This window comes from Stenotrophomonas sp. A3_2, from assembly GCF_036624925.1.
Classification (GTDB): Bacteria; Pseudomonadota; Gammaproteobacteria; order Xanthomonadales; family Xanthomonadaceae; genus Stenotrophomonas; species Stenotrophomonas hibiscicola.
This window is the reverse complement of the sequence record NZ_JAZKVY010000194.1, coordinates 115,343-169,497: the sequence shown is the minus strand read 5'-3', so window position 1 is coordinate 169,497 and position 54,155 is coordinate 115,343. Positions and strand designations below refer to the sequence as shown.

Here is a 54,155-nt window from a genome sequence, read left to right as displayed (position 1 = left end):
GACCAGCCCGGCGTGATGGCCTCGCTGGACCGCACCGTGCCGGTGCTGAAGGACCACACCCTGCCGGCCGGCACCAGCATCCAGCAGTGGGCCGCACAACGCGCCCTGGACCCTGCCAGGATCGCCCGCCTCAACCCGGCCCTGGCCGCCGGCAACCGTGCCTCGGGAACCACCCGGGTGCTGGCCCCGGTCTCGGCCGCCAATGCGACGGTGACGGAAACCGCGACCACGCTGGTGGCCAGCACCGCACCGGCTGCCACGACCACACCGGCGCCGCAGGCGGCCAAGACCGTCGCCGCGATTGCCGATCGCCCGCGCAGCCGCCGCCACACCGTGCGCGATGGCGAGTCGGCATGGACCATCGCCCGTCGCTATGGCATGCCGGTGAAGGCGCTGCTGTCACTGAACGGCCTGAGTGGCAGCAGCGTGCTGAAGCCGGGCGCGGTGCTGCGCGTCGAGGACTGACGCGCCAGCCAGGCCCTCCTGTAGAGCCGAGCCCATGCTCGGCTTTTTCATGCCTGCGCGCAGCAGATGCAGTCGAGCACGGCTCGACTCTACAAAAGGCGGTCGAGCAAGCTCGACCACTGCCAAAGCGCAAGCGCGACACAAACGACGCGAAGACAAAAAAAGGCCCGGCAATGCCGGGCCTTCTTCGATCTGCTCGCCGCGAGGCTTACAGGTTCGCTTCGGTGGTCTGGATCATGAACTTCTTGCGCATCGCATCCACGTAGGCCTTGGCTGCGGCCATGCCATCGATCTGGCTCAGCTGCTCCTTGAGCTGCTTCTGCTGCTCGGCGGTCACTTCCTTGATGTCGCCCGGGTTGACCTTGTTCACTGCAAACAGCAGCGCGTGACCGTTGACGTCGACCTTGCCGTAGCTCGGCTTGCCTTCGGCCGGCACAGGCGCGCTGAAGATGGCGCGGTTGATTTCCGGGGTCGGCACCGGCTGGCTGCGCGGCAGGCCCGGCATCGGGCTCAGCTGCAGCTTCTCGCTTGCGGCCAGCGACTGCAGGGTGGCGCCCGCCTTCAGCTTGGCCAGCACGGCGTCGGCGGCCTTGTCGCTGGCCTGGCGCTGGCGGTCAGCGCGGATCGCGGCGATCACCTGCTCGCGGGCCTTGTCCAGCGGCAGGGCCTGTTCCGGGGTATGGGCGGCCACACGGATGACCACACTGTGGTTGGTCGCGCCGCCCAGCGCAATCGGGTCGCTGGCAGTGCCGTCCTGCACCAGCACTTCAGAGAAGGCGGCACGCAGCACGGCCGGGTCAGCGGCGATGCCACTGGCGGTTGCGCGGGTGATCGGCCCCAGGGTCTGCAGCGGCAGGTTGACTTCCTTGGCCGCAGCGGCCAGATCGCTCGGGCTCTTGTTGATGGCATCCACCAGACGACCGGCCAGCTCGTTGAAGCCGCGTTCGCCGTCGGCCTTCAGCTGCTCGGCGGCCAGCGTGTCACGTACTTCCTCGAACGACTTGCCTTCGCCGCCACGCACCGCGGCGACCTTGATGATGTGGTAGCCGAAGTCGGTCTTGACCGGGCCGATCACGTCACCGGCCTTGGCAGCGAACAGTGCGTCTTCGAACGGCTTGACCATCGCACCGCGCTCGACCCAGCCCAGGTCACCGCCCTGGTCCTTGGAGCCCGGATCTTCCGAATTGGCCCTGGCCAGCGCAGCGAAGTCGGCACCGGCCGCCTTGGCTTCGGCAGCGATCTTGTTCGCCTTGGCTTCGGCGCCGTCACCGGTGATCAGGATGTGCGAGGCCTGGCGCTGCTCCGGCGAGGTGAACTTCGCCTTTTCTTCTTCATAGCGCTTGCGCAGGGTCGCTTCATCGGCCGGAGTCGGTGCCGGCAGGTTCGCACCGTTGATCTCGACGTATTCCAGCGAGACGCTCTCGGCCTGGCGGAAATCCTTGCCGTGGCTGTCGTACCACTGCTTGATCTGCGCGTCAGTCACCGGCGCGGTGTCAGCCGGTACTTCCGGCAACGCGGCCAGTTCGACGTCGCGGGTTTCACCCAGCAGCTTCAGCAGGCGCTCGGTTTCGGCCTGGGTGACAAAGCCCGAATTCTGCAGGCCCGACGGGATCACCGACTGCTGCAGGCTCTCGCGCACCAGTTCCTGGAACTGGGTCGGGGTACGCGGCGGATTGCCACCGGCCAGGGCCAGGCGATAGTTGTTTTCGTTGAACTTGCCGTTCGAATCGAGGAAGGCCGGGATGGTGGCGATGTACTCGCGCACCGCACCATCGCCAATGACAACGCCGGCTTGTTCACCGACCAGGCGCACGACCTGCTCATCGATCAGCTGGTCGAGCACGGCCAGCTTGTTTTCGGTGCTCTCGAAAGCGCGCGGGTCGAAGTTCTCGCCCTGCTGCTGGCGCTCACGCATGCGCTCCTGCTCGAAACGGGTGCGGAAATCCTGCGCGCTGATCTCATGGTGCTGCCACAGCATGCGCACCGGCCACCACGACGGTGCCGAACGCCACCAGGTCGGCGGGGCGGAAACCTTGGCCACGTTCTGAGCGCCAACGCCACCGAGGTAACTGTTGTCGATCACGAACAGGAACGGAATCATCAGCAGCCCCAGGATCACGGTGACGATCCAGCCTGAGGTCTTGTCGCGGAGTTTCTGCAGCATGGTGAGGAATCACAAGGCCTGATTGGCGAGCCCGGCAGTGTAACCCGCTTCGCCGCAGGGACCAAAAGCAGCGGCGGCGCGGCCTGCGCATCACTTTGCGACGGGCTAAAGAAAAAACCCCCGGCTTGCGCCGAGGGCTTTTAGAGTTGGCGGAGCGGACGGGACTCGAACCCGCGACCTCCGGCGTGACAGGCCAGCATTCTAACCAGCTGAACTACCGCTCCGCGCTGAAACTTTGCAGGCGCCCAGTATATCCGAAGACTCCCTGGAAACCCAGCCCGATGAACACTTTTTTCAAAGTTTTTTCACAGGGATTTAAGACTCTGCAATGGCGGAGCGGACGGGACTCGAACCCGCGACCTCCGGCGTGACAGGCCAGCATTCTAACCCGCTGAACTACCGCTCCGTTCTTGCAAGAACCTCTTCGCCTTCTTCCCGAACCTTCCAGGGAGAAGACAAGGCCCCCAGCTTTAGGCCGGGGGCCTTGATGTAGTGGCGGAGCGGACGGGACTCGAACCCGCGACCTCCGGCGTGACAGGCCAGCATTCTAACCAGCTGAACTACCGCTCCGCATTGTTGCTTTTTTTGTTTTCCCATCGGCCTGGACCTGGGAGAAAACAAAGCCTCCAGCTTTTGGCCGGAGGCCTCGTTGAATGGCGGAGCGGACGGGACTCGAACCCGCGACCTCCGGCGTGACAGGCCAGCATTCTAACCAGCTGAACTACCGCTCCACACTCAAACGTTACCGCGGTGCTGTGGTGGGTGCTGAGGGTTTCGAACCCCCGACCCTCTCCGTGTAAAGGAGACGCTCTACCGCTGAGCTAAGCACCCCAGCGAGCCGCTTAGTTTACAGCATCCTTCAGAGCCTTGCCAGCCTTGAACGACGGATTCTTCGAAGCAGCGATCTTGATGGTGTCGCCGGTCTTCGGGTTGCGGCCGGTGCGGGCAGCACGGTCGCGGACCTGGAAGGTACCGAAGCCAACCAGGGTGACCGCATCGCCGTCCTTCAGCGCCTTGGTGATGGCAGCAACGACGGCATCGACAGCGCGGCTGGACTCGGCCTTGGTCAGGTCCGCAGCTTCAGCAACGGCATCGATCAATTCGGTCTTGTTCATTCTCTACAACTCCTTTGGCGGTGGGTTCCGCTTATTCGACAGGGAAGCAACCGCACGCCTTCTGCATGCGGCCGCCATGTGGAAACGGTTCGCCGATTCAGTCATCGCTGACAGCGATCACTCATTCGCGAGTGCTGCTTTTATACCAGTGGCCCTACCCCCACGCAAGCTGGAAAGCCAGCAACGACGCGGGTTTCGGGCCATTGGACGGTGCGCGTCAATGCTTGACGCGCGCACTTCCACTCGGTTTGGCCTTGCTGCGCACCGTGACACGCTGCGCACTCTTGCGTGCCTTCTTCGGTGCCAACGGGCGCTCCAACGCCAGGTCCAGCACTTCCTCGATGTACTTCACCGGCACGATCTGCAGATCGCGGGTAACGTTTGCCGGAATGTCTGCAAGGTCCTTGCGGTTCTCTTCCGGAATGATGACCGTGCGGATGCCGCCCCGCAATGCGGCCAGCAGCTTTTCCTTCAAGCCGCCGATGGCGGTGACACGGCCACGCAGGGTGATCTCACCGGTCATCGCCACGTCGGCACGCACCGGCACCTTGGTCAGCATCGATACCAGCGAGGTGACCATCGCCGCGCCGGCACTCGGGCCGTCCTTCGGCGTAGCGCCATCGGGCACATGCAGGTGCACGTCGTGCTTCTGCAGGAAGTCGCTGTCGATGCCGAAGCCGACGGCGCGCGAACGCACCACCGACAGCGCCGCTGAAGCCGATTCCTTCATCACGTTGCCGAGCTGGCCGGTCAGGATCAGCTGGCCCTTGCCCGGCACCAGTGTCGATTCGATCTGCAGCAGATCGCCACCGACCTCGGTCCAGGCCAGGCCGGTGACCAGGCCGATCTCGTTCTCTTCCTCGGCACGGCCGAAGTCGAAGCGACGCACGCCCAGGTACTTGTCCAGGTTCTTGCTGGACACATTGACCAGCGCCCTGGGCTTCTTCGCGCCCTTCTTCGCCTTCACCGGCTGCGGGCCGGCCAGCGCGATCTCCTTCACCACCTTGCGGCAGATCTTGGCGATCTCGCGTTCCAGGTTGCGCACGCCCGATTCGCGCGTGTAGTAGCGCACGATGTCCTGGATGGCGTCACTGCCGATCTCCAGTTCTTCCGGCTGCAGGCCGTTGGCCTTGACCTGCTTGGGCACCAGGTAACGGGTGGCGATGTTGAGCTTCTCGTCCTCGGTGTAGCCGGGGATGCGGATCACTTCCATGCGGTCCAGCAGCGGGCCGGGAATGTTGAGCGAGTTCGAGGTGGCCACGAACATCACTTCGGACAGGTCCAGGTCCACTTCCAGGTAGTGGTCGTTGAACGCGTTGTTCTGCTCCGGGTCGAGCACCTCCAGCAGCGCCGACGACGGATCGCCACGGAAGTCCATCGACATCTTGTCGATCTCGTCCAGCACGAACAGCGGGTTCTTGCTGCCAACCTTGTTGAGGTTCTGCACGATGCGGCCCGGCATCGAACCGACGTAGGTACGGCGGTGGCCACGGATCTCGGCCTCGTCACGCACGCCGCCCAGCGACATGCGCACGAACTTGCGGTTGGTGGCCTTGGCGATGGACTGGCCCAGCGAGGTCTTGCCCACGCCCGGCGGCCCGACCAGGCACAGGATGGGGCCCTTCATCTGCTTCACGCGCGACTGCACCGCCAGGTATTCAAGGATGCGCTCCTTGACCTTCTCCAGGCCGTAGTGATCGGCATCGAGGGTGTCCTGCGCCACCTTCAGGTCCTTGCGCACCTTGCTGCGCTTCTTCCACGGCACGCCCAGCAGCCACTCCAGGTAGTTGCGCACGACGGCGGCTTCAGCCGACATCGGCGACATCTGCTTGAGCTTGTTCAGTTCATTGCGCGCCTTGGCTTCAACCGCCTTCGGCATGCCGGCCTCGGCAATCTTGCGGGCCAGTTCTTCCAGCTCGCCCGGCGCGTCGTCCAGGTCACCCAGTTCCTTCTGGATGGCCTTCATCTGTTCGTTGAGGTAGTACTCGCGCTGGCTCTTCTCCATCTGCGACTTCACGCGGCCGCGGATGCGCTTCTCCATCTGCTGCACGTCGATCTCGCCGTCGACCAGGCCGACCAGCATCTCCAGGCGGTCACCGACGGCCAGCGTTTCCAGCAGGCGCTGCTTGTCGGCCAGGCGCACGCTGATGTGCGCAGCGATGGTGTCGGCCAGGCGCGCCGGCTCATCGATGCCCGACAGCGTCTGCAGCAGCTCCGGCGGCAGCTTGCGGTTGGTCTTCACGTACTGCTCGAACAGCGACATCAGCGAGCGGGCGATCGCCTCGACCTCGCGCGCTTCGCGCTCGTCGGTGGCCTCGATCTCCACCGCCTGGCCGTGCAGCGAACCGTTGCGCTCGTCGACGTGGGTGACCTGCACGCGCGACAGGCCTTCGACCAGCACCTTGATGGTGCCGTCGGGCAGCTTCAGCAGTTGCAGCACCTGCGCCAGCGTGCCGACCTGGTAAAGGTCGGCCGCATGCGGGTCGTCGGTTTCGGCCGACTTCTGCGCCAGCAGCAGGATGCGCTTGTCCGCCTCCATTGCCTGTTCGAGCGCGTGCATGGACTTGTCACGGCCGACGAACAGCGGGATGACCATGTGCGGGAACACCACTACGTCGCGCAGCGGCAGGACCGGCAGGTCGAGGGTTTCACTTGGGGAACGGGCCATGGGGGCTCCAGGGAAGGGGGAAAACCGCCTCCGGGAGGGCATCTTCCGGAGACAAAAAAAGCCGATGGCCCCGTTATGGGGCCATCGGCTTTCAGATGCAAGGCATTCCTTTAAAATCCTTTCCAATCAACAACCTGGAAGGATCACTCGGCGCCTGCGGCCTTCTGTTCAGGGGCCGCCGGGGTCTGGTAGATCAGGTACGGCTCGGACTTGTGCTCGATCACCGATTCGTCCACCACCACCTTGCTGACGTTCTCCTGCGACGGCAGGTCATACATGGTGTCCAGCAGGACCGATTCGACGATGGTGCGCAGGCCACGGGCGCCGGTCTTGCGCTTGAGCGCCTTCCTGGCGATGGCCGACAACGCGTCCGGACGGAACTCCAGCTCGACATTCTCCATCTCGAACAGCTTCTTGAACTGCTTGGTGATGGCGTTCTTCGGCTCGGTCAGGATCTTGATCAGGGCCGGCTCGTCCAGCTCCTCCAGGGTCGCGACCACCGGCAGGCGGCCGACGAACTCGGGAATCAGGCCGAACTTGATCAGGTCTTCCGGCTCGACCTCAGCCAGCACCTTGCCCACTTCCTGCTTGCGCTCGCTGCTCTTCACCTTGGCACCGAAGCCGATGCTGCCGATGTCGGTGGAACGGGCCTGGATGACCTTGTCCAGCCCGGCGAACGCGCCACCGCAGATGAACAGGATGTTCTTGGTGTCCACCTGCAGGAATTCCTGCTGCGGATGCTTGCGGCCGCCCTGCGGCGGGACGCTGGCCACGGTGCCTTCGATCAGCTTCAGCAGGGCCTGCTGCACGCCTTCGCCGGATACATCGCGGGTAATCGACGGGTTCTCGCTCTTGCGCGAGATCTTGTCGATTTCATCGATGTAGACGATGCCCTGCTGCGCCTTCTCGACATCGTAGTCGCACTTCTGCAGCAGCTTCTGAATGATGTTCTCCACATCCTCGCCCACGTAACCGGCTTCGGTCAGCGTGGTGGCGTCGGCCATGGTGAACGGCACGTTGAGCAGGCGGGCCAGGGTTTCGGCCAGCAGCGTCTTGCCCGAACCGGTCGGGCCGACCAGCAGGATGTTCGACTTCGCCAGTTCGACGTCGTCGTTCTTCTGCCGGCTCTCGATGCGCTTGTAGTGGTTGTAGACGGCCACGGCCAGGGTGCGCTTGGCGCGGTTCTGGCCGATCACGTACTGGTCGAGGACCTCGAGGATCTCGCGCGGCTTGGGCAGCGAACTGCGTGCCGACTGCGCCTTCTCCTCAAGCTCCTCACGGATGATGTCGTTGCACAGCTCCACGCACTCATCGCAGATGAATACGCTCGGACCCGCAATCAGCTTGCGCACTTCATGCTGGCTCTTGCCGCAGAAAGAGCAGTAGAGGATCTTGCCGGTGTCCGTGGAACGACCTTGGCGGTCTTCGCTCATGCTTCGCTTACCCAGTTACCCCACCCGCTGAACGGGGGTTCGATTCGAGAATAGCACAGGGCCGAGGGGACACCAGTCCCGCCCGACCCTGCAGGAACGGGGCCTCCATGGCCCCGTGAAGGCCGGTCAACCGGCCTGGATCGACTCATCCGGACGACGCTCCAGGACCTGGTCGACCAGACCGTAGGCCTGCGCCTCGAAGGCGCTCTTGAAGTTGTCGCGCTCGGTGTCGCGGGCGATCGTCTCCAGCGACTGGCCGGTGTGCTTGGCCAGGATCTCGTTCAGGCGCGAACGCAGGGTCAGGATCTCTCGCGCATGGATGTCGATGTCGGTGGCCTGCCCCTGGTAGCCACCCAGCGGCTGGTGGATCATCACGCGCGAGTTCGGCAGCGCGTAGCGCTTGCCGGCTTCGCCCGCGGCCAGCAGCAGGGCGCCCATGGAGGCGGCCTGGCCGATGCAGGTGGTGCTCACATTCGGCTTGATGTACTGCATGGTGTCGTAGATCGCCATGCCGGCGGTGACCACGCCACCCGGCGAGTTGATGTAGATGTTGATGTCCTTTTCCGGGTTTTCCGATTCCAGGAACAGCAACTGCGCCACCACCACGTTGGCCATGTGATCGTCGATCGGGCCCACGAGGAAGATCAGACGCTCCTTCAACAGGCGCGAATAGATGTCGTAGGCACGCTCGCCGCGGCTGGTCTGCTCGACCACCATCGGAACCAGGTTCAGGGCTTTGGTTCGGTTGTCCATTACGTGAGGTACCTATCTTGGGGGGCAACAACCCCGCGCCGGCAAAGGCGCGGGGCATCCGGTGATCCGCCGGCTTACTGGCGGATCGCGTCCTGGAACGAGAGCTTCTCTTCGGTGTGCTGGGCACGCTCGGCGATCCAGTCGATCACCTGCTCTTCCATCACACGGTTCTGCAGGCCAGACATCAGCTGGGGGTCGTTGCGGTACATCTCAATGACCTGCTCCGGCTCTTCGTAGGTCGAAGCGATCAGACGCATCGTTTCGTTCAGGCGCTTGGCTTCCAGGCGCAGGTCGTTGATGCGGGCCACTTCGCCGACCAGCAGGCCGACCAGCACGCGCTTGGCGGCAGCGTCCTTGAAGCCTTCGTGGGCATCGGCCGGGATCTCGCCGACGTTCTGGCCGTTGCGGCGCAGCTGCTCGACCTGCTGGGCCAGCATGGCGCGGGCTTCGTTCTCGACCAGGCGCGGCGGCATTTCGACCGACGAGTAGGCCGCGATCAGCTGCTCGCCGACTTCACGGCGCAGGCGGTTCATCAGCGCGCCCTTCAGCTCACGCTCCAGGTTGGCGCGGATGTCGCTGCGGAACTGCGCGACGTCGCCACCCTTCACGCCGAAGCTCTTGATGAAGGCTTCGTCGACCGCCGGCACGACCGGCTCGGACACTTCGGCAACCTTGACGGTGACCTGCACGGTCTTGCCGGCCAGCACCGGCACGCGCCAATCAGCCGGGAACTCGACGTCCAGGGTCTTCTCTTCGCCCTTGGCCAGGCCGACCAGGCCCTTTTCGATGGTGTCGAACATCATGCCCTGGCCGAGAACGATCGAGCCCTTCTCGGTGCCCTCGGCCGGCAGGCGCTCTTCGCCGGCCTGCGACCAGGTTTCCACCGCGACCAGGTCGCCTTCCTGTGCACCACGGCTGACCGGGGCCCAGGTACGACGCTGGTTCTGCAGGTTCTCGATCATCTGGTCGACGTCGGCTTCGGTGATCTCGGCGGTGTGACGCACGACGGTCAGCTTGCTGACGTCGATGTCGCCGAAGTCCGGCACCACTTCCACGGTGGCCACGAAGGAGAATTCACCCTCGTCGCCCTTGTCGATGCGCGGGCTGCCGACGACGCGCAGGTCGTGCTCGCGCACGGCCGCGTCGAAGGTTTCGCGCAGCAGGCCGTCCAGCGCCTCGCCACGGACCTGCGCGCCGAAGCGCTGCTCGATCACCTTGGCCGGCACCTTGCCCGGACGGAACCCCTTGATGCGGGTGGTACGGGCGATTTCGCCCAAGCGGCCGGCGATGTGGCTCTGCAGACGCTCTTCCGGCAGCGAGAAGCTCAGGCGGCGTTCCAGGTTGCCGGTGGATTCGATCGAAGCTTGCATGTTGACTCCTGCCACCGGTGGCCCACGCCCCCGGCTCGATGATTGGGATGAAACGGTTGTAAGGACGCGACGTCTGGGACGCGCCTGCTTGCCGCAGCCCTTTAGTTTCGCCCAATTCGGCCTGCACTGCCAGCGCGTGCCGGTCAAGGGGCGCAGATGGCCCGATCAGGGCGGGGACAGGCCGGCACTGGTGCGAAAGGGGGGACTCGAACCCCCACGCCTTGCGGCACTGGAACCTAAATCCCGAAGCCCCTGCCGATTAGTGCTGACCACTCAACTACTTACAGCGTTCCAGTCTATCAGGTGACGCTTCGGGTGACATATAGGTGACGCCGGGTGCCGCGACAGGTGACACCAGGTGACGCCGAATAAAGTGGTCATCTTCGGCGGACCTCCTCCTAGGACAACCATTCAGAACTACTCATTGCTGTTCACCACCGAGGACTACTACAGTTCCACATAGGTCCACCCAGGACCAACAACCGAACCACTCAGGACCGTACCGGGCAGCCCCCGGTGCGGTCCTCCCGTTTTGACTTTTGCATCCCCCGAGGGCAAACGATGACGACTTGGCAAGAGAACGACCTGCACGCCGCCCAGCTCGAACTGGAGAAGGAAAGCACCAGCCTGGGCATTGCCCGCTACGAGAAGATCAGGGAGCAGCGCCAGGAGGCCGAGACCGGCCCCGGCCGCAAGCTGGTCATGGAGAGCATCGACGCCACCGCCGCCGCGATCATGGCGTTCGTGGCCGAAGCCGACACCGGCAAGCCGGGCAAGCGCCACGCCGCCCTCAAATTCATCCGCCACCTGAACCCCCACGCCCTCGCCTATCTGACCAGCTTCACCTGCGTCAACGCGCTGGTCGCCGATCACCGCAAGGCGGTGTCCGTGGCGATCACCCTGGGCCACGAGGTCGCCAACGAGATCAACTTCTCCCTGCTCCGCGAGAAGCACCCCGGCCTGTACCGGGTCGTCCAGGAGCAGCTCAAGAAGTCCACCTCGGCCCGGCACTCCACCGCCGTCATGCGGCACGTCATCGCCGACGCCGAGTTCGCCCCCGAGGACGACAAGCGCCTCTACCTGTCCGACAAGGACGCGCTGCTGGTGGGCATGAAGCTCATCGAGCTGTTCGTCGAGGCGACCGGGCTGGTCGAGCTGGTCACCGTCGCCGAGCGCGGCAAGCGCCACCTGCTCATCGCCGGGAATCAGAAGGTGCTCGACTGGCTGACCAAGGCCCACGACAGCGCCGCCCTGTACCAGCCGGTGCTGATGCCGATGGTCGTCCCGCCCCGTCCGTGGACCACGCCCCGCGACGGCGGCTACCTGACCGACATCGGCGGCCGGGCTGACCTCGTGCGTACCCGCAACCGCGCCTACAAGCGCGAGCTGGCGCTGGTCGATATGCCCAACGTCTACCAGGCCCTCAACGCCATCCAGGCAACCGCCTGGAAGGTGAACGTGCCCGTCCTAGAGGTCATGCGCGAGCTGTGGAACGCAGGCGGCGGTGTCGCCGGGCTGCCGGAGCGTGAACTGATGGACCTGCCGAGCCGCCCTGCCCTGCTGGAGACCGACCCGGACTACTTCAAGGAGCACCACGCCGACGAGTTCAAGGAATGGAAGCGCGACCGCGCCAAGGTCTACGAGGCCAACGCGCGCAGCGTGTCCACCCGCCTCGCCGCCGCGCAGAAGATCGCCTTGGCGGAGAAGTTCGCCGAGTACCCCGCGATCTACTTCCCTCACAACCTCGACTTCCGCGGCCGGTGCTACCCCCTGCCCCCGACGCTGACCCCGCAGGGTGATGATGCGGCCAAGGGCCTGCTGACGTTCGCCCAAGGCGTGCCGCTCGGCGAGGACGGTGCCTACTGGCTCGCCATCCACGTCGCCAACTGCTTCGGCGTGGACAAGGTGTCGTTCGAGGAGCGCGTGGCCTGGGTGCGCGAGCACGAGGAGCAGATTCTCGACAGCGCCCTCGATCCGCTGGACGGCCAACGCTTCTGGATGGACGCCGACAGCCCGTTCTGCGCGCTGGCAGCGTGCTTCGAGTGGCTCGGCTACAGCCTCAACGGCCGCGATCACGTCTCCCATCTGCCCATCGCGCTCGACGGCTCCTGTAACGGCCTCCAGAACTTCTCGGCCATGCTCCGCGACTCCGTGGGCGGTGCAGCCACCAACCTGATCCCGCAGCCGAAGCCCGCCGACATCTATTCGCGCGTGAAAGACGTGGCCCAGGAGAAGCTGCGCGCCCGTGCCGAGAGCGGCGACCCGCTGGCGATCAAGCTGGACGGCCAGCTCACCCGCGACATCGTGAAGCAGCCGGTGATGACGCTGCCCTACGGCGTCACGAAGTCGGGCATGCGCGCCCAGGTGCTCTCCAAGTTCAAGAAGCTGGGCATGGAGGACGATTGGGAGACCGCCGAGTACCTGGCGACCCTGCTGTGGGAGTGCATCGGCGAGGTCGTGATCGCAGCCCGCGCGGCGATGGACTGGCTGCGTGACGCCTCCAAGGTCGCCTCGTCGGCCGACCTGCCGGTGAGCTGGACGACCCCCGCTGGCTTCCCGGTCCTCCAGGAGTACCGCGAGGAGGAAGGCGTCCGCATCCGGCCGCACGTCGGAGGCCGCGAGGTGAATTTAGTGGTCAACATCGGCGGTACTAAGCTCGACCGTCGCAGGCAGACCCTCGGGATCAGTCCGAACTTCGTCCACTCCTGCGACGCCAGCCACATGATGCTGACCACCTGCCTCGCGGCAGAGAACGGCATCGAGTCGTTCGCCATGATCCACGACTCCTACGGTACGCACGCGGGCCAGGCAGCAATCCTCGCCGCCGCACTCCGGCAGGCGTTCGTCGATCAATACAGCGGCGACGTACTGGCCGACTTCCGACAGCAACTCGTCGAGCAGCTCCCGCCAGAAGCGGCAGAGAAACTCCCACCCCTCCCGCCGCATGGCGACCTGGACCTCAGCCTGGTGCTGGAGTCGCGCTATTTCTTTGCCTAGTCCATCCCCCTTTGGCAATTGATACCCCAAGCGAGAACATCAACATGAGCATCAACTACCAGCACGCACTGAACACCTACGTTGCCCAGGACCACTTCGGTGTGGTCCTCGGCATCTACAACCCGGCCGAACACGGCACGGTCGAGGAGTTCAAGCACCGCATGACGGAGCTGCACGCAGGTGCGTGATCGCGTCATCGACGGACTGCACTCACGTTCTGCCGAGAGCGCCGCACGCGGCGCTTTCGTAGTGATCGACAGCGTGCAGTCCCTCGGCCACCCGGCCGATCAGGTGATCGGCTTGGCGTGCGCCTTCAAGAACTTCTGCGAAGTGCTCGGCCTCGATCCGATGGAAGTGCTGCGGGTCGTCTCGCGCATGGAGCAGGACTGCCGCTACCGGCAGGTCAACACCCTCAACGCCGTGCGCCGCTACGCGGAGCGCGAGCTGAAACCGCACTACCCGTGATGCGTGACCCGATCACCGACGCCTTCATCGACGAGGCGCTCATCGGCTTCGACATCGACGAAGCCTTCGGCATTTCCGCCGACACCCCGTTGACCGCCGCCGCTGACCTGTGGCGCGCGGGCATCTATCTCCCGACCAACTACGAGACCGACAACTGATGGCAACCAAGAAGCGCGAACGATTCGTCTCCCCCAAGGGCACCGCCGTGTGGCCGCGCCTGAACGAACCGGACACCAAGTTCAAGCCGGAAGGCGAATACACCGTGAGCCTGGCGTTCGACCCGAACGACAAGGACTTCAAGGCGCTGGCGAAGAAGCTGGAAACCCGGCGCGACGAGCTGTTCCAGGAGTTCCTGAGCGAGAACCCGAAGAAGAAGAAGGGTGCCGAAGTGGCCCCGGTGTTCACCGAAGAAACCGACGAGAACGGCGATGACACCGGCCGCGTGCTGGTGAAGTTCAAGATGAAGGCCAGCGGCGTCAGCAAGCGCACCGGCAAGAAGTTCACCATGCGCCCGGACATCTTCGACGCCCGCGGCAAGAAGATCGACAACCCGCCGCAGATCGGCGGCGGCAGCGAACTCAAGGTCTCCTACGAGATCGGCGGCTCGTTCGTCGAATCGGCCAAGAAGTTCTACCTGACCTGCTACATGGTCGCCGTCCAGGTGATCGAGCTGGTCGAGTTCGGCCAGCGCAACGCCAAGGACTACGGCTTCGGCGAGGAGGACGGCTACGAGGCCGCCGACAGCGCGCCGTTCAGCGACAGCGATGACGACTCGGACGACGACAGCGACTCCGACGACGAGGGCGATGACGGCGACTACTGATCCGCTGTCGGTCATCGTGAACACCGCGAGGGGGGCCAAGCATTTGGCCTCCCTCACGTTCCCGTTTGACCCGGTGCCCGCCTCGCGCCCGAAGGTTTCGCGCTGGGGCGTCTACTACGGCAAGACCTACAAGACCTGGAAGGAAGCCGCAGAGAAGCATCTGCCAGCCGGTGATCTGGACCTGTCGCCGACCGATCCGGTTTTAGTGGTCATCATCGCGGTATGCAAACGCGCCAAGACCTCGAAGGCCGCGTTTCCCAAGGGCGACGTGGACAACCTCGCCAAGGGGCCGATGGACGTTGTGACCAAAGCCACCGGCTATTGGGCCGACGACAAGCAAGTCATGTGGCTGCTCTCCGGTAAGCGCTGGGCGCAGCCGGACGAAGAACCACGCACCGAAGTCCACCTCTACAAACTCTAAGTGCGCCTCAAACCTCTGGAATCGGTAGAGGCGCTGTTCGTCCTCGCCAGCATGACCCGCCCCGAGCAGGTCACGACCGGCGAAGAACTCGCACGCCTGCACCGCTCGCAGGGCTACTCGAAGATCGCCGTCCACTTCGTCATCGAACGTGACGGCTCGATCTACGACGGTCGCCCGCTGAATCAGCCCGGCGCTCTCGCCGGTAAGCACAACCAATCCGCATACCAAGTCTGCCTCCTGGGCGGCGTCAACGACGCCATGCAGCCCGAGGACAACTTCACCGAAGCCCAACACGCCGCGCTGCGACGCCTGCTCGCCGCCTACGGCAAGCCCGTCGTGTGGGCACCTGACTTCCCTCGATAGGAGAACCCAACGTGAAACCGCTGCCCCCGCAAACCCAGGTCGTCCTGGATCACCTGCGTCGCCACTCGCACCTGACCTCGTGGCAGGCCGAAGGCGTCTACCGCATCCGCCGCCTCGCCTCGCGCGTCGATGAGCTGCGCGCTGCTGGCTTCGAGATCGAAACGCAGACCTGCGAGGACGCCTCGGGGCAGCGGTACACGCGCTATCGCCTGTCGCGCCGTCAGCGCCGCAGCAAGGCTCCGCTCCTGGAAGCGCGCCGCGCTCCGAAGCAGTACCGCGTCGATGCGCTGCTCCAGCTGTATCGCAACTACTGCACCGACGAGCTGGGCCTCGACGCCAACGATGCGACCGAAGAAGTCGCCGCATTCACCAAGTTCCTGCTGGAGAAGAACGCATGACCAACACCGCTACCACCGTCATTCCGTCCGCGATGCGCCTGGCTTTCGAGCGCGCATGGGCGCGCGCCGACAAGCCGTTCCGCGGCCTGGGCCGCACCGTCAAGGGTGCGCTGAATCGTCGCCTCGGCATTTCCTACCGCAAGCGCATGTGGTCCGTGGAGCGTGCAAAGCGCTGACTCCGAATACCTCCACAAAGAGCCGTGCCCGAACTGCGGCAGCAAGGACAACCTTGCGCGCTACAGCGACGGGCACGGCTACTGCTTCGGCTGCGGTCACTACGAGCCAGCCGAAGGCGAGGAGGTCTCTCAACCCACCAGCAGGAAAACCATGAGCGACTTTGCGAAGGGTGAACCGCAAGCCCTGGCGAAGCGCGGTATCACTGAGGAAGCATGCCGTAAGTACGGCTACTGGATCGGCAAGGACAAGCACGGCAAGACCGTGCAGATCGCCAACTACAAGCGCGATGGCGGCATCGTCGCGCAGAAGCTCCGCTACCCCGACAAGAAGTTCTCATTCATCGGCGACTCGAAGGCGTGCGGGCTGTTCGGCCAGCACCTCTACGAACCGGGGCGACGCCTCGTCATCACCGAAGGCGAGATCGACGCGCTCTCCGTGGCGCAGGCACTCGGCCTCCGCTGGCCGGTGGTGTCCGTTCCGAACGGAGCGCAAGGCGCGGCCAAGTCCATCAAGCGCGAGCTGGAGTGGGTCAACGGCTTCGACGAGGTTGTGCTCATGTTCGACATGGACGAACCGGGCCAAGCCGCCGCGCAGGAAGTGGCGCTGCTGCTGACTCCCGGCAAGGCCAAGATCGCACAGCTCCCGGCGAAAGACCCGAACGAGCTGCTCCAGCGTGGCGATGCCGAGGCGATCACCCGCGCCATCTACGAAGCGCAGACCAAGCGCCCCGATGGAGTGGTGACGTTCGGCTCCCTCAAGGAGAAGGCACTCAAGCCGGTCTCGATGGGCATGCCTTGGCACGACCCGCGCCTCACCGCGCTGACCTACGGCAAGCGGTACGGCGAGGTCTACACCTTCGGCGCGGGCACCGGCATCGGCAAGACCGACTGGCTGATGGAGGAAGCAGCCTTCATCGCGCAGGAAACCGGCGACCGCGTTGGCCTGTTCTTCCTGGAGCAGCAGCCGGTCGAGACGGCGAAGCGCATGGCAGGCAAGGTTGCTGGCCGCCGCTTCCACGTCCCCGATGGGAGCTGGACGCAGGAGGAGCTGGAAGCCGCGTTCGAGATTCTCGACAAGGGCCAGGTGTTCATCTACGACCACTTCGGCTCGTCCGAGTGGGACGTGATCGAAGCCAAGATGGCCCACATGGTCGTCGCCGAGGGCGTCAAGCACATCGTCCTCGACAACCTCACGTCGTTTGCGGCCGGTGCCGAGGACGAGCGGAAGATGCTGGAGGACACGATGGCGAAGATCGCGCAGTTCGCGCAGCGCCACCTCATCTGCATCTACCTGGTCTCGCACCTCGCCACGCCGGAAGGCAAGCCACACGAGGAAGGCGGGCGCGTGATGCTCCGCCACTTCAAGGGCAGCCGCGCGATTGGCTTCTGGACGCACTTCGCGTTCGGCCTGGAGCGCAACACGCAGGCCGAGAACGAGGCCGAGCGCAACTGCACGACCTTCCGCGTCCTAAAGGATCGCTTCACCGGCCAGTCGAACGGCCAGGTTCTCTACTACAGCTACGACCACGCATCCGGCCGCCTGCTCAATGCAGATGCTCCGGGCGAATACGGCGACTTCGCCGACGAGTCATCCGATGTATCCACCTCCGACTACTGACGGCCGCTCGGTCGTCGGCTTCATCCCAGCTGATGCGCCGCTCTCCTTCGCTGAGAGCCTCGTTCTCCCCTACCAACTCCCGCGCTCCGACCAAGCCTGCCGTGTCATGTACGGCAAGCCTGGGCGGCGCGTGGTCATCCACATCAAAGCCGAGGAACTACCCCAATGAAAGAGATCGTCGCCATCGCAATCGACCTGCTGACCGCTCCGTTCCGCAAGGACACCGTGACCGACGTGGTGAAGGTGCTGGAGGGCCAGGTGGACAAGCTGTTCAAGATCAGCGCCGACCGCATCGCCACCGCATCGACGCTGCGCGACAAGGCCGATGTCCTGCACTCGCAGGCCGACGAGCACGAGGAAGAAGCCGAGCGCGCCCTGCGCGTCGCCGAGCGCTTCACCAACCTGATCCGCTAAGGGACCAACCATGACTGCCGAGCAACACGCTCGGTCCCTGTTCGACGTGTTGCCGGCCGAAGTCCGCCACCTGGTGATCCTGGGTGGCGGAAGCCTGCGCGCGTTCTACGACGGGACCGAAATCAAGGACATCGACTGCTTCTTCGTGTCACTGGCGAGCTACACCTACGTGGCCGCGTACCTGAGCGGCCGTAACGACTGGACCAGCGAGGCCGCTCCGAACGGCATCCGCAACTTCCGCTCGCCCGAGGGTCACCTCGTGAGCCTGATCGGCTTCGAGTTCGGTACGCCGCACGAGCACTGCGCCCGGTTCGATCTGCGGTGCTGCGCCCACGTCGCCATCTACGAACCCAGCACCGACGAGGTGGTGGTCGTATCCCTCGAAGGCGCGGTTGCCGACGCATCGGAGAAGCTGCTGTTCGTGCTGAACAACAACGGCACCGAGCGCACCATCCGCCGCATCACGCACTACGTCGAGGATTACGGCTACACGCTGCATCCCGACCAGCCCGAGCAGGACGAACTGTTCGAGGACGACGACTTCCCCGGCCACGCGCCGCAGGGCGTCCACACGCCGCCGAAGGCCCCCGAGCCGGAGTACATCCTCCGCGCCCGCCGCCGCGTCCGCGCAATCCCCGTAACCAACCACGGCTACCCGTAAGGAGGACCGCCGTTGATCCTCGTATTCGACTGCGAGACCAATGGCCTCCTCGACGAACTTGACACGATCCACTGCATTTCCCTCCAAGAGGTAGATGAGACCGGCGCACCGCGCGGTCCCATCCTGTCCGCCAACGATCACGGCACGGGCGAAATGACAGTCCGTCAGGCCGTCGAGAGGCTCAAGAAGGCCAAGCGCGTTGTCGGCCACAACATCGCCGGATTCGACATTCCGGCTATCGCCAAGGTGTTCCCGGACTTCAAGGTCCAGGCGTACTTCGACACGTTGCTGATGTCCACGCTGGTCTACCCGGACCTCAAGGACCGCGACTTCAAGGCCCGCAAGAAGCAGGGAGCGAACCCGGTGTTGCCGGGCAAGCTGATCGGCCGCCACGCCCTCGAAGCGTGGGGCTACCGCCTCGGTCGCTGGAAAGGCGACTACGCGGCGCAGATGGCCGCACGCGGCCTCGATCCCTGGGCACAGTGGTCTCAGGAAATGGACGACTACTGCGACCAGGACGTTGCGGTCACGCAAGCGCTGTTCGCGTTGCTGATGAGCAAGGGCCTCCCTACCGAGGCCATCGAGCTGGAGCAGGCCGTCGCGCCGATCCTCTCGCGTCAGCAGCGCTACGGCTACCTGTTCGATCAGGAGAAGGCGCGTGAGCTGGAGTGCATCCTCGTGTCCCGGCGCACTGCGCTGGAGGCCGAGCTGCGCAAGGTCATTCCGCCGTGGAAGGTGGTGAAGCGCAAGTTCGTACCGAAGCGCGACGACAAGCGCCGCGGTTACGTCAAGGGCGTGGAGGTCACGACCTACAAGGACGTGGTGTTCAACCCGGCAAGCCGCCAGCACATTGCTGACCGCTTGACTGCAATGTACGGCTGGCAGCCCCAGGAGTTCACCGAGAAGGGCCAGCCGAAGATCGACGAAGAAGTCCTGGGCGCGCTCAAGTTCCCGATCATCCCGCTCCTGCTGGAGCACTTCATCGTCAACAAGCGCCTCGGCCAGCTCGCCGAAGGCGACGAGGCGTGGCTCAAGGCCATCAAGAAGGACGGCCGCATCCACGGCAGCGTGAATCAGAACGCAGCGGTGACCGGCCGCATGACGCACTCGAAGCCGAACATCGCTCAGGTGCCGAAGGTCCAGCACTCGAAGGAGAAGGGAATCCTCAAGGGCCAGGAAGGCGGCTACGGATTCGAGTGCCGCTCGTTGTTCTGCGTCCCAACAGGGAAGCTCCAGGTCGGCGCGGACGCCTCGGGATTGGAGCTGCGCTGCCTGGCGCACTTCATGGCAAAGCACGACGGCGGCGAGTACGCCAAGGTCATCCTCGAAGGCGACATCCACTCCGTCAACCAATCGGCGGCAGGACTGCCAACCCGCGACAACGCCAAGACCTTCATCTACGCCTTCCTCTATGGGGCAGGCGACGCGAAGCTCGGCTCCATCGTTGGCAAGGGTCGCCAGGCCGGGGCGAAGCTCCGCTCGAAGTTCCTGGCCGGGCTGCCTGCGCTGGAGAAGCTGGTACGCGGGGTCAAGAAGCGCGCGGCCGAGAAGGGATACCTGATCGGTCTCGACGGCCGGAAGCTGCACATCCGCAGCGACCACGCCGCGCTCAATACCCTGCTCCAGTCGGCCGGTGCGCTGGTGATGAAGAAAGCCCTGGTGATCCTCGACGCCGACCTGCAAGCCGCAGGGTTGGTGCCGGGCGTCCACTACGAGTTCCTCGCCAACGTCCATGACGAGTGGCAAATCGAAGTGGACGAGGACAAGGCCGAGTTCGTGGGCAAGACCGCCCAGGCTGCCATCCGCAAGGCTGGCGATTACTTCGGCTTCCGCTGTCCGCTCGATGGCGAGTTCAAGATCGGAAGGAATTGGGCCGAGACGCACTGACCCGCGGCAAGCGGGACATTGCACTCGCCCTGGTGCGCCAAGCGAAACGCCGGGCAGCTAGGAAGGGACTGCCGTTCGACCTCACGTCGGACGACATCGTGGTCCCCGACTTCTGCCCGGCACTGGGCATCCCGCTGTACCGCGCTGTCGGGCGCAAGGCCCAAGGCCCCAACTCACCCACGCTCGACCGCATCGAACCTGACCTCGGCTACGTCCGGGGCAACGTGCGCGTGATCTCCGCACGCGCGAATCAGATCAAGTCCGACGCGACTCCCTCGGAGCTTCTGCGAGTCGCCTGTTACGTCCAAGAGAACCGATGAACCCAACCAACATCCTGCGCGCCCTCGCGGCGCTGCTGGTCGTTGCCGCGCTCGCGGCAGGCGGCTTCGCAGCCTGGAAGTACACCGCAATGGCCCAGCGCGTGACGGAGCTGGAGGAGTCGGCAAAGGAACTGGCCGACCTCAAGCAGACCGTCGAGACCCTCAACCGCGAAGCCGTGCGCCGCTCTGCCTTCGATGCAGCGCTGCGGAACGCCCGCGCCACCACCAACCGCTCTGTGGAGATTGCAGCAAATGCTGACCCGGAAACTGGCGATTACCTGTCTCGCCGCATTCCTGACGAGCTGCGCCGCGCACACCTCGAAAGTCGTGCCGGAGCAGTTCCTCCAGCCGACCGTCATTGAGGGCACGCACTCCTCACTCGACGCCGTGATGGCTGACCCGACCACCACCACCTACGACCTCTACCGCTTCGGCGGCAACGCCGAGGACGGCCTCCAGCGTTGCAACGCCGACAAGGCGAGCGCCCTGGAAGTCCTCAAGGAATCGAACCGATGAACGAGAACCGGCTTCGCGTGCATTTCATTGGCGGCCCCGCTGACGGCGATGTCCGCGTGATCGATCCGTGTACCACCTACCGCGTGGCTGTGCTCGAACACCAGCCCGAGGTTCATGCCTACAACGCCAAGTGCCCGTGCTGCACCGAGCGCATGCTGCGCCCCGTGGAGTGGAGCACCGCGACCTACTTCATCCGCCGCGTTAGCGAGAAGTGCTGGGTCGCCGTACACGAGAGCATGGTATGAAGCGCGCTCTCCTGATCCTGGCGCTGTGTGCTGGCCTCGCTGCGTGCGATATGAAGCCCTGGCCGCCGAGTGCGGACTATGGCTCGTGCCTGAAAGGGCACAGCGAGAACTCCTACATCATCATGTGGCAGTCGATGTGTACGGGGAACTCCTGCACGCAGATTCCGTACACCATCCCGACCACCGACTTCGTGTGCGACGAGCACGAGTACCCGCTCGGCGACGGCCCGGAGTACCAGGCCGGAATGAAGCGCTACGCCGCCGAGCTACAGGCGTGGTATGAGCGCTACCCGGAGAAGCGGCCATGACTTCCTACGTCACCTATCGGCCACCGCAGGCGGCCGGTTCCTGGGTCATTGGCGGCAACTTCTTCGTGCAGGTCCGGGAGCGTCCGAACTGGCTGCACCGCTGGTTCGCGCTGGCGTTCCTGGGATGGCAGTGGGTGGACGCATGAACAAGCGCGGCCCCCTGCTACTGATCGACGCCGATGTGCTGCGCTACCAGCTCGCGTTCTCGAACACCGCGAACATCGACTGGAACGGCGACGGCAACAAGGTCGAAGCGATCCAGCCCGAGCGCGCGAAGGCGAAGCTGGAGGACTACATCGACGAGATCGTCGAGAAGTTCGGCGCGCGTGATTACCTGCTGGCCCTGTCCTGCAAGAAGCACAACTTCCGCAAGGACATCGACCCAACCTACAAGCTCAACCGTGCCAGCAAGGACAAGCCTGCCCTGTGGTACGTGCTCGACGAGTTCGTCTACGACGAGTTCGGCGACAAGATCGTGGAGATCGAGAACCTGGAAGGTGACGACGTGCTGGGGCTGCTGGCCTCGCACCCGAATCCGAAGCGCGCGCCAGGCAGCCGCATCGTCGTGTCCATCGACAAGGACATGCAGACGATCCCCGGCATCCGTCTCTACAACCCCAACCGTCCCGACGTGGGCGTCCGGCCGATCTCGGCTCACGACGCTGACCTGTTCTGGATGAAGCAGGTGCTCACGGGCGACCAGGTGGATAACTACCCCGGCTTCCCCGGCATCGGCCACAAGGGCGCGGACGAGCTGCTCATGCCCATCCACGAGGCGTACCGCGATGCGTCCGTCGAGGAGCACCTCGGCGCGCTGTGGAACACCGTCGTCACCACCTACACCACCCGCATCCCCCGCGGCGGCACCGAGCCGCTGTCGAAGCACGATGCGATCCGCCAAGCACGCCTCGCGCGAATCCTGCGCTACGGCGACTACAACCCCAAGACCAAGGAAGTGAAGCTGTGGAAACCCTGATCCTGTTCATCACCATCGTCGCCGTGCTGGCCGTGCTGTTCGCCTTCGTCGCCTACGGCGCTGCCTGGCTGTGGTGGCGCAGCCTCAACACCCTCGAACGCACCCTGTACCGCTCGGCTGGCAGCGTCAAGCTGTGGCCGGCCGCTGTCGGCGTTGCTGGCGCGGCTTGGCTGATCGCCCGGTGTTTCGCCTGACGACAACCAAGCCACCTGATCCTGCTTACCGCAACTCGTCCACGTAGAACTGCTTCCAGTGTGCAATCTCTGACGGATTCCGACTTACGGGTTCTCGGCTATTGAAAACCCAAAGCTGGATCGCCTTCGGCGTAGTCAACGTTTCATACGTGCAGCTGAACTCAGTGAGCTTATCTGTGATGAGCTGCTTGGCCGCATCGTAGCGCTCTCGCTGAATTCCTTGTGCTTGCCCTGATGCCACGAGCGCATCCATCGCCTCCTGTAGGCCATAGAGCTTCTGTGCAAGCTCAGAGATTTCCGCTCCGTTTGTGTTACTCGGCGTAGAACTCGCCATACCTGTCTCCTTCCATAACGAACACGAATTGTACCCGGCTAAGGCCGGGTTTCTCTTTTGGAGTCCCCATGAAGATCATCGGAATCACCGGCCGCGCCCGCAGCGGCAAAGACACCCTGGCCGAGTTCCTGGTCAGCGACCACGGCTTCGTGAAGCTGTCCTTCGCGGCCCCGATCCGCGCCTTCGTGGCGGACATCACCGGCCTGCCGGTGTCCGCGATGGAGGACGGCCCGCTCAAGGAGGAGCCGCTCGACTGGCTCAACGGGCAGACCCCGCGCCGCCTGATGCAGACCGTGGGCACCGAGTGGGGCCGTGAAATGATCGACCGCGACCTGTGGGTCAAGGTGGTCGCGCAGAAGATCCGTCAGGCCCGCCGCGACGGCGCTGCTGGCGTCGTGGTGTCGGACGTTCGCTTCGACAACGAGGCGCAGTTCATCCGTGAGTGGGGCGGCCAGGTGGTCCAGGTGCTCCGCGACAGCGCGGCCCCGGTCTCGGCGCATGCCTCCGAGGCAGGCGTCCACGGCGACCTGATCGACACCGTGATCGACAACAACGGCCCGATCCACCGCCTGCGGATGGTCGCGGAATCGCTGGCCCGACTCTAAGGGTTTAGTGGTCATCATCGGGGGAAACGACAGTTTCCCCACCTATTCATAACCCAGGAGTTCTATGCAAATCCCTCTGCACTCCTACGACCTGATCGACCTCCTGGACGAACTGCACCCCGAAGTGATCTACGACCCCGCCAAGCCGAAGGAGGAGTTCCTGCTCCGGCAGGGCGAGCGCCGCCTGATCCTCCGGCTAAAGGCGCTGCGGAAGGTCGAGCAGATGGAGCACCGCGCCCGCTAATCATGTGCAGCAAGCCCAACATGCCGGACCAGCAGGAGAAAGACCCGATCCTGCTGACCCGCCAGGACACCCAGCCGACCGGCCACGCGGCCGATCAGCGGCGTAAGTCCAAGGTCCGACTGGACCTGAACAACGCAACGCAGTACCAAGGACTGACCATTCCGAATGGCTGACGCCAAGCAGACCTCGGCCGAGAAGCAGACGGCCGCGAAGCGCTACGGCGATCTCAAGTCCAACCGCAAAGAAGCCGAGACGCGCGCCAAGCGCTGCGCCAAGGTTACCCTGCCCCGCCTGTGGGTGGACGAGGGCGCGAAATCGCGTACCCCCGGTTCCGCCTACATCGACACCGGCCCGAAGTGCGTCAACGCCCTGGCCTCGAAGATCGTGCTGGCCTGGCTCCCGCCGAACGCCTCGGTGTTCAAGCTCGCGCCTGACCAGGCAGTCGCCGAGAACATCGCCGAGCAGGCTGGCGTGGAGACCTCCGAACTGGAGGCCGCGCTGGTGGACGTGGAGCGGGTCATCGTCAACGACCTGGAGACCAGCGGCGTCCGCCCGGTCCTCAGCGAGGCGGCCAAGCACGCCATCGTCCTCGGCAATTTCCTGCTCTACGACCCCGACGAGGGCAAGCCTAAGCTGTATCCGCTGACCTCCTACGTGACCGACCGCGACGGCCTGGGCAACGTGCTGGAGATCATCACGCTCGACAAGATCGCCCCGGCCATGCTGCCGGACTCGATCCGCGCGGCGGTGATGCAGAAGCTCGCCCAGGAACGCGACGAAAAGACCAAGAACGACGACGTGAACCTCTACACCTGGGTGCGTCGCTCGGAAGATGGCAAGGAGTGGGAAGTGGTCCAGGAGGTCGAGGGCGTCGAAGTCCCCGAGACCGTGGGCACCTACCCCATCGACGCCTGCCCGTGGATTCCCCTGTGCGCGCCGCCGTCCCTCGTGGACGACTACGGCGAGGGCTTGGTCTACGACTACGTGGGCGCGTTCGAGTCGCTGGAGGCGCTGCGCAAGGCGATCCGTAAGGGTGCCGCCGCGCTGGCGAAGATCATCATGTTCCTCAAGCCGACCTCGACGATCCGCGAGCGCCAGCTCACCGAGGCCGAGTCCGGCGCGGTGCTGCGTGGCGAGGCCAGCGACGTGACCACGCTCCAGCTCCAGAAAGCCTACGACCTGAACTTCGTGCGTCAGGAGGCCGAAGGGCTGGCGAACTCGCTGGAGCTGATCTTCGGCGTGAAGTCCGCCGTGCAGCGCCCCGGCGAGCGCGTGACCGCCTACGAAATCCGGGTGCTCACCCAGGAACTCGACGACGCCCTCAGCGGCTTCATGGCGATGTCGGGCGAGCAGCTCTTGCTGCCGCTGATCCGCCGCCGCCTGCACAAGCTCCAGAAGCAGGGTCGCCTGCCCGAGCTGCCGCAGGAACTCATCAAGCCGCGCATCACCGTTGGCATCGCCGCCCTCGGCCGCGGCCACGACCTGAACAAGCTGATCGAGTTCGGTCAGGCAGTGGATGCGCTTGTCGGCGCAGAGGAGAAGGCGCGCCGCCTCAACAGTGGCGAGGCGATCTCCCGACTGGCCGCCGCTTCCGACATTTCCACCAAGGGCCTGATCCGCTCCGACGACGAGCTTGCTGCCGAGCAGCAGGACGCCTCGGCGCAGGAGGCGATGGTCCGTGCCGCTCCGAATATCGCCTCAGCGATGACCCAAACCCCGTAACCCCGAGAAGGACGCAATGTCGAACGAAACCACCGAGAAGCCCGCCAAGCCGACCAAGGAAGCCCCGAAGGCTCCGAGCGTCGAGCGTAAGGGCAAGGCCGAGATCACCCGCAAGACGAACGGCCTGGTCATCGTCAACTACAAGCCCGAGGACAAGTAATGTCGCAGCCGGGCAAGTCCGAAGTGACCGTCAGCCTTGACGGCATCAACGGCCAGCCGACCCCAGGTCAGCAGCCGCCGCAGAACTCCCAGGACACCCAGCAGCCCGCACCGGGCGCGCAGGGTGGCACCGATGGCGAGCGCCTGTTCGGCGGCAAGTACAAGACCGTGGAGGAGCTGGAAGCCGCCTACGCACAACTGAGCACGCCAGCCGACGACAAGGGTGGCAAGGGCGGCCCCGCGACCATCGACGACGCCACCGCGGATGACGCGCGTGACGCCTTGGCGCGGGCTGGCCTGAACCTGGACGACTTCGCCACCGAGTTCAACTCGAACGGCTCGCTGTCCGAGGAGAGCTACAAGAAGCTCCAGGACGCGGGCTATCCGAAGGAGCTGGTGGACGTGTACGTCGATGGCCTGCGCGCTCGCGTGCAGACCTACGAGAACGCCGTCTACTCGCCCGCAGGTGGCAAGGCCGGTTACGACGGCCTGGTCCAGTGGGCTAAGACCAACCTGAGCGCCGAGCAGAAGCGGGCGTTCAACGAAGCGGTGCAGTCCGGCGACGCCGGCCGCGCAGCGCTGGCAGTCCAGGGCCTCGTCGCCCTCCGTGGCGGCAACGGCCGCCTTCTGAATGGCAAGACCGCATCGAACGCCGATGCAGGCCCCAAGCCGTTCCAGTCGCAGGCGCAGGTCGTCGAAGCGATGCGCGATGTGCGCTACCACCGTGATCCGGCTTACCGCGCGGAAGTCTCCGCCCGCCTGGCCGTGTCGCCGCTGTTCAAGTAATCCACTCAACCTCAAGCAAGGACTAAATGTCGGACGCAATCCCCTCCCGCCTGGGTCAAGCCCAGGCCAACGGCGACGCCTGGGCGCTGTTCAAGCAGAACTACACTGCTGAAACCATCACCAGCTTCGTCGAGAACTACAAGCTGGACGGCCGCGTGTCGGTGCGCAACATCGAGAGCGGCAAGTCCGCCTCGTTCCCGAACGTCGGCACCATCGGCTCCGAGTACCATGTGCCGGGCACCGAGATCAAGGGCCTGGTGGTCGAGCACAACGAGACCATCATCACCCTCGATCCGATGCTGATCTCGCACGCCTTCATCGCCAACATCGACGAGGCGATGAACCACTACGACGTGCGTTCCGAGTACACCCGTCAGCAGGGTGCGGAGCTGGCGCTCAAGCGCATGCAGAACGAGCTGCGCTGCGCGATCCTGGCCGCTCGTACCACCGAAGGCAAGGTCGAAGGCCAGCCGGGTGGTGCCATCATCAAGGCCGCCACGATGGCCTCCGATCCGACCGTGCTGGCCGATGCGTTCCGCAACGCCCGCATGCTGTTCGACGAGAAGCTGCTGCCGGACAACCCGCAGGAGTTCACTGGCGCACTGGCCCCGGCTCAGTGGTATCTGCTGACCGAGAACAAGGACTTGATCGACCGCGACATCAACGCGGAATCGAACGGCTCCTACGGCCAGGCGATCATTTCCTCGGTCGCCCGCATCCCGCTGGTGAAGATCAACGCGATGCCGCGTGTCGATGAGTCGGCCCTGGCCTCGATCCCGGCCAAGTACCGCGGCAACTTCGCGGACACCGTGGGCGTGATCTTCCACCGCTCGGCGGTCGGCACCCTCAAGCTGCTGGACCTGTCCCTGGAGGACGTGTACCAGGGCGAGAAGCAGGGCACCCTGATGCTGGCGAAGTACGCGCTGGGTCACGGCATCCTGGCTCCGCGCGGTGCCATCGAGCTGTCGAAGGCCCCGTAAGCAATACCGCGCCGTTGGGCAAATCCCGCGGCGCTTCAATCTCTCTCCATCTACGGGGGACATCCACATGGGTGTCCCCCGTTTTTTTGCCCCGAATCCATGAACCTCGAACTCACTCCGACCACGGAACTCGAAGCCGTCAATGTGCTGCTCGGTGCTATCGGCGAAGCGCCGATCAGCGACCTCGAAGCGCTCGGCAACCTGTACGCCTCGCAGGCGCGCGACACCCTCCGCGCGGTGAGCCGCGAGGTCCAAACCGCTGGCTGGTGGTTCAACACCAGCGAGTCGTTCACCTTCACGCTCAACGCGGAAGGCAAGGTGCTGCCGCCGCAGTCGATCCTCAAGCTCGTCCCCGCACGCGGAAGCGAGCCGCTGGTGATCCGAGGCACGCGCCTCATCAACCCGCTCACCCTCGCCGACACGTTCTCGTCGGCCCCCACCGCCGACTTCGTGACCTGGTTCCTCGCCTACGAGGAGCTGCCCGAGTCGGCCCGCCGCTACATCGCCGTGCGCGCTGCGCGTCTGTTCCAGACGAGCGTGCTGGGTAGCGACCAGCTCTACGTGTTCACCGAGAAGCACGAGGAGGAGGCATACCTCATCTTCGCGCAGGAGCACGCCGACTTCACCTACGCCCGCGGCCACAACTTCCTCAGTGGCTCGACGGACGTGTCTGATATTTGGGACCGCTGATGCCGCTAATCACGGGGGACTATCCCTCGTTCCTGGGAGGCGAGTCGCAGCAGGACGATACCGTCCGCTCGCCGAACCAGCTCACCAAGGCGATCAACGCCTGGCTGCATGCCGCAATGGGCGCTGGCAAGCGCCCGCCCGCCGAGTTCGTTGCTGGCCTTGGCGTCACCCTCGATCACGACTGTGCCTTCCACTCCATCGTCCGCGATGAGAACGAGCGCTACATCGTCGCCGTGGGTCACCGCAGCATCCGCGTGTTCGACCACGAGACCGGCAAGGAATACACCGTCAACGCCACGGGCGACGCGCTCAACTACCTGGACACCCAGGGACAGCGTGCGTGGTCGTGCTTCGCGCTGGCGACGTTCTCCGACACCACCTTCATCGTCAACCGGCTGGTAGACGTGAAGCAGAGCGATGAGCTGTCGCCCGGTTCGCTGTACGGATCGGCGCAAACGATGTCCGACCTGCCGAAGCCCGGCGACAAAGGCTCGGCCGTTGTGCCGACCGGCGCGATCTACAACATCATCGGCTCGTCCGAATCGCAATTCGACGACTACTACGTCCAGAAGCAGTCCTCCTCGGTCTACCTGGAGGTCGCCCGGCCGGGCATCAAGCACCGCTTCGATGCCAAGACGATGCCGCACATCCTCAAGCGCATCCCCGATCCAGTGCATGCGGACGGCTTTTGGTTCTCCTTCGGTGGACCGGAGTGGACCGCGCGCCTCGCGGGTGACGAGCAAAGCAACCCGTTCCCGTCCATCGACGGCCAGCGCATCCGCGAGGTGTTCAAGCACCGGGACCGCCTAGGCTTCCTGGCCGGGGAGAACGTGCTGATGTCCGAGGTCTCCGATCCGTTCAACCTCTGGCGCACTTCGGTGACCCAGGTGCTCGACGCCGACCCCATCGACGTGAGCGTCAGCGGGTCTAACGGCGTCACCACGCTCTACCACGCAGTCCCGTTCCAGTCGGCCCTGTTCCTTGCCGCTGCGGGCGGCCAGTTCCTCCTGACCGCCGAGCCGTACCTGGCCGCCAAGAACGTCAAGAGCGATCCGGTCAACAGCTACAGCAGCTCGCCGTACATCCGGCCGAAGCTGATGGGCGAGTCGCTGTACTTCACCGAGGACAGCGGCGCATACGCCAGCGTGCGCGAATACTTCATCGACGACCTGTCGGTGACCGGCGACGCCGCCGACGTGACGGCGCATGTGCCCAAGCTGATGCCGGGCCGCATGCGAGCGATGGCGAGCGCAAGTGGTGCCGACTGCGTGTTCTTCGCTCCTGACGAGCCGACCGACGCGCAGCTCTACGTCTACTTCGTCCGCTGGATCGGCGACGAGAAGCAGCAGTCCGCATGGACGCGCTGGTCAATCTCCGGCGTCGGTCGCATCGTCCACATGCACGCCATCAACGACGTGCTGTACGCCGTCGCGGAAGCCCCAGGCGGCGGCTGCGAGCTGCTCAAGTTCCGCATGGTGCTCAACCAGCACGACACGGATGCCACGGGCGACTACAACTTCCTGCTCGACCGCATGCTGGTGGTGCAGCCCACCTATCAGCAGTTCGGCAACGAGACCTGGATCGACCTGCCCTACATCGTGCCCGATGGCATGACGGTCACCGTCCTCAAGACGGACGACTGGCAAGACCCCGGCGCGTACCTGGACATCACCAAGGCGCGCTGGGACAACGCCCGCACCCGCCTTGCGCTCCCCGGTAACCACACCGAGGGCCGCGTGGTCGTCGGCATGGACTACGAGCACCGCCTCACCCTGACCAAGCCCATCGTTCGCGGTGGGCAGAACCAGGCCGTGCTGGTGGGCCGCACGCAGGTGCGTGACATCGAGGTCGCCTACAAGGATGGCGCGTACTTCGAGCTGGAGGTCGAGCAGCACGGCAATGGCCGCGTCGAGACCTACGTGGCGTCGCACTCCGGTGCGTACACCGCGCGCGTCCTCAACGACTCGGTGTTCCGCACCAGCGCCCCGACGTTCCACTCCGGCTCTCGCCGGTTCCCCGTGCTGGGCGACGCCAACAGCGTCCGCATGCACCTCGTCAACCGCCTGCCGTTCCAGTGCTGGTTCCAGTCAGCACAGTGGCGCGGCATGTTCGTCTCCCGCAGCCGAGTATGACCCTGACCTATCGAAGCCCCACCGCCAGCGACATCCTCCACGTCGCCGAGAACATGCGGCAGGAGGACATCCTGGAGGTGGCGGCTTCGCATGGTCACACCCCGCTCCAGGCGCTCGCATTTGCAGTGACCGCGAGCGACCGCAGTTTCGCCGCGATGCACGACGGTTCCCCCGTGTGCATCTTCGGCTTCAGCCAGCACGCCGAGGGTATCGCCTCGGTTTGGCTGCTGGGCACCGACGCCCTGGTGGCTCCCACGTTCTGCCGCACGTTCCTCCGAGAAGCTCGGCGGATCAGCGACGAGTGGTCGGCCACCTTCGGCACCATCTTCAACTTCGTCGATGTCCACGCCGTCACCACGCGGCGATGGCTCGGCTGGCTTGGCTTCCGCGAGAGCGGCGTCGAGTCCGCCTACGGCTTCGCCAAGACACCCTTCGTCCGAGTAACCAAGACCCCATGTGCAACCCCGTAGCAGTCCAGGTCGGTATCGCCGCAGTCAGCGCGATGGCGACCATGTACGGCCAGGATCAGAACAACAAGGCCATCGAGGAAGCCGCGGAGCGTCAGCAGGAGCAGATCAACGACCAGGCCGCCGAGCGCACCCAACAGCGCATGGAGGAGGCCCGCGCACTGCGATCCGCGATGCGCGCCTCCGCAGCAGAAGCGGCAGTGTCCGGCAACTCGGTCGAGCTGCTGGCGAACGACATCATGGCCCAGGCTGGCCGTGACGTGGCCCTCATCGAGAAGAACCGCAGGAACGGAGTCGTCGAAAGCGGCTCCGAAGCACGCGCTCGTATCCGCACCGGCAATGCCGAGGCGCTGGGCGGCGTGATGCAGTCAGGCGCGAATGCCTACAGCAACATCCAAACCTACAAGCGCTATTCCATTCCCGGAGACGAGTAACCCGTGGCTCGCACGAAACCCCAAGAGATCATCCGCCGCGCGCAGGTGCCGCAGCGTCTCGCCGAGCGCCCCGTTCTGGCGGTGCAGGCTGACCAAGCGTCCTCCGCTGGTGCCGGTGTCCTCTCTCGCACCGCCGCTGCGGTGCTGACGCGCGTCTCGGATTCCGTCAACTCGCAGATGATCTCAAACAGCCGCGAGCAGTACAGCGCCGCGGCGACCCAACGTATGCAGGAGGACGCCGAGGGTACGCCCCGGCAGGCCGAGGACTTCGTTGCCCAGCAGTCGGAGTCATGGCGTCGCGGCTACCTCAAGGCAGACGGCATCATCCGCGTCCGCGACTGGCAGATCGAAGCGGCCAAAGAGATCGCCAAGGCCGAACCCGGCACCGACATCGAGCCGCTCATCAAGGAGCGGATGGCTGCGCTGACGCAGAACCCCGAGTTCCAAGACCCGCAGGTCCGCAAGGCCCTGATGCCGGTCGCCATGCGCGCCGCGCAGCAGGTCCGCCAGCAGTGGCAGGCCGACTCGATGCGGGAAATGCTGGTCCGGCAGAAGGAGTCGCTGACCGCGATCATCCGCGACGGCATCAAGGGCGGCACGTTCCTCACTTCCGAGGGCATGAACGGCCTGTACGCGATGCTGGACCAGGAGGAGTACGCCTATCTCAACAAGCGCGACGTGGACGAACTCTACGTCGAGGCCGCCAAGGAGGAGCTGGCCGCAGGCAACCGCGATCCTCAGTCGATCCTGGCGTTCCTGGAGCAGGACCGCGGCGACGGCCAGCCCGGCTTGATGAACACCGAGCACGGCGACGAGCTGCGCGCGGCGGCTGCCGCTGGTGCCCGCGTGATCGCACACCGCGAGGACGAGGCACGCAAGCAGGCGATGGCCGAGGCAGAGTGGACGCTCCAGGGCCTCGCGGATCGCGGCCAGCTCACCCACAAGACCATCGACACCTGGGCCAGTAAATTCGGCCTGAGCGGTGGCGACCTCCAGTCCTTCAAGCGATACTGGAACAACCAGCAGGAGCAGACGCTTCGCCGCTGGGAGCAGGAAGCGAAGGAGCGCGCCCGAGAGGAGCGCATCCGCAAGCTGGTAGCCGGGGGCAATCCCTACGAGATCAGCGACGCCGACCTCAAGAAGCAGGCCGGTAAGGAGTGGGAGGAAACCCCGCAGGCCGCACGCGGCCAGGTGCTCCAGAAGTGGGCACGGCAGGGCATCGTCATCCCCCAGCTCGAACGCATCCTCAAGCGCGCTGACCCGGCGTTCCAGGAGAACTTCCAGAACGCCGCGACGCTGTACGAACAGCTCCGCAAGGTCTCGCCCAAGTACGCCGATACGGTCGCTGGCGGCGAGGCTGCCGCAATGCTGGACCAGTACCTCTACGACACCCGGCGCAGCGGTCAGTCTCACCAGGAGGCCGCTCGCGTCCTGACGCAACCGAAGCGGGAAGTCGAGGAGGCCCGCTCGGTCATCAACGACACCTGGAAGTCCGGCATCAAGGACTACCTGGAGATCGACGGCAAGCCGCGTGACCCGCGTGAGCTGCACCGCATCCGCCAGGAAGCCGAGCGCATCGCCTCGCGTGGCGGAGTGTCCGGCGAAGCTGCCATCCGTGCAGCGGTCGGTCAGATCGACGCCCAGCGCACGACCGTCAACGGCCGCCGCGTGCCAAACATCGGCATGCCGCAGGGTGCCGAGCCAGCGGTAGACGAGCTGATCCAGACGGTCGCGCGCAAGCTCGGCCGCGACCCGGATGAGCTGTCGGCCCTGCCCAATCCCCGCAATCCGGGGCAGTGGCAGATCGTCGGCCCCGACAACTGGCTGATCCCTGACCCGGACACCGGCCGCGCCATCGGTTTCGACCCGCGTGCCATCGCGGCACAGCACCAGCGCTGGAAGGGAGACCTTGCGGAATCCCAGGCGCGTCGTCGGGTCGAGCAGCGCACCACCTGGGCGGACCAGTCCCGGAACATCCGCGACCTGCGCTCGCAGTCGGCGACCACGGAAGTCCCTGCGGCCATCGCCAAGCGCGACGCCAGCGCCGCCGAGGCTCCCGCCTTCGAGCTGCCCAAGTTCGACCTCACCAAGCCGCTGGTTCCCAACGCGGGCACCAAGCAAACCACCACCACCCCGGCAGTCCCCGAGGACTTCCTGGAGTACCTGACGAGGAAGTAAGACCGCATGTTTGAATCCCTACCCGGCGCAGACGAGAACATCGTCAAGCCGGCAACCCAGCAGCCCATCGTGCAAGCCGTGCGCGAGCGCAAGGAGCAGCGAGAGGCCGCGGAGCGCCGGAAGGATCAGACGACCGTATGGGACGGATGGGGCGCTGCCCAGGCAAAGGGCGGCATCGGCTTCATCGACCGCTTCATCACCGAGCTGGGCTACGAGCCGCAGCAGGGCTATCGCATTCCCGCAGACGCGCGCAAGCGCTGGGAGTCGATGGGCCTGCGCCCGGAGCAGTGGGAGCTGTTCGGCCGGGCCACGTCCGACGAGCACCTCTCCTATCTGGAATCCGTGGCCTTTATGAATCAGATGGCGGACGACGACCTGGCGCAGTTCGGCCTGGGCGGACAGATCGCCCTCGGCTTCACCGACCCGGTGGCAACCGGCCTCGATCTCGCCACGGGCGGCCTGGGGTACGCAGCCAAGGCCGGACGCCTCGCCAACGCGGTGCGTTCCGGTCTACAGGCTGCGGGCACCTCCGCGCTGATGTCGGCCGCAACCTCCACCTACGACCCCGAGCAGACGCTCGCGGATGGCGTGCAGAGCGCCGCCCTGTCGTTCGCGTTCGGTGGTGCCCTCGGCGCTCGCCGGGGTGCCCTGTTCGACGGCGAGGTGAAGCCTGACGTGGTGAAGCGGCTGGCCGGTGACGACTCGCTGTCCGCCGCCCGCGTGGCAGGCACCGCCGCCAACGACCTCACGCCAGGCGTCCTCCCGCTGCGCAACGAGAGCGCATTCGAGCAGGAGTTCACCGACAAGGCGCTGGTCAACGCGCACATCACGCCCCACTTCGCCACCGTCCGCCGCGACCTTGCTGCCCGCATGGGTAGCGCCAAGTCGCCGCTGGTGCGCGAGGCGGGCCGCCTGCTGTTCCGCGATGGCGTCGGCTACACCGATCGCTCCGTCGCGGTCCAGGAGTCCACCAGCGAGTTCGCCAAGCGCCACCTGGCCGTCATGGAGACGGAATGGCGGAGCGGAGTGAACGCCGCATGGGACGCCTACAAGCAACGGACAGGCACCCATTGGTGGAACTTCTCCGAGCGCGCAAAGTTCAACGAGGAGGTCGGCCGTGCCGTGCGCGGTGCGCCTGACGTATCACCGGAAGCCGCCAAGGCGGCCGGCAGCGTCGCCAAGGCGATGCGCGATGCGCTCAAGCTGGCGCAGGACAGCAACCTCGACGGCTTCGCCAACGTGGCGCAGAACGGCAGCTACCTGCCGCGCTACTGGAGTGGCAAGGGCTTCAAGCGCCTGTTCGGCGAGATGCAGCTTCACCAGGACGACGTGATCGAGCAGCTCATCAAGCCCGCCATGCGTCGCGCCTGGGAGGCCACCACCGACGAAGGCGACGAGATCGACGACGAGCTGCTCGGGGCGGTTGCACGCTCCTACCTCAAGCGCGCCCAAGCGAACTTCGAGGGCGACGGGATGGACCTGCTGGTCCGCCCGCTGGACAGCGATTCGGTCGAGGAGATCGGCAACATGCTGACCGAGGCGGGCGTCTCGCCCGTGCGGTCGCAAGAGCTACTGTCCAAGCTGGAGCGCAAGACCTACGAGTCGGGCAAGCTCGACCGCGCGAAGAAGCGCATCGACCTCGACGAGACCTACTCCACCACCATCCGCAACGAGGCTGGCGAGGACGTGCAGGTCTCGATGGCCGACCTGTTCGACAACGACGTGGACTCGGTGATGACCCGCTACATGCGCGAGATCACCGGCTGGTCGGCGCTGTCGTCGAAGGCTGGCATCAAGAACCGCGCACAGCTCGACCGCTTCGTGTCGAAGCTCAAGAGCGACGCCCGCAAGTCCGGCGACGACGTGAAGGACATCGAGCGCCTGATCGACATCGGCCTCAAGTCCACCTTCGGCCGCAGCACCGAACTCGATCCCGCCAGCCGAGGCGCACGCTACGCGCGGTTCCTGCGCAACTGGAACTTCGCCCGCGTGATGAACCAGGTCGGCTTCTCGCTGTTCGCCGAGCTTGGCCCGACCATCGCGCATGCCGGTCTCCGCAACTTCTGGAACTCCGTGGGTGCCGCCCGCGACTTCCTGGTGCGCGGCGCTGACGGCAAGCTGTCCTCGCAGGAGGCGCGCGTCATGGAGCGGCTGTTCGCACCCGGCACCGACTGGCTGCGCAACCCGCCGTTCCTGCGCCTGGACGAGGATGCGCTAGTGCCGCAGACGTTCAACGTCAAGCACGGCGAGAAGATCGACAACGCGATGAACATGGCGACGCACGTCACCTCGGTCGCATCCGGCATGGCCCCGATCAACACGATGCTCCAACGCATCGCCGGTCGCGCCACGCTGCTGCGGCTGCTGGACATGGCGAACGCCAAGAAGCTGTCGGACGCCGAAGTGGCCCGCCTGCGCACCTGGGGCCTCGACGAGAAGGCCCAGGCCGACGTGTTCGGCTACCTCAAAGGCAAGCGGCAGATCGAGCAGATCGACCCGGACAAGCTGCCGTTCCAGACGCGCGAGCGCATGGCGGCCTTCCTGTTCCGCGTGACGCGACACCAGGTTCTCGAAGGTGACGCCTCGGACAGCATCGAGCTGATGCACTCCACCACCGGCCGCATCGTCACGCAGTTCCGCAGCTTCATGGTCAACAGCTACACCCGCCACTTCCTGAACTCCGTCCACCACTACGACGACTGGCGCACCTACGCGATGGTCGTGCTGTCCACTTCGGCAGCAGGCATGGGCTGGGCGGCTCGCACGTACATCAACACTGCGGGCAACCCCGAACAGCGGAAGAAGCAGCTGACGCAGGAGAACTTCTACAAGAACGCTGTCGCGCAATCGAGCTGGTCGAACGTGATCCCCGCGGTCACCGACGCCGTGTGGGCGGACGCCTTGGGTAACGACCCGGTGTTCGCCAACAACCGCTCGACCGGCCTGGAGAACGGCGTGATGGGCATCCCGTCCATCGACCTGTTCAACAAGGTCTACGGCAGCACGCGGATGATCGGTTCGGCCATCCGCGACGATGAGGAGATCACCGAGAAGCAGATGCGCGACTTCTGGAAGATTTGGTGGTTCAACAACATGACGGGCGTCCGCAACATCGCGGATCAAGCCCTACAGCAGTTCCCTGACCGCAAGGACGGGACTGATCGACCGTAACCAGGAGGCCCTTCGGGGCCTCCACCTTTTTGAGGACGCATGATCGAACTATCGCGCGGCCTTTCCTTCGTGCTCTACACCTACGAGGGAGGCCCTACGCGGTTCACCGTGCCGTTCCCGTACATCGCCCGCGAACACATCCGGGCGTTCGTCGGTGAACCGGACGCGGCCCGCGCTGTCTCCGTGTCGTGGGTGGACGCCAGCACCATCGAGATTCCGTCGCAGGATGGCGTGCTCGACGCACCCTACACTGTGACCATCCGGCGATTCACGCCGATTGACGCCCTCCTGGTCAACTACAAGGAAGGCGCAAACCTCCCGGCGCGCGACTTGTCCAAGTCGTTCCGCCAACTGCTGTACGCACACCAGGAACTCGCCGAGTTCGGTGGTGGCAGCGGCCTCCCCGGTGGCGGCCCCGGTAACCCCGGTGGCGACCCGGACCTCAACGCAATCATCGAGCAGCTCCTCCGCTCGCCAGCACTGCAAGACCTGCTGACCCGCATCGACCTTATCGACGTGAACGCCGAGGCGATCCTGGAGGAAATCATGCGCTCGCACGAGTTCTTCGACGTGCAGCGCGACTATGGCGACAAGATCAGCACGGCCACCCACGAGATCGGACTGCTGACCGAAGGCAACAAGGTCATCGCGCAGCAGATCATCGACCTGTTCGCGCGGGTGGACTACGGCGAGCAAAGTAGCCAGGCACGATTCCTGGAGGTCAATCGCGCCATCGCTGACGAGCGCTCCGCGCGCGTCGAGGCGATCACCGAGCTGCAAGGCCAGGTGGTCGAGAACGGCAAGACGATCTCCGCAGCGCTCAACCAGCGCATCGACGAGGTGGAGAGCACCACCGAAGCGGCGCGTGCGGCCACCGAGCAGCGCCTCGGCGCAGAGATCGAGGACAGCGCGGCGCAGGTCCGCACCGCGGTCATGGCCGAGGTTGACGCAACCAAGGCCCGCGTGTCCGACGTTGAGACGGCAGTAGTCCGCCACGGCGAGAACATCGCTGGCCTGGCCGAGACCACCGAAGCCCTGACGGACGCCGAGGGTGCCAACACGGCATTCCGACAGCAGATGGCGGCCAGCTACGGCGCGAACGTGCCGCAGGGGATTGCCAATGAGATCGACGGCCAGGTGTCGGCGGTTTCGGCCGCCTTCGAGCAGCGCATCGACACCGAAGCGTCCGCGCGCGAAGCCCTGGCTTCCCAGGTATCCACGCTGGAGACCAGCACCGCGCCGACGATCTTCTCGGACGCGCAGCCCTCCCCGCCCGCTGGCGGCTTCAAGGTTCCGACCTTTTGGGTCAAGACCGTGCAGACCGGCGCGTACCTGACGCAGATTTGGGATGGCACCGGCTGGCGCAAGGCCGACCTGGATGTCACCTCTCCGACCGGCGCGCTGGTGCAGCAGCTCAACACCACCAAGATCACCGCCGAGCAGGCACAGGCCATCGCGGCCACGCAGGTCCAGGCGTTCAAGGACGGCGACTTCGCCACCATCCGGCAGGAGTTCAACGTGGTCGCCGGGCAGCACTCCGGCATGTACGGTCAGTGGCAGGCCAACTACTCGGTCAAGATCAACGCGGGCACCATCAACGGCGTCCCCGTGGTCGCCGGTATCGCCCTCTCCGCCAACCCGCAGACCGGCAGCGACTTCATCGTCACCGCGGATCGCTTCGCCTTCGTCCACCCGCAGTACACCTCGGGCGGCACCTTGGCGAGCATCAAGTATCCGTTCGTGATCGGCACTGTCGGCGGCCAGTCCACCGTGGGCATCCAGGGTGCGCTGGTGGTGGACGGGACGATCACTGCGGACAAGATCAGGGTGAACTCCCTGGCCGCGCTCACGGCAAACGCAGGCACGATCAACGGCGGCACGTTCAAGACCCACACCCTCGACGGCAACGGCAACATCGTCAACGCTGCCGAGTTCCGCGTGGAAATCTCCAACCTCGGCGACTGGCCCCTGTGGGTCGGCTCCGGCGCGAAGAACGCCAACAACGCGGTGTTCTACGTGGACCGCAACGGCGGCGCGTTCTTCCGAGGCCGCGTCAATGCTCCCAACATCGTTGGGCAGTTCCAGTCGGCGACCGGCGTGTGGTGGACCGGGGCAACGAGCCTCTGCTACCAGGCGGGCAACAACTTCATCCCGCTCGGCGATTGGGTGGCGATCCACGAGTTCTGGCTCGGCGCTCCGGTGCTGGCTGGCGAGGGTCATACGCCCTCCGTGTCGGTGACCGTCACCGCGAACACGCGCGTCTACGGGCTGCACGTCATCTTGGAGGAGCTGCGCGACTCTGTGTGGGTCGTCATCGCCTCGCACGAGCCGCCGATGTACCGCGCGTTGATTCAGCAGATGGGCGGCGACGGCAACACCTTCACCGCGTCCAACTTCTACACCTACGAGCAGTCGGTGACGCTCTCGGCGTCCGGCGCATGGACAGGCGGTGCCCGCGCATTCCGCGTGCGGTGCCGCGCATCCAGCCCGCCTCCGCAGGTCCACGGCTACGACGCCCCGGCCTACCCGAACTACCTCATCACGTCGATTGGCGGCTTCGCCTTCGGCATCCGATAACCCTCAGAGAGAACCCAAGCACCGCATGAGCACTACCCCCGGCTACGTCTCCAACGCCGAGCTGGCCTCGCGCCTCTCGACGCTGGTAGACCGCTGGAACCGGCGCGAGAATCAGATGATCGCGCTGCTGACTCAGGAGGAAGGCACCGTCGTCGTGACGGACGGCCTGGGCAACAACCACACCCTCCCCTCGTTCCCGCAGCTCCAGAAGGACGTGGCCGGGCTGACCGACGAGCTGACCGGCTCGGTCGTGCAGGTGCGCGACCTGGTGTCCGTGGCAACCGGCATGGCGAACGCCGCGCAGGCGTCCGCAGATGACGCCTCTGGCTTCGCCGACGCTGCCGAAGCATCCGCCGTGCGCGCTGCGGAATCCGCCGCGAGCATCGACGACGACGTGCAGGCCACCGCCGACGCGGCGACCTTCGCTGCTGCCAAGGCGGCCGAGGCTTCCGACAGCGCGACCGAGGCGGCAAGCTCCGCAGTGGACGCCGCCGCTTCGGCGACGGCCTCGGCCACCTCGGCGCTGGCTTCGGCTGGCTCCGCAAGCCAGGCGGGCACGTCGGCCACCGCAGCGGGTCAGGCGCGTTCCGACGCGCAAGCAGCGGCGACTGCTGCCGCCACGTCACGGGATCAGGCGCAGACCATCCTGGGCTATGCGACCGACGCGGCCGACCGCGCGGAAGCTGACGCCACCGCTGCCGCAGCATCGGCTGCCGCAGCCGCCGACAGCGCGACCGCCGCAGCGACCTCGGTCACTCAGGCGACCACCCAGGCCAACCGGGCGGAAGCCCAGGCGTCCGCCGCGGCGACCAAGGCTGGCGAGGCTGCTGGCTCGGCGACCACCGCAGCCGGTCATGCCTCCGCTGCGTCCGGCTCGGCGTCTGCCGCCTCGATCTCGGCGCAGACCGCATCGTCGGCCAAGGCCGCTGCCGAGGCTGCCCGCGACAAGGCTGGCCTGTACGCGAACGCGCCGCAGGGCACCGAGGTCTCGCCGGGCGAGTTCTCGGCGAAGCATTGGGCCGCCCAGGCGCAGGCTGCCGTCACTGGCTCGCTGGTCTACATGGGATCGTGGGATGCCGGCACTGGTGCGTTCCCGGCCAACCCGGTGAAGGGTCACTTCTACAAGGTGGTCGGCGAAGGCACTGTGGGCGACATCCACTGGCGAGTCGGCGACCAGGCGCTCTACGGCGCTACCTGGGAGAAGATCGACAACACCGATCAGGTCACCAGCGTCGCCGGTAAGCAGGGCGACGTGACCCTCGTGGCTGGCGACATCGGCGGCCTGGGCGCGCTGGCGACCCGCGACGACGTGGACTTCAACACCCACGTCACCGGGAAGCCGACGACCTACCCGCCGAGCACCCACACGCACACCAAGGCGCAGGTCGGCCTCGACAAGGTGGACAATACCGCCGACCTCGACAAGCCGATCAGCACCGCGACGCAGACGGCGCTCGACGGCAAGGCGGCGGCGACGCACACGCACACCATCGCCAACGTGACCGGCCTCCAGTCCGCGCTCGACGGCAAAGCGGCGGCGTCCCACTCGCACACCATCGCAAACGTAACCGGGCTGCAAGCGGCGCTCGACGGGAAGTCGGCAATCGGCCACACGCATACCGCCGCCGAGATCGCCAACGTCGTCAACGTGACCGACGATCAGTCCATCGGTGGCGTCAAGACGTTCGCCTCCGGGCAGATTCGTGTGCAGGGATTTGGCGGCGAGGCCACGTCCGGCGTCATGTACCTGGGGTCGCTGGATCGCTATGTGTACGTGCCGCCAGCTGCGAACTCGCTGGAGTTCCGATTCGGCGATGGCACGGGTGGCGTCGCGTCCCTCAACGATGGCGGCACCGTCTGGACCTCGGCGAACTTCAACCCGGCAGGAAAGGCCGACGCCGGTCACACGCACACCATCGCAAACGTCAGCGGCCTCCAGTCCGCACTGGACGGCAAGGCGAGCCTGGGTGGCGCAACCTTCACCGGGCAGGTCACTCTGGCCTATGGCGCGCCGCTGCGGTTGACCGGCATGGGTGCAGCGGGAACCGCGTACATCCACGGAACGAACGGCGCTGGCGATGACGTTTGCTCGATCACCCGCGTGAACACGAACAGCTGGTACAACCTGTACTGGAACGGTGCTGCGAACATTGCGGGCCGCCTGACGGTCGGCGATCAGATTTACCTCAACGCTGGCTGGTTCCGCTCCCGGCAGTCCGGCACCGGCTGGTACTCGGAAGCGCACGGCGGCGGCATCTGGATGCAGGACAGCACCTGGGTTCGCACCTACGGCGGCAAGGGATTCCTTATCGCTGGCCCAGGCGGTAGCGGTGGCGACCTCCGTTTGGAGAGCTACTCGCCAACCATCACCTGTTACGACTCCGACAACGGGACCACGCACTGGCTCCATTGCAACGACAACAACCACGGCTTCCTCGCCAGCAACGCCTTCTCGTGGTGCGCCTACCGCGACGGCAGCAACAATTGGGTCGCCACGGGCAACATCGTCGCCTATGCGTCCGATGCGCGTCTAAAGAAGAACATCGTGGACGCCTCGGCCTCCAAGGTGGCCGACTTCTTCGACCGCTTCCGTGTACGCGAGTTCGATTGGGATGCCAAGGCAATCGCCGAGCTGAATCCCACGTTCCACCCGAGCGCGGATCACGAGGTCGGCGGCATCGCGCAGGAGGCCGAGGAGGTCTACTCGTTGATGGTCGCCACGCACGCAAACGGCATCAAGACGATCCAGTGGGAGAAGGCTATTCCCTTCCTTATCGCTGAGGTGCAGGCGCTGCGTAAGCGCGTCGCGGACCTTGGGGGAGGTGCCTGATGGCCCTCCCCGGCTCCGGCCCTATCTCCTGGGAAATGATCCGCGCCGAGTTTGGCGGCGGCTACCCGATCTACGCGGACCAGTATTACCGAGGACGTGGATTGGTGCCCGACGTTCCGGCCAACTACGGCGTCCCCACGAGCGGCCCGATCTACGCCTCGCAGTTCTACAACGCGGTCAAGGCGACGCCGTTCCAAGCATCGCTGTCGCCGAGCTACCTGATGGGTAACTGGCCTCAGTCCACCAACGGCACGGTCAGCGAGTCGTTCAGCGTTTATTGCTCGGGCGGCACCGGCAACTACTCCGTGGTCTCCCGCTCCGTCACAGGCGGCGCGTCGATCTCCGGCAGCGGCCTCGGTGGCACTGTGACCGCCTCTGGGCGGAACACCTCCCGCATGGGGCAGTTCACAGTCGTCGTCACCGATGGCGTCACGCAGATCACCCTGACCGGCAACTACGAGTACAGCTTCGGTCGTCCGCTCTAACGCATCCACCACCTACAAGAGACCTAATGCACGATGAAGTGAAGCTGGTCGGCGCTCTCGCGGGCGTCGGCCTCATCGTGGGCATCGCAAAGATGCTCACGTCGAACGATCCGATCACCTGGAAGCAGGCGCTCGGCCGCGCAATCCTCTCTGGCGCTACCGGCCTTGCCGCTGGTGCCATCGTCATTTTCATCCCCGGCGTCTCCTTCGTCGCCCAGGTCGCGCTCGCGTGCATCCTGGCGTCGCTCGGCACGTCCGCGCTGGAGACCGTACTGAACCGCGTCGTCAACAAGTGACCGCCCCCAAGGATGCCTTGGAGCGACTGCACGCCGCAGTCGCTGACAAGCTCGCCGACACCATCGACTCGATGGAGTCGGACGCGAAGGGCCTGGCCTCGATCCTCAACGTGGCCCGGCAGTTTCTCAAGGACAACGGCATCGACGTTGCGGCCACGCCGCCCGGCTCACCGCTGGGCAAGCTGGCCGACAAGGTGTCCGAGTTCCCGTTCGATCCCGCTGAGGATGGGCGGCTGAACTGATGGAGGGCATGACGAGCCTCCACGTTCGTCACCCTTTCGAGGACTTCCGCAACTTCGCCTGGTACGTCTGGAAGGAGCTGGGGCTACCAAGCCCCACTCCGATCCAGTACGACATCTGCGAGTTCCTGAAAACCGGCCCGCGCCGTCGCGTCATCATGGCGTACCGCGGCGTCGGCAAGTCCTGGGTGACGGCCGCCTACGTCTGCTGGCTCCTCTGGAAAGACCCCCAGCACAAGATCATGGTGGTCTCGGCATCGAAGGAACGCGCCGATGCGTTCTCGGTGTTCGTCAAGCGCCTGATCGAAACCCTGCCTGAGCTGCAACACCTGCGCCCGCGTCCCGACCAGCGCAACTCGAACCTGGCGTTCGATGTCGGTCCCGCGCAGCCCGATCAGTCGCCCTCGGTGAAGTCGGTCGGCATCAACGGCCAGCTCACCGGCTCCCGCGCCGACACCATCATCGCGGACGACATCGAAGTCCCAAAGAACTCCATGACCGTCGTGCAGCGCGAGAAGCTCGCCGAGCTGGTCAAGGAGTTCGACGCGGTGCTCAAGCCTGGCGGCGAGATCATCTACCTCGGCACTCCGCAGACCGAGGAGTCGCTCTACAACAAGCTGCCCGAGCGCGGCTACGTCATCCGCATCTGGCCTGCGCGCTACCCGAAGGACACCAAGCACCGTCAGGTGTACGGCGACCGCCTCGCGCCGATGATCGCCGATGCGTTCGACGCGAACCCCAAGCTCGCCTGGAAGAACTGCGAGAGCGTCCGCTTCTCCGATGAGGACTTGATGGAGCGCGAGGCGTCCTACGGACGCTCCGGCTTCATGCTCCAGTTCATGCTCGATGCGTCGCTGTCCGACGCCGAGAAGTACCCGCTCAAGCTGTCCGACCTGATCGTGATGGACGTGGACCGCGAGGTCGCTCCGATCCGCGTGGTCTACAGCAGCGGCCCGGAGTACATCGTCAGCGACATCCCGTCCGTGGGCTTCACTGGCGACCGCCTGTACCGGCCCATGTACCTCGCCTCGGAAATGGAGGAGTTCACCGGCAAGGTACTCGCCATCGACCCCTCGGGCCGAGGTGGCGACGAAACCGGCTACGCGGTCGTCGGCATGCTTCGCGGCATGCTCTACGCGCGCCGCGCTGGTGCGACCAAGGGCGGCTACGACGACGACACGCTGGAGACCCTGGCGCACATCGCGCGCGCCGAGAAGGTCTCCGCAGTCCTCATTGAGGCGAACTTCGGTGACGGCATGTTCGCCAAGATGCTCTCCGGCGTCCTGGCGCGCGTGTACCCGTGCTCCATCGAGGAGGTGAAGCACTACGGCACCTCGAAGGAGAACCGAATCATCGACGTGCTGGAGCCGGTGCTGAACCAGCACCGCCTGGTGGTCGATGCCTCGATCATCCGCGCCGATCAGAAGTCCGAACAGAAGTACCAGCTGTGCTACCAGCTGACGCGCATCACGCGCGACCGCGGCGCACTGCGCCACGACGACCGCCTCGAAGCGCTGGCGATGGCCGTGAAGTATTGGGCCGACCAGCTCTCCCGAGACGTGTCCAAGGAGGAGCAGCGCTACCTGGAGGAGCTGCTCGACCGCGAGTACGCCTCCTTCATCCAGTCCGTGACCGGCCGCATGCCGTCACCCGACAACTACCTCGACATCCTGTAGGAGACCCAATGTCCAACACGCTCGCTGCGTGGCTGATGGCGCTCGCCGCCGCTGGCCTGCTGTACCTGTTCCTGCGCCGCAAGAACGACGACGACAACGACGGCCCGAGCGCACCCGCGCCGGTAACGCCGTGCGACTGCAACCACGCTCCCTGCTGCCACACCCAGGGCGGCCAGTCGAACCCCTACGCGCCGGTATGACCGACGCAAAGCTGCCGAGCCTCGTGGAGGTCAGGGACAACCTGATCCCCGCGGCGGCCCGGCTGCTCCCCGGCGTGGCCTTCACTCCCGAAGCGAAGGTCATGCTGCTCGCCATTGGTCTCCAGGAATCTCGCTTCGAGCACCGCAGGCAGATCAAAGGCCCCGCACGCGGCTTCTGGCAGTTCGAGGCGGGCGGCGGCACCGCAGGTGTACTCCGTCACCCGGCGACCTCCGCACGCGCCTCACAGCTCGTCTCCGCGCGTCTGGAGCGTCCCTCGACCGCTGCGGTCAACGAGGCGCTCGCCTCCGACGACGTGCTCGCCTGTGCGTTCGCTCGCCTGCTGCTGTTCACCGATCCGCGTCCGCTGCCCGCCCTGGGTAACCCCCAGGCCGCATGGGACTACTACGTCCGCAACTGGCGGCCGGGCAAGCCGCACCGTGACACCTGGGACGCGCTCTACGCGAAGGCCCTGGCAACCATCCGCAACACCTAACCGGAACCCATGAACTTCAAGACCATCTACAACCGCGCCAGCGAGCGCCTGGTGCGCGCCTACGAGCGCGCTAAGGGGTACGTAGCGCTACGCATTGCCCTCGCCTCGCAGTGGCTCCTGGAGCGCCTGCGCGAGACCTCCCGTCGCACCTACACCGGCTGGCTGTTCGTCGTCGTGTTCCTGGCGCTGCCCTACGTCGTCCTCGGCGGCCTGTGGGAGCACCTGCGGAATGCCGCGGAGCGCCTGTGGGATGACGTGAACGACATCGAGTGGGCTGCGTTCACCCCGAGCTACTGGCGGGAGCACATCAAGCAGTGACCACGCTGGCCTTTGACGGCCGGCTCGTTGCTATCGACTCGCAGGTCACCGCTGGTGATCTGCGGTACGAGGAGGAGAAGTTCTACCGCACCACCGACACCACCGGGCGCGACCTGGTGGTGTTCGGCGCGGGCACCACTTCCCACATCCAGCGAGCCGTGCGCGAGCTGTCGGAGGGATTCGACGAACTGACCAAGGGCGAGTACACGATCCTCGTGGTCGGCCTGCGGGACAACCCGGTGGCCTTCTACCACGACGGTCTCCCTCTCGACCTCCGGCGCGACTTCCTCGTCGCCGGTAGTGGTGGTGCGATTGCCCTGGCCGCCATGAAGGCAGGCCACAACGCGACCGAAGCAGTCCTCATGGCCTGCTCGACGGACCTCTACAGCGGTCCTCCGGTGCAGACCTACGACACGGTTACAAAGCGTTTCCTAAAACGCCGGACCTGAACTACTGGCGCATGGACGCGCCTAAACAGGAATGCCGATTTGGCGAGTCCTATCAAGGGCGCTCATGAGTTCTTTGATGCGGTACGGCTTCGGGAGAAAGGTCGCCCACTGGTGAGCGTCAGGGAGCTGCGGGTTCGGCACCCCGGACGCGAACATGTAGGGAATTCGGTGCGACAGCAGGTAATCGGCGACGGACATTGATGCTCCGTCCTGCGTCTGGATGTCTAAGATCGCCGCGTGAAATGCTTTCGCCTCTATGCGGTCGAATGCATCGGCAGCGGAGGCGACCACATCGACCTCGTAACCCTGCATCGCCAGGATTTCCTTCAACATCCCTGAGAGGTCAGGATCATCTTCCATGACCAACAACGAGCCGAGCCGACCCTGGCTGTATGCATCCGTAGCCATCGCGCGTTCTCCCACGCCTACGTTCCCCAAACGGTTCGTACCGTACACGACGGCCAGTTAAAAGACAGGAAACGACTCTACCTGAAAGTGAACAGTTCAGCTATCACGCCAATTCTTCATCCTTGAACCACCACATTACAGCCAAGACGACAAACCAAACGATCAGCGGGACGCCAATCGTGAATTCCACGAGTAGGCCTCTCATGTGCTCGTGCTGCGCGGCCTCAGTCAGTGCAGAATCCAGAATTGGCACCGCATCGGCCACCACGCTGTACGCGGTCGTGTCATCGTTTATGACCTCGCGGGTACGTTCGACCAGCTCCCGTGCTGCTCGAAGCTTCGCGTGCTGATATGCGGCGGGCACTCCAGCACAGACCAGCGAGAGGACAGTGACCAGCGCCGCCAAGCGAATGAGGAGGGTATTGAGCGATGCCATAGATGCTCGTTGTAATGTCTATGCCAACCGCTAAGTTTATTCGACCACGGAGCACTGGGAGGGCTTGACAAGGGTGCTATCATAGTAAGACCTAAGTATTACTCTAGCAGGACTATAGAGTTCTATTCATTGGTATTCACCATCAAGTAGAGCTACAGTTCTCCTATGCACTCCTGGGGTGTTCCTCTGTCCTCCTTGGGTGCCACTGCGGCGGACTAGACCTCCGTCCCATCCTTGATGACCCATAGCACCACGCCCGCACCAATCCAAGCGAGCGCCGGGATGCCCAAAGCGAGCTGGAGAAACAGGTTGCGGGAATTGCGGTTGCTGATGAGGTCATTCGTCGCGGCGTCAAACGTCCGCACCGCCTCATCAACCAACACCTGCGGCGAGGCGTCGTTCTCGATGATCTGCTCGTTCCAGGAACGCAACTCCTCAGCGCTCCTTACGCCGGTCTGAAAGTACGCGGCAGGGAGTCCTGCGAGCACTAAGGCCAGGACGGTGATCGCGGTAGCGGTTCTTATCGTGTATCGGCGGGCGTACATAACGTCTCCTCGAAGTGACAGAGGTGGTCGAAAGGTTTGCGGCAAATTTCCGAAGGAGTATCCAACTACTTGGAACGGCGCGATCACCCCCGTAGGGGGTCGCCCCCTGTAGCGTAAGGCACGATGCGCCCCCTTCGCGTCACCTGCGGCGTCACCACCTCGGCTAACCTACTGATTCCAAAGGTGAACCACCGGATTAGGTATCCAGTGCCTAGGCAATCCCATGCGATACCTGGGCAACCTGCGGACATCCGCGCTCAAACGTTCGCGCCCCTGTCTGTCCCTATCTGTCTTTTTGCCCTGACCGCCACGCGCCCACCTCGGCACCACCTCGGCACACCTGCCGACCACCTCGGCACACCCTGCCCGGCCTATGCCCACCTGCCGCCCACCACGGCCAGCCAATGCGCCACCACGGCCCACGCAAGGCCCGCCACGGGCACCCCTACCGCCCCGCCTATAGAAGCTCCCCACGCGCGCGCTAGGCGCTCCCTGCGACCATCCAAAATCGTTGCCATCGGGGTATTGACAGCCATGCGGGGATTGATCTAATCTATACCCGTCGCCAGCAACACGGCGGCAGCGGAAAAGGCGGCGACAGACGTGCGACCGATGGATCGACAGCACCTAGAGCTTATCCCGCCAGCACTGAGGACTAGCCCCAAAGGCCCCTAAGCGCACCGCAGGTAACGTCCGGCTCAACCATCCCCCTACCGGGAGTGATTGACAAACCGGGAGCAAAAGGGCATAATGCCCACCATCGAACAACGGCCGCAGGGTGCGGTCGGGACAGTAGGAAAGGGGCAGGCAGGAGCGCCGCCCACGGCAGAACGCGGGGAGCTGGGAACACTAGCCGCGCCGGGAAGTGTAAGGGCCGATGAAGGCCGCCACGGATACCGGGTCACCGCCAGAAAGAGCGGGGCCATCTGTACGGGATTCCTAGGCGAGCTGGAGGCGCTCCCGGAAGCTGGCGACGGTCAGATTCCATGCCTTACGAGCATGAGTCTGACCGCCAAAGCGCCCCTACCGTTGTGATGGGGCGTTTTGGTGGTCCGATTCACTGGAGAGCAACCCATGACGATGATCCCGTTTGATATGACCGCCCGCGACTACTACGTGGCCGGTTGCATCCGCCGCGGCATCCGCGAGCACCGCGCCCGACTCAACGAGCGGGAGCGCCAGGCGAACAAGAACCGCACCCAAGTTGCGCCTTGTCCATCCCCCGTTGTCATATGATCCCCTTTCGTCAACCCGATTTTCCACACCCCGCCGACGTGTGACGGCGGGTCTTTTTTGGAGCTACCATGAGCACCAATGGACCACTGGAGGACTTGCAAGTGCGCAAGCTCACCGCTGAGATTCGCAAGATCAACCGCGAGATCGACAAGCTGATGATGGAGACCCGGTGGTATCCGCTGGTGGTCGCCACGGCCTTTGTGGCTGGCATCGTCACGCTGACCAAGTTGTTCCTCTAACCGCGCCCTACCCCAATCCCCCGAAGCCGCCGCAAGGCGGCTTTTTTGTTGCCCGGAGAAAGCCATGAATCTCGACAAGTACGCACCGAAGATCGCCGCCGACATAGCGCGGGCGTTGGTGGACCTCGCGCTCGCCAAGGGCTATGCCATTTCCGTCAACGATGGCGAGGAGTGGACGGTGAAGCGTGGACGCGACCGGCAGATAGTGCTGGAAGCGCTGGCGACCACCGACGCCGACACGCTGGTATTCCGCCGCGAGGATGGCAGCCGCGTCGGTTTCGTGTGGCTGATCTGGCAGAACGGGGCCGACGTAGCGAGCGACTGGAGCGCAAACGAGGACACCGACGCGCTGGTGGAGCCGGTGCTGCGCGGGCTGGGGGTGCTGTGATGGAACTGCGCACCTACGGAACCCGCAACGTGTTCCTGGCACAGCCGGGGCGCTATCACGAACAACTGGCGGCGACCGCGATGACGCCGCAGCAAGCCGAGGAGTTCGCCACCGTGGTCAACCGCGCAATCAGGGATACCGACTTCGACCCCATCGACCTCGCGCAGCTGGCGAGTGGGTGGACGTGGCCCGAGCCGAGCAGCACTGCGCCGCTGGGCATTGAGGACTCGCAATTCCTTGTCGAGGTGGCGCGCATGCTGCACCGCCTCTGGCAGGAGGTCGGCGAGCAGTGGAGCGGCGTGTGGGCCTACGACATCGCCGACCCGCTGGGCGGATGGCTGTCGAGGAACGGCATCGACCACGAGACCGCCGATGGTGTGGCGCGCGCCGAGCAGCAGGCCCGCGCATGGATCGCCGAGGGCATGGGAGCCGCGCGATGAGCTACCGCGAGGAGGACATCATGTTCGAGACCGAAAAGGCGTGGGTGCTGCGCAAGGGACCGAACCATTTTGAGGTCTACAAAATCGGCCTCACCCACTCGACACGCCACGGCATTTTTCACAACATCCCCGGCGCACTGGATCGCGCCATCGAACACGCAAAGGGCCTGTCGCAATGAGCAATGACAACGAGCTGGCTGTACCTGCCGGTGACAAGCTGGTCACCCTGGGCGACCGATCGGTCTCCTACGGTCCCCGCCAAGAGTTCGACGGGAGCGTCGAGCCTTGCGCACCGATGGCCGCGCAGTTTTGGGGCGTCTACCGCTGGGCCGGTAAGGACCGCTGGTGGTGGATTGCCGACGTGGCCGACGAGGACACCGCCCGCGCAGTGGCCGCCGCCTACCTGCTGAACGTCAAGCCCGATTGGGCGCACTGACCGATAACCACCCCTGATCCCGAGGCCCGCCTAGTGCGGGCCTTCGCATTTCTGGAGCACACCATGCAAATCTACGTTGCCTGCCTTGCCTCATATAACGCTGGCGTCCTGCACGGCGAGTGGATCGACTTGGAGGGACGCGACGCCGACGACGTGCGCGATGAGATTGCCCGCATCCTGCGCGAGTCGCCGCACCCGAACGTGACCGTTGATTGCCCGGATTGCGGCGGTACTGGAACCACATACGTCCCCCGAGTATTCGGCGGGGCGGAATGCACGGCGTGTGGCGGAAGCGGCAAGGTCGCCAGCGCCGAGGAGTGGGCCGTCCACGACTACGACGACGTGTTCGGGGATACCTGGGGCGAGCACCCCGACCTGGACAAGCTGTGCGCATTGCAAGAGCGGCTGGACGAGTTGCACAACGACACCGAACGCGCTGCCTACACGGCCTTCTGCGACCACGAGGGCCTCGACGATGTGACCGTGGAGCAGTTCCACGAAGCCTACGTGGGCCAGTTCGATAGCTGGGCCGACTTTGCCGAGAACTATGTGGACGAATCGGGGCTTCTCCACGGCGTGCCCGACGCCCTCTCCCGCTACTTCGACTACGAGAGCTATGGCCGCGACATTCGGCTCAACGGTGACGCGTTTGAGGTGAGCGGCTTCTACTTCTGGAGCCGCTAACGCCGCTTCCGCAAGACCCTGCGCCAATACAGGTATGTGCGATGCGCCGGCACCGAGCTAGTCCACACCCATACGACTAGGTGAAGGGCCGTAATGGCGACTTCTACGCGGGGGTCAATCATCGAACGGTCCTTGGGGTCGGGAGTGGCGATCACGCCCTTCAGCCCTAATCATAAGGCCAATCTCGATATTTGGCACTCATTGTTCCATTTGTAGCACTTGCATAACAGGAGACTTACATATGCGTAACGCAGATTTCACCGCAAACTCGACCCTGGTGATCGTCAACGTGGCCCTCCGCGTCCACCAGTTCGGCCCGTTCTTGGTATTCGAGCGGGAGGTTTTGGTCCTGCATGAACGGACCTACGAGGTGCCCGAATGATTCGGACCATCAATTTCGACCATAACGAGAAGCGCGGCGCTCTCCGCGCGATGCTCGGCCTACTCAACGAGCGCGTCCAGTTCTCGGTCGTCCCCGAGGACTGTGGCTGGCGGGTGTCGTATCCGGTCCCACCCGCGGCCCCAACGGAGACCCCGCGGCCATGACTTCACTGCACCAGTCGGGATCAATCTCTCCCGTGGTACTTGATTCCTACGGACGCGCCATCATTGTGGCCTGTAGTCTGCCCGACGGCAGCGTCATGCTGTCGGGCTGCGCATCCGCAGACGACCAGGGGGGCGTTCTCAGTCTATGAGTACGGTGAGACGGACAATAGCCAGCGCGGTAGTCCGCGTAGGGCAAGGACTGTTTTTTGCATCCGTGGTCGGGGCCATTGTGACCCTGGCGGCGATGCTGGCACTACCGTTCTTAAAACACTGAAACGTAAGACCTTTTTGTGGAGCGCAGCCGGGGGTGGCGGCGCATTACAACGCCGTGAGCAGGGGACAGGACGGCCCCTTCGCAGGGCAGAAGTACCTGGACCTGTTCGTGAAAGCCTTTGGATATGAGATCGGAATCGACCCCTCCCCCACGCCTTGGCAGCGTGGTTTCTGGATGGACAAAATTGGCAAGAATGCCATCAACATTGGCTTGGGCCTTGTAATCCTTACATTGCGGCTCCAAGATAGACCCTGATGGTTTCCCAAGGGGGAACCATCCCCTTACGGAAAATGAGCGCACCATGAATCTCTCGCAGAAAGAACTGACGGCCATTCTCACAACCGCACTGTCAGCCTTCCGGGAAGAGATCGACGAGGACATCACCGCCACCCGCATCCTCACCCTACTCGCCGTTGTGGACGAGCCGGGCATTCAGCAGGTGGACCTTGAGCGCGTCCTCGGCGGACTCTCTCCCTCCGCAGTGAGCCGCAATGTGCTCGACCTGTCGTCTATCAAGCGTAACCGCGAGCCGGGGCCTGACTTCCTAGAGCAGCGCCCTGATCCCGCCTACCGCAAGCGCAACCTGATCTTCCCGACGACCAAGGCGCTGCACTGGCTGGCTTCGCTCGCAGAACGTGTCAACCGCAAGGTGACGGCGCGCGTCGCAGCCGCCTAACCCCCAACACCCCGTTGTGCCCCGAGGCCCGCCTAGTGCGGGCCTTTTTCATTTCTGGAGATACACATGGCCCTTCGCCTCAAAGGGACCGCGCCCAAGCCGGGTGCGCCCGATAAGCGCTACTACATGCTCGACGTGCAGGAGGGATACCGGCGCGTGCGCTTGTCCACCGGCACCCGCGACCGCGTGGCAGCCGAGCGCAAGGAGCAGGCGGTCCTCGACGCCCTGCGCGACGACCCCGAGATTGCAGAGGACGCGCTGCGGGAGCTGATTCGGGGCAAGTCCCGGTCGGTGCAGATGGCCGTGGCGAAGGCCAAGGTCCGCCAGCGCACCCTCAAGGACGCGATGGACGACGCGCTGGACGACCGCAACTTTTGGGGCAAGCTCCGGTCCATCGACACCGTGCGTACCAACTGCAAGGTGGTCCAGAGCTACCTGGGCGAGGAAACGCCCATCAACGACATCACGCAGGCCGCGGTCAACGACATGGCGCAGCGCATGCTCGCCGACAAGGCGGCTCCCGCCACCGTGAACCGCAAGATGCAGTGCCTCCTTGCCCTACTGAAACGCGAGAGGAAGGCCGGCCGGTTCTTGGGAGAGCTGCCCGAGTACAGCTTGGCCGACGAGAGGGACAACGCACGCACGTTCGTCCTGAACGTTGAGGACGAGGAATTGATCCTGGCGCGGCTGCTGGAGTGGGACACGCTCCCGAACGGCCCTGCCGGAGGGCACCCACGGGTGCGCGACGGGGCGGACTACCGCGACCTGTTCGTGTGCCTCGCCGACCTGGGCTGCCGCATGAGCCAGGCCATCGGCATCCGGTGGTCCGAAGTAGTCGATCAGGGCGGAAGGCTCCACGTCCGCTTCTGGCGGCACGCTACGCTCAAGAAGGGGCGTCCCCGCACCCTACCCTGCACCGCCCGTGTCGCCGAGGTTCTACAGCGGCGCAAGGACGCCCTGGCGGCCACATCGGACGGCCCCTTCACGATGCTCAATCGCACGCGCGCCGACCGGCTGTGGCAATGGGCCATCAAGGGGACACATCTCGCTTCCGAGAAGGAGTGCGTACCGCATGCGCTCCGCCATACGTGCGCCACTCGGCTGCTGCTGGCGACCGGCAACATCAAGCTCGTGCAGGAGTGGCTCGGACACCGCGACATCCAGACCACCTCAGCGGTCTACGCGAAGGTACTGGCCGAGCAATCGCTCCAAGGCATGTCTGCACTGGAGCAGTTCCGCCTCCCAGCCGCCTCGAACGGAACAGGTGACGTTCCGAGACAGGGATCAATTGCCAAATCGGGAATCCAATAGGACAACTGACCGTCGCCAGCTTATTTTTCAATCACTTAGGCAATCTGTGCTCGGCCAGATGGTGCGAAAGGCGGGACTCGAACCCGCACGAGGTCACCCTCACTGGAACCTAAATCCAGGGCGTCTACCAATTCCGCCACTTTCGCGTGGCCGGCTCAGGCGTTCATTGTCGCAGGCGATGGCAGGAATCGGAAGGCCTGCACAAAACTGAACATGGCGATCGCGCGGCGCGCGCGTTGGACCACCCCGGGGAGCGCAAGCTGATCCGGGGTGGCAGGGTTCACTGCTGCGGCCTGGCCTTGGCCGGCGCCGTATCGGAC

Annotated in this window: 66 protein-coding genes and 6 tRNA genes (2 of these 72 running past the window's edge); 55 read left to right on the top strand and 17 right to left on the bottom strand. The window is 64.9% G+C overall.

Annotated elements, in window-relative coordinates:
• Window positions 1–465 carry the 3' end of a lytic transglycosylase domain-containing protein gene (locus R5H29_RS06480; protein ID WP_155029031.1) on the top strand. It extends 735 nt beyond the left edge of the window, so the window shows 465 of its 1,200 coding nt (coding positions 736–1,200); its start codon lies off the left edge, out of view; its stop codon occupies window positions 463–465.
• A gap of 208 nt (window positions 466–673) precedes the next feature.
• Here the strand turns inward: R5H29_RS06480 and R5H29_RS06475 are convergent, their stop codons facing one another.
• From R5H29_RS06475 to tig, 11 genes are all read right to left on the bottom strand, one after another.
• On the bottom strand, window positions 674–2,629 hold the full coding sequence (locus R5H29_RS06475; protein ID WP_332328930.1) for a peptidyl-prolyl cis-trans isomerase: 1,956 nt from the start codon (window positions 2,627–2,629) through the stop codon (window positions 674–676).
• 147 nt (window positions 2,630–2,776) lie between these two features.
• Window positions 2,777–2,853: transfer RNA gene (locus R5H29_RS06470), tRNA-Asp, on the bottom strand.
• A 105-nt stretch (window positions 2,854–2,958) separates the two neighbouring features.
• Window positions 2,959–3,035 (bottom strand) — tRNA-Asp (locus tag R5H29_RS06465).
• Window positions 3,036–3,122: 87 nt separating this feature from the next.
• Window positions 3,123–3,199, bottom strand: a tRNA-Asp gene (locus R5H29_RS06460).
• An 84-nt stretch (window positions 3,200–3,283) separates the two neighbouring features.
• Window positions 3,284–3,360: transfer RNA gene (locus R5H29_RS06455), tRNA-Asp, on the bottom strand.
• A gap of 25 nt (window positions 3,361–3,385) precedes the next feature.
• Window positions 3,386–3,460 (bottom strand) — tRNA-Val (locus tag R5H29_RS06450).
• An 11-nt stretch (window positions 3,461–3,471) separates the two neighbouring features.
• A complete protein-coding gene (locus R5H29_RS06445) occupies window positions 3,472–3,744 on the bottom strand; it encodes an HU family DNA-binding protein (RefSeq protein WP_005408270.1) in 273 nt (90 codons plus the stop codon).
• Window positions 3,745–3,961: 217 nt separating this feature from the next.
• Entirely contained in the window at window positions 3,962–6,412 is a 2,451-nt protein-coding gene (lon, locus tag R5H29_RS06440; RefSeq protein ID WP_164144120.1) for an endopeptidase La, read from the bottom strand.
• Window positions 6,413–6,555: 143 nt separating this feature from the next.
• Window positions 6,556–7,845 carry an ATP-dependent Clp protease ATP-binding subunit ClpX gene (gene clpX, locus R5H29_RS06435; protein WP_049466059.1) on the bottom strand — a complete coding sequence of 430 codons (1,290 nt, stop codon included), beginning with the start codon at window positions 7,843–7,845 and terminating at the stop codon, window positions 6,556–6,558.
• Between the two features lie 126 nt (window positions 7,846–7,971).
• Window positions 7,972–8,598, bottom strand: a complete 627-nt coding sequence (clpP, locus tag R5H29_RS06430) for an ATP-dependent Clp endopeptidase proteolytic subunit ClpP (RefSeq protein WP_019659528.1) — start codon at window positions 8,596–8,598, stop codon at window positions 7,972–7,974.
• Window positions 8,599–8,672: 74 nt separating this feature from the next.
• Window positions 8,673–9,968, bottom strand: coding sequence for a trigger factor (gene tig, locus R5H29_RS06425; RefSeq protein WP_332328929.1), 1,296 nt, complete (start codon window positions 9,966–9,968; stop codon window positions 8,673–8,675).
• 561 nt (window positions 9,969–10,529) lie between these two features.
• On the opposite strand from tig, the gene R5H29_RS06420 reads away from it, so the two are divergent.
• The 21 genes from R5H29_RS06420 to R5H29_RS06320 all read left to right on the top strand — a co-directional run bounded on the left by R5H29_RS06420 (window position 10,530) and on the right by R5H29_RS06320 (window position 22,750).
• The gene (locus R5H29_RS06420) at window positions 10,530–12,965 is read left to right on the top strand and encodes a DNA-directed RNA polymerase (protein ID WP_005412423.1); all 2,436 of its coding nucleotides are present in this window, start codon (window positions 10,530–10,532) and stop codon (window positions 12,963–12,965) included.
• A 44-nt stretch (window positions 12,966–13,009) separates the two neighbouring features.
• A complete protein-coding gene (locus R5H29_RS06415) occupies window positions 13,010–13,153 on the top strand; it encodes a hypothetical protein (protein ID WP_005412422.1) in 144 nt (47 codons plus the stop codon).
• A complete protein-coding gene (locus R5H29_RS06410) occupies window positions 13,146–13,430 on the top strand; it encodes a hypothetical protein (RefSeq protein WP_005412421.1) in 285 nt (94 codons plus the stop codon). Before R5H29_RS06415 ends, R5H29_RS06410 begins: the two co-directional genes overlap by 8 nt.
• Entirely contained in the window at window positions 13,430–13,588 is a 159-nt protein-coding gene (locus R5H29_RS06405; RefSeq protein WP_154267700.1) for a hypothetical protein, read from the top strand. Before R5H29_RS06410 ends, R5H29_RS06405 begins: the two co-directional genes overlap by 1 nt.
• On the top strand, window positions 13,588–14,253 hold the full coding sequence (locus R5H29_RS06400) for a hypothetical protein (protein WP_004154595.1): 666 nt from the start codon (window positions 13,588–13,590) through the stop codon (window positions 14,251–14,253). Before R5H29_RS06405 ends, R5H29_RS06400 begins: the two co-directional genes overlap by 1 nt.
• Window positions 14,237–14,674, top strand: coding sequence for a RusA family crossover junction endodeoxyribonuclease (locus R5H29_RS06395; protein WP_157178715.1), 438 nt, complete (start codon window positions 14,237–14,239; stop codon window positions 14,672–14,674). The genes R5H29_RS06400 and R5H29_RS06395 overlap by 17 nt, the downstream gene beginning before the upstream one ends.
• Window positions 14,675–15,037, top strand: a complete 363-nt coding sequence (locus tag R5H29_RS06390; RefSeq protein ID WP_004154593.1) for an N-acetylmuramoyl-L-alanine amidase — start codon at window positions 14,675–14,677, stop codon at window positions 15,035–15,037.
• An 11-nt stretch (window positions 15,038–15,048) separates the two neighbouring features.
• Window positions 15,049–15,435 carry a helix-turn-helix domain-containing protein gene (locus tag R5H29_RS06385; protein WP_004154592.1) on the top strand — a complete coding sequence of 129 codons (387 nt, stop codon included), beginning with the start codon at window positions 15,049–15,051 and terminating at the stop codon, window positions 15,433–15,435.
• A complete protein-coding gene (locus R5H29_RS06380) occupies window positions 15,432–15,611 on the top strand; it encodes a hypothetical protein (RefSeq protein ID WP_004154591.1) in 180 nt (59 codons plus the stop codon). The genes R5H29_RS06385 and R5H29_RS06380 overlap by 4 nt, the downstream gene beginning before the upstream one ends.
• A 151-nt stretch (window positions 15,612–15,762) precedes the next feature.
• Window positions 15,763–17,229: a toprim domain-containing protein gene (locus R5H29_RS06375; RefSeq protein ID WP_005412418.1), complete on the top strand. Its 1,467-nt coding sequence runs from the start codon at window positions 15,763–15,765 to the stop codon at window positions 17,227–17,229.
• Between the two features lie 165 nt (window positions 17,230–17,394).
• Window positions 17,395–17,643, top strand: coding sequence for a hypothetical protein (locus R5H29_RS06370; protein WP_005412417.1), 249 nt, complete (start codon window positions 17,395–17,397; stop codon window positions 17,641–17,643).
• Window positions 17,644–17,653: 10 nt separating this feature from the next.
• Entirely contained in the window at window positions 17,654–18,304 is a 651-nt protein-coding gene (locus R5H29_RS06365) for a hypothetical protein (protein WP_005412416.1), read from the top strand.
• Window positions 18,305–18,316: 12 nt separating this feature from the next.
• Window positions 18,317–20,191, top strand: a complete 1,875-nt coding sequence (locus tag R5H29_RS06360; RefSeq protein ID WP_049417451.1) for a DNA polymerase — start codon at window positions 18,317–18,319, stop codon at window positions 20,189–20,191.
• Window positions 20,173–20,511, top strand: coding sequence for a hypothetical protein (locus R5H29_RS06355; protein ID WP_050483582.1), 339 nt, complete (start codon window positions 20,173–20,175; stop codon window positions 20,509–20,511). Before R5H29_RS06360 ends, R5H29_RS06355 begins: the two co-directional genes overlap by 19 nt.
• Complete coding sequence (locus tag R5H29_RS06350; protein WP_005412414.1) at window positions 20,508–20,873, top strand: hypothetical protein; 366 nt, start codon at window positions 20,508–20,510, stop codon at window positions 20,871–20,873. The genes R5H29_RS06355 and R5H29_RS06350 overlap by 4 nt, the downstream gene beginning before the upstream one ends.
• Window positions 20,874–20,901: 28 nt before the next feature.
• Window positions 20,902–21,027: a hypothetical protein gene (locus R5H29_RS06345; RefSeq protein ID WP_005412413.1), complete on the top strand. Its 126-nt coding sequence runs from the start codon at window positions 20,902–20,904 to the stop codon at window positions 21,025–21,027.
• A complete protein-coding gene (locus tag R5H29_RS06340) occupies window positions 21,024–21,272 on the top strand; it encodes a hypothetical protein (protein ID WP_005412412.1) in 249 nt (82 codons plus the stop codon). Before R5H29_RS06345 ends, R5H29_RS06340 begins: the two co-directional genes overlap by 4 nt.
• On the top strand, window positions 21,269–21,580 hold the full coding sequence (locus R5H29_RS06335) for a hypothetical protein (protein ID WP_005412411.1): 312 nt from the start codon (window positions 21,269–21,271) through the stop codon (window positions 21,578–21,580). Before R5H29_RS06340 ends, R5H29_RS06335 begins: the two co-directional genes overlap by 4 nt.
• Window positions 21,577–21,726: a hypothetical protein gene (locus R5H29_RS06330; protein WP_005412410.1), complete on the top strand. Its 150-nt coding sequence runs from the start codon at window positions 21,577–21,579 to the stop codon at window positions 21,724–21,726. The genes R5H29_RS06335 and R5H29_RS06330 overlap by 4 nt, the downstream gene beginning before the upstream one ends.
• Window positions 21,723–22,556, top strand: coding sequence for a hypothetical protein (locus R5H29_RS06325; protein ID WP_004154583.1), 834 nt, complete (start codon window positions 21,723–21,725; stop codon window positions 22,554–22,556). Before R5H29_RS06330 ends, R5H29_RS06325 begins: the two co-directional genes overlap by 4 nt.
• The gene (locus R5H29_RS06320; protein ID WP_005412408.1) at window positions 22,544–22,750 is read left to right on the top strand and encodes a hypothetical protein; all 207 of its coding nucleotides are present in this window, start codon (window positions 22,544–22,546) and stop codon (window positions 22,748–22,750) included. Before R5H29_RS06325 ends, R5H29_RS06320 begins: the two co-directional genes overlap by 13 nt.
• A gap of 25 nt (window positions 22,751–22,775) precedes the next feature.
• On the opposite strand, the gene R5H29_RS06315 is transcribed toward R5H29_RS06320, so the two are convergent.
• Window positions 22,776–23,084, bottom strand: coding sequence for a hypothetical protein (locus R5H29_RS06315; RefSeq protein ID WP_032961816.1), 309 nt, complete (start codon window positions 23,082–23,084; stop codon window positions 22,776–22,778).
• 68 nt (window positions 23,085–23,152) lie between these two features.
• On the opposite strand from R5H29_RS06315, the gene R5H29_RS06310 reads away from it, so the two are divergent.
• The 23 genes from R5H29_RS06310 to R5H29_RS06200 all read left to right on the top strand — a co-directional run bounded on the left by R5H29_RS06310 (window position 23,153) and on the right by R5H29_RS06200 (window position 46,216).
• Complete coding sequence (locus R5H29_RS06310; RefSeq protein ID WP_004154581.1) at window positions 23,153–23,689, top strand: adenylate kinase; 537 nt, start codon at window positions 23,153–23,155, stop codon at window positions 23,687–23,689.
• Between the two features lie 64 nt (window positions 23,690–23,753).
• On the top strand, window positions 23,754–23,933 hold the full coding sequence (locus tag R5H29_RS06305) for a hypothetical protein (RefSeq protein WP_005412407.1): 180 nt from the start codon (window positions 23,754–23,756) through the stop codon (window positions 23,931–23,933).
• Between the two features lie 20 nt (window positions 23,934–23,953).
• A complete protein-coding gene (locus tag R5H29_RS06300) occupies window positions 23,954–24,106 on the top strand; it encodes a hypothetical protein (RefSeq protein WP_005412406.1) in 153 nt (50 codons plus the stop codon).
• Entirely contained in the window at window positions 24,099–25,655 is a 1,557-nt protein-coding gene (locus R5H29_RS06295; protein WP_005412405.1) for a portal protein, read from the top strand. Before R5H29_RS06300 ends, R5H29_RS06295 begins: the two co-directional genes overlap by 8 nt.
• Before the next feature lie 16 nt (window positions 25,656–25,671).
• Window positions 25,672–25,815 carry a hypothetical protein gene (locus R5H29_RS06290; RefSeq protein WP_004154577.1) on the top strand — a complete coding sequence of 48 codons (144 nt, stop codon included), beginning with the start codon at window positions 25,672–25,674 and terminating at the stop codon, window positions 25,813–25,815.
• Entirely contained in the window at window positions 25,815–26,600 is a 786-nt protein-coding gene (locus R5H29_RS06285) for a capsid assembly protein (protein WP_005412404.1), read from the top strand. The genes R5H29_RS06290 and R5H29_RS06285 overlap by 1 nt, the downstream gene beginning before the upstream one ends.
• A 26-nt stretch (window positions 26,601–26,626) precedes the next feature.
• On the top strand, window positions 26,627–27,580 hold the full coding sequence (locus R5H29_RS06280) for a phage capsid protein (RefSeq protein WP_005412403.1): 954 nt from the start codon (window positions 26,627–26,629) through the stop codon (window positions 27,578–27,580).
• Window positions 27,581–27,679: 99 nt separating this feature from the next.
• Complete coding sequence (locus R5H29_RS06275) at window positions 27,680–28,270, top strand: hypothetical protein (protein ID WP_005412402.1); 591 nt, start codon at window positions 27,680–27,682, stop codon at window positions 28,268–28,270.
• On the top strand, window positions 28,270–30,402 hold the full coding sequence (locus R5H29_RS06270) for a hypothetical protein (RefSeq protein ID WP_005412401.1): 2,133 nt from the start codon (window positions 28,270–28,272) through the stop codon (window positions 30,400–30,402). Before R5H29_RS06275 ends, R5H29_RS06270 begins: the two co-directional genes overlap by 1 nt.
• A complete protein-coding gene (locus R5H29_RS06265) occupies window positions 30,399–30,872 on the top strand; it encodes a hypothetical protein (RefSeq protein ID WP_005412400.1) in 474 nt (157 codons plus the stop codon). The genes R5H29_RS06270 and R5H29_RS06265 overlap by 4 nt, the downstream gene beginning before the upstream one ends.
• A gap of 32 nt (window positions 30,873–30,904) precedes the next feature.
• Window positions 30,905–31,303: a hypothetical protein gene (locus tag R5H29_RS06260; protein WP_032961812.1), complete on the top strand. Its 399-nt coding sequence runs from the start codon at window positions 30,905–30,907 to the stop codon at window positions 31,301–31,303.
• A gap of 3 nt (window positions 31,304–31,306) precedes the next feature.
• Window positions 31,307–33,481: a hypothetical protein gene (locus tag R5H29_RS06255; protein WP_032961810.1), complete on the top strand. Its 2,175-nt coding sequence runs from the start codon at window positions 31,307–31,309 to the stop codon at window positions 33,479–33,481.
• A gap of 78 nt (window positions 33,482–33,559) precedes the next feature.
• Window positions 33,560–36,652 (top strand): hypothetical protein, encoded by a 3,093-nt coding sequence (locus R5H29_RS06250; RefSeq protein WP_099470283.1) that lies wholly within the window; start codon window positions 33,560–33,562, stop codon window positions 36,650–36,652.
• Window positions 36,653–36,691: 39 nt separating this feature from the next.
• The gene (locus R5H29_RS06245; protein WP_005412396.1) at window positions 36,692–39,229 is read left to right on the top strand and encodes a phage tail fiber protein; all 2,538 of its coding nucleotides are present in this window, start codon (window positions 36,692–36,694) and stop codon (window positions 39,227–39,229) included.
• Window positions 39,230–39,254: 25 nt separating this feature from the next.
• Entirely contained in the window at window positions 39,255–42,059 is a 2,805-nt protein-coding gene (locus R5H29_RS06240; RefSeq protein WP_332328928.1) for a tail fiber domain-containing protein, read from the top strand.
• A complete protein-coding gene (locus R5H29_RS06235; RefSeq protein WP_126411773.1) occupies window positions 42,059–42,544 on the top strand; it encodes a hypothetical protein in 486 nt (161 codons plus the stop codon). Before R5H29_RS06240 ends, R5H29_RS06235 begins: the two co-directional genes overlap by 1 nt.
• A gap of 26 nt (window positions 42,545–42,570) precedes the next feature.
• Window positions 42,571–42,840, top strand: a complete 270-nt coding sequence (locus tag R5H29_RS06230; RefSeq protein ID WP_005412393.1) for a hypothetical protein — start codon at window positions 42,571–42,573, stop codon at window positions 42,838–42,840.
• A 17-nt stretch (window positions 42,841–42,857) separates the two neighbouring features.
• Complete coding sequence (locus R5H29_RS06225; protein ID WP_005412392.1) at window positions 42,858–43,082, top strand: hypothetical protein; 225 nt, start codon at window positions 42,858–42,860, stop codon at window positions 43,080–43,082.
• Between the two features lie 8 nt (window positions 43,083–43,090).
• Window positions 43,091–44,755 (top strand): phage terminase large subunit, encoded by a 1,665-nt coding sequence (gene terL / locus R5H29_RS06220; RefSeq protein ID WP_032961836.1) that lies wholly within the window; start codon window positions 43,091–43,093, stop codon window positions 44,753–44,755.
• Between the two features lie 8 nt (window positions 44,756–44,763).
• Window positions 44,764–44,955, top strand: coding sequence for an LPXTG cell wall anchor domain-containing protein (locus tag R5H29_RS06215; protein WP_005412390.1), 192 nt, complete (start codon window positions 44,764–44,766; stop codon window positions 44,953–44,955).
• Entirely contained in the window at window positions 44,952–45,449 is a 498-nt protein-coding gene (locus R5H29_RS06210; RefSeq protein WP_065426719.1) for a hypothetical protein, read from the top strand. The genes R5H29_RS06215 and R5H29_RS06210 overlap by 4 nt, the downstream gene beginning before the upstream one ends.
• A gap of 9 nt (window positions 45,450–45,458) precedes the next feature.
• Window positions 45,459–45,767 (top strand): hypothetical protein, encoded by a 309-nt coding sequence (locus R5H29_RS06205; protein WP_005412388.1) that lies wholly within the window; start codon window positions 45,459–45,461, stop codon window positions 45,765–45,767.
• Window positions 45,764–46,216, top strand: a complete 453-nt coding sequence (locus R5H29_RS06200) for a hypothetical protein (RefSeq protein WP_005412387.1) — start codon at window positions 45,764–45,766, stop codon at window positions 46,214–46,216. The genes R5H29_RS06205 and R5H29_RS06200 overlap by 4 nt, the downstream gene beginning before the upstream one ends.
• Window positions 46,217–46,237: 21 nt before the next feature.
• Here R5H29_RS06200 and R5H29_RS06195 read toward each other — a convergent pair whose 3' ends face one another.
• The 3 genes from R5H29_RS06195 to R5H29_RS06185 form a co-directional block, all read right to left on the bottom strand.
• Window positions 46,238–46,576 carry a response regulator gene (locus R5H29_RS06195; RefSeq protein WP_157173538.1) on the bottom strand — a complete coding sequence of 113 codons (339 nt, stop codon included), beginning with the start codon at window positions 46,574–46,576 and terminating at the stop codon, window positions 46,238–46,240.
• Window positions 46,577–46,727: 151 nt separating this feature from the next.
• On the bottom strand, window positions 46,728–47,060 hold the full coding sequence (locus R5H29_RS06190) for a hypothetical protein (RefSeq protein WP_032961798.1): 333 nt from the start codon (window positions 47,058–47,060) through the stop codon (window positions 46,728–46,730).
• Between the two features lie 215 nt (window positions 47,061–47,275).
• Window positions 47,276–47,605 (bottom strand): hypothetical protein, encoded by a 330-nt coding sequence (locus tag R5H29_RS06185; protein ID WP_032961796.1) that lies wholly within the window; start codon window positions 47,603–47,605, stop codon window positions 47,276–47,278.
• A gap of 1,074 nt (window positions 47,606–48,679) precedes the next feature.
• Here R5H29_RS06185 and R5H29_RS06180 point away from each other — a divergent pair.
• The 10 genes from R5H29_RS06180 to R5H29_RS06135 all read left to right on the top strand — a co-directional run bounded on the left by R5H29_RS06180 (window position 48,680) and on the right by R5H29_RS06135 (window position 53,835).
• On the top strand, window positions 48,680–48,841 hold the full coding sequence (locus tag R5H29_RS06180) for a hypothetical protein (protein ID WP_155029018.1): 162 nt from the start codon (window positions 48,680–48,682) through the stop codon (window positions 48,839–48,841).
• Between the two features lie 68 nt (window positions 48,842–48,909).
• Entirely contained in the window at window positions 48,910–49,080 is a 171-nt protein-coding gene (locus R5H29_RS06175; RefSeq protein ID WP_167692992.1) for a hypothetical protein, read from the top strand.
• Between the two features lie 64 nt (window positions 49,081–49,144).
• Window positions 49,145–49,468, top strand: coding sequence for a hypothetical protein (locus R5H29_RS06170; RefSeq protein WP_332328927.1), 324 nt, complete (start codon window positions 49,145–49,147; stop codon window positions 49,466–49,468).
• Window positions 49,468–49,908 carry a hypothetical protein gene (locus tag R5H29_RS06165; RefSeq protein WP_111007479.1) on the top strand — a complete coding sequence of 147 codons (441 nt, stop codon included), beginning with the start codon at window positions 49,468–49,470 and terminating at the stop codon, window positions 49,906–49,908. Before R5H29_RS06170 ends, R5H29_RS06165 begins: the two co-directional genes overlap by 1 nt.
• On the top strand, window positions 49,905–50,087 hold the full coding sequence (locus tag R5H29_RS06160) for a hypothetical protein (protein WP_049397876.1): 183 nt from the start codon (window positions 49,905–49,907) through the stop codon (window positions 50,085–50,087). The genes R5H29_RS06165 and R5H29_RS06160 overlap by 4 nt, the downstream gene beginning before the upstream one ends.
• Complete coding sequence (locus tag R5H29_RS06155) at window positions 50,084–50,344, top strand: hypothetical protein (RefSeq protein ID WP_032961791.1); 261 nt, start codon at window positions 50,084–50,086, stop codon at window positions 50,342–50,344. The genes R5H29_RS06160 and R5H29_RS06155 overlap by 4 nt, the downstream gene beginning before the upstream one ends.
• A gap of 63 nt (window positions 50,345–50,407) precedes the next feature.
• Window positions 50,408–51,028 carry an antirestriction protein ArdA gene (locus tag R5H29_RS06150; RefSeq protein ID WP_032961789.1) on the top strand — a complete coding sequence of 207 codons (621 nt, stop codon included), beginning with the start codon at window positions 50,408–50,410 and terminating at the stop codon, window positions 51,026–51,028.
• A 241-nt stretch (window positions 51,029–51,269) separates the two neighbouring features.
• The gene (locus R5H29_RS06145) at window positions 51,270–51,410 is read left to right on the top strand and encodes a hypothetical protein (RefSeq protein WP_005412379.1); all 141 of its coding nucleotides are present in this window, start codon (window positions 51,270–51,272) and stop codon (window positions 51,408–51,410) included.
• A 739-nt stretch (window positions 51,411–52,149) separates the two neighbouring features.
• Window positions 52,150–52,524 carry a hypothetical protein gene (locus tag R5H29_RS06140; RefSeq protein ID WP_005412378.1) on the top strand — a complete coding sequence of 125 codons (375 nt, stop codon included), beginning with the start codon at window positions 52,150–52,152 and terminating at the stop codon, window positions 52,522–52,524.
• A 66-nt stretch (window positions 52,525–52,590) separates the two neighbouring features.
• Window positions 52,591–53,835: a site-specific integrase gene (locus R5H29_RS06135; protein ID WP_332328926.1), complete on the top strand. Its 1,245-nt coding sequence runs from the start codon at window positions 52,591–52,593 to the stop codon at window positions 53,833–53,835.
• A gap of 59 nt (window positions 53,836–53,894) precedes the next feature.
• Here the strand turns inward: R5H29_RS06135 and R5H29_RS06130 are convergent.
• Both R5H29_RS06130 and R5H29_RS06125 read right to left on the bottom strand, forming a co-directional pair.
• A tRNA-Leu gene (locus R5H29_RS06130) sits at window positions 53,895–53,981 on the bottom strand.
• A gap of 134 nt (window positions 53,982–54,115) precedes the next feature.
• Window positions 54,116–54,155: the end of a hypothetical protein gene (locus tag R5H29_RS06125; RefSeq protein WP_332328925.1), read on the bottom strand. It continues 329 nt past the right edge of the window; 40 of the gene's 369 nt are visible here — the last part of the coding sequence; the start codon falls outside the window, past its right edge; the stop codon is at window positions 54,116–54,118.

Coding starts and splice junctions, on each gene's coding strand:
- R5H29_RS06295 (WP_005412405.1), top strand. CDS start 24,099: ATGGCTGACGCCAAGCAGACCTCGGCCGAGAAGCAGACGGCCGCGAAG.
- R5H29_RS06405 (WP_154267700.1), top strand. CDS start 13,430: ATGCGTGACCCGATCACCGACGCCTTCATCGACGAGGCGCTCATCGGC.
- R5H29_RS06230 (WP_005412393.1), top strand. CDS start 42,571: ATGCACGATGAAGTGAAGCTGGTCGGCGCTCTCGCGGGCGTCGGCCTC.
- R5H29_RS06265 (WP_005412400.1), top strand. CDS start 30,399: ATGACCCTGACCTATCGAAGCCCCACCGCCAGCGACATCCTCCACGTC.
- R5H29_RS06190 (WP_032961798.1), bottom strand. CDS start 47,060: ATGGCATCGCTCAATACCCTCCTCATTCGCTTGGCGGCGCTGGTCACT.
- R5H29_RS06175 (WP_167692992.1), top strand. CDS start 48,910: ATGAGCACCAATGGACCACTGGAGGACTTGCAAGTGCGCAAGCTCACC.
- R5H29_RS06370 (WP_005412417.1), top strand. CDS start 17,395: ATGAAAGAGATCGTCGCCATCGCAATCGACCTGCTGACCGCTCCGTTC.
- R5H29_RS06315 (WP_032961816.1), bottom strand. CDS start 23,084: ATGGCGAGTTCTACGCCGAGTAACACAAACGGAGCGGAAATCTCTGAG.
- R5H29_RS06280 (WP_005412403.1), top strand. CDS start 26,627: ATGTCGGACGCAATCCCCTCCCGCCTGGGTCAAGCCCAGGCCAACGGC.
- R5H29_RS06285 (WP_005412404.1), top strand. CDS start 25,815: ATGTCGCAGCCGGGCAAGTCCGAAGTGACCGTCAGCCTTGACGGCATC.
- R5H29_RS06245 (WP_005412396.1), top strand. CDS start 36,692: ATGATCGAACTATCGCGCGGCCTTTCCTTCGTGCTCTACACCTACGAG.
- R5H29_RS06195 (WP_157173538.1), bottom strand. CDS start 46,576: ATGGAAGATGATCCTGACCTCTCAGGGATGTTGAAGGAAATCCTGGCG.
- R5H29_RS06420 (WP_005412423.1), top strand. CDS start 10,530: ATGACGACTTGGCAAGAGAACGACCTGCACGCCGCCCAGCTCGAACTG.
- R5H29_RS06290 (WP_004154577.1), top strand. CDS start 25,672: ATGTCGAACGAAACCACCGAGAAGCCCGCCAAGCCGACCAAGGAAGCC.
- terL (WP_032961836.1), top strand. CDS start 43,091: ATGACGAGCCTCCACGTTCGTCACCCTTTCGAGGACTTCCGCAACTTC.
- R5H29_RS06310 (WP_004154581.1), top strand. CDS start 23,153: ATGAAGATCATCGGAATCACCGGCCGCGCCCGCAGCGGCAAAGACACC.
- R5H29_RS06165 (WP_111007479.1), top strand. CDS start 49,468: ATGGAACTGCGCACCTACGGAACCCGCAACGTGTTCCTGGCACAGCCG.
- clpP (WP_019659528.1), bottom strand. CDS start 8,598: ATGGACAACCGAACCAAAGCCCTGAACCTGGTTCCGATGGTGGTCGAG.
- R5H29_RS06300 (WP_005412406.1), top strand. CDS start 23,954: ATGCCGGACCAGCAGGAGAAAGACCCGATCCTGCTGACCCGCCAGGAC.
- R5H29_RS06145 (WP_005412379.1), top strand. CDS start 51,270: ATGCGTAACGCAGATTTCACCGCAAACTCGACCCTGGTGATCGTCAAC.
- tig (WP_332328929.1), bottom strand. CDS start 9,968: ATGCAAGCTTCGATCGAATCCACCGGCAACCTGGAACGCCGCCTGAGC.
- R5H29_RS06160 (WP_049397876.1), top strand. CDS start 49,905: ATGAGCTACCGCGAGGAGGACATCATGTTCGAGACCGAAAAGGCGTGG.
- R5H29_RS06180 (WP_155029018.1), top strand. CDS start 48,680: ATGACGATGATCCCGTTTGATATGACCGCCCGCGACTACTACGTGGCC.
- R5H29_RS06350 (WP_005412414.1), top strand. CDS start 20,508: ATGAACCCAACCAACATCCTGCGCGCCCTCGCGGCGCTGCTGGTCGTT.
- clpX (WP_049466059.1), bottom strand. CDS start 7,845: ATGAGCGAAGACCGCCAAGGTCGTTCCACGGACACCGGCAAGATCCTC.
- R5H29_RS06325 (WP_004154583.1), top strand. CDS start 21,723: ATGAACAAGCGCGGCCCCCTGCTACTGATCGACGCCGATGTGCTGCGC.
- R5H29_RS06375 (WP_005412418.1), top strand. CDS start 15,763: ATGAGCGACTTTGCGAAGGGTGAACCGCAAGCCCTGGCGAAGCGCGGT.
- R5H29_RS06330 (WP_005412410.1), top strand. CDS start 21,577: ATGACTTCCTACGTCACCTATCGGCCACCGCAGGCGGCCGGTTCCTGG.
- R5H29_RS06185 (WP_032961796.1), bottom strand. CDS start 47,605: ATGTACGCCCGCCGATACACGATAAGAACCGCTACCGCGATCACCGTC.
- R5H29_RS06210 (WP_065426719.1), top strand. CDS start 44,952: ATGACCGACGCAAAGCTGCCGAGCCTCGTGGAGGTCAGGGACAACCTG.
- R5H29_RS06400 (WP_004154595.1), top strand. CDS start 13,588: ATGGCAACCAAGAAGCGCGAACGATTCGTCTCCCCCAAGGGCACCGCC.
- R5H29_RS06140 (WP_005412378.1), top strand. CDS start 52,150: ATGAATCTCTCGCAGAAAGAACTGACGGCCATTCTCACAACCGCACTG.
- R5H29_RS06305 (WP_005412407.1), top strand. CDS start 23,754: ATGCAAATCCCTCTGCACTCCTACGACCTGATCGACCTCCTGGACGAA.
- R5H29_RS06205 (WP_005412388.1), top strand. CDS start 45,459: ATGAACTTCAAGACCATCTACAACCGCGCCAGCGAGCGCCTGGTGCGC.
- R5H29_RS06155 (WP_032961791.1), top strand. CDS start 50,084: ATGAGCAATGACAACGAGCTGGCTGTACCTGCCGGTGACAAGCTGGTC.
- R5H29_RS06150 (WP_032961789.1), top strand. CDS start 50,408: ATGCAAATCTACGTTGCCTGCCTTGCCTCATATAACGCTGGCGTCCTG.
- R5H29_RS06340 (WP_005412412.1), top strand. CDS start 21,024: ATGAACGAGAACCGGCTTCGCGTGCATTTCATTGGCGGCCCCGCTGAC.
- R5H29_RS06275 (WP_005412402.1), top strand. CDS start 27,680: ATGAACCTCGAACTCACTCCGACCACGGAACTCGAAGCCGTCAATGTG.
- R5H29_RS06445 (WP_005408270.1), bottom strand. CDS start 3,744: ATGAACAAGACCGAATTGATCGATGCCGTTGCTGAAGCTGCGGACCTG.
- R5H29_RS06345 (WP_005412413.1), top strand. CDS start 20,902: ATGGCTGACCCGACCACCACCACCTACGACCTCTACCGCTTCGGCGGC.
- lon (WP_164144120.1), bottom strand. CDS start 6,412: ATGGCCCGTTCCCCAAGTGAAACCCTCGACCTGCCGGTCCTGCCGCTG.
- R5H29_RS06240 (WP_332328928.1), top strand. CDS start 39,255: ATGAGCACTACCCCCGGCTACGTCTCCAACGCCGAGCTGGCCTCGCGC.
- R5H29_RS06475 (WP_332328930.1), bottom strand. CDS start 2,629: ATGCTGCAGAAACTCCGCGACAAGACCTCAGGCTGGATCGTCACCGTG.
- R5H29_RS06335 (WP_005412411.1), top strand. CDS start 21,269: ATGAAGCGCGCTCTCCTGATCCTGGCGCTGTGTGCTGGCCTCGCTGCG.
- R5H29_RS06215 (WP_005412390.1), top strand. CDS start 44,764: ATGTCCAACACGCTCGCTGCGTGGCTGATGGCGCTCGCCGCCGCTGGC.
- R5H29_RS06365 (WP_005412416.1), top strand. CDS start 17,654: ATGACTGCCGAGCAACACGCTCGGTCCCTGTTCGACGTGTTGCCGGCC.
- R5H29_RS06395 (WP_157178715.1), top strand. CDS start 14,237: ATGACGGCGACTACTGATCCGCTGTCGGTCATCGTGAACACCGCGAGG.
- R5H29_RS06415 (WP_005412422.1), top strand. CDS start 13,010: ATGAGCATCAACTACCAGCACGCACTGAACACCTACGTTGCCCAGGAC.
- R5H29_RS06170 (WP_332328927.1), top strand. CDS start 49,145: ATGAATCTCGACAAGTACGCACCGAAGATCGCCGCCGACATAGCGCGG.
- R5H29_RS06380 (WP_004154591.1), top strand. CDS start 15,432: ATGACCAACACCGCTACCACCGTCATTCCGTCCGCGATGCGCCTGGCT.
- R5H29_RS06135 (WP_332328926.1), top strand. CDS start 52,591: ATGGCCCTTCGCCTCAAAGGGACCGCGCCCAAGCCGGGTGCGCCCGAT.
- R5H29_RS06270 (WP_005412401.1), top strand. CDS start 28,270: ATGCCGCTAATCACGGGGGACTATCCCTCGTTCCTGGGAGGCGAGTCG.
- R5H29_RS06260 (WP_032961812.1), top strand. CDS start 30,905: ATGGCGACCATGTACGGCCAGGATCAGAACAACAAGGCCATCGAGGAA.
- R5H29_RS06235 (WP_126411773.1), top strand. CDS start 42,059: ATGGCCCTCCCCGGCTCCGGCCCTATCTCCTGGGAAATGATCCGCGCC.